The 56,509-nt window shown below is 63.7% G+C and carries 52 protein-coding genes and 2 pseudogenes (1 of these 54 cut by a window edge); 15 read left to right on the forward strand and 39 right to left on the reverse strand.

What is annotated here, in order from left to right:
• Positions 1-117: 117 nt before the first annotated feature.
• Positions 118-1,323: pseudogene (locus NKI41_RS11145) on the reverse strand (MFS transporter); the annotation flags it as partial.
• 168 nt (positions 1,324-1,491) lie between these two features.
• Between NKI41_RS11145 and NKI41_RS11150 the strand changes: the two are divergent.
• Positions 1,492-2,124 carry a TMEM175 family protein gene (locus tag NKI41_RS11150; RefSeq protein ID WP_352471308.1) on the forward strand — a complete coding sequence of 211 codons (633 nt, stop codon included), beginning with the start codon at positions 1,492-1,494 and terminating at the stop codon, positions 2,122-2,124.
• Between the two features lie 165 nt (positions 2,125-2,289).
• Here NKI41_RS11150 and NKI41_RS11155 read toward each other — a convergent pair whose 3' ends face one another.
• The 10 genes from NKI41_RS11155 to NKI41_RS11200 form a co-directional block, all read right to left on the reverse strand.
• Positions 2,290-3,759: a L,D-transpeptidase family protein gene (locus tag NKI41_RS11155; protein WP_352682970.1), complete on the reverse strand. Its 1,470-nt coding sequence runs from the start codon at positions 3,757-3,759 to the stop codon at positions 2,290-2,292.
• A 238-nt stretch (positions 3,760-3,997) separates the two neighbouring features.
• Complete coding sequence (locus NKI41_RS11160; RefSeq protein ID WP_352643391.1) at positions 3,998-4,363, reverse strand: MmcQ/YjbR family DNA-binding protein; 366 nt, start codon at positions 4,361-4,363, stop codon at positions 3,998-4,000.
• Positions 4,364-4,508: 145 nt separating this feature from the next.
• A complete protein-coding gene (clpB, locus tag NKI41_RS11165; RefSeq protein ID WP_352682972.1) occupies positions 4,509-7,115 on the reverse strand; it encodes an ATP-dependent chaperone ClpB in 2,607 nt (868 codons plus the stop codon).
• 238 nt (positions 7,116-7,353) lie between these two features.
• Positions 7,354-8,328: a DUF4167 domain-containing protein gene (locus tag NKI41_RS11170; RefSeq protein ID WP_352471311.1), complete on the reverse strand. Its 975-nt coding sequence runs from the start codon at positions 8,326-8,328 to the stop codon at positions 7,354-7,356.
• 340 nt (positions 8,329-8,668) lie between these two features.
• Positions 8,669-9,538: a peptide chain release factor N(5)-glutamine methyltransferase gene (gene prmC, locus NKI41_RS11175; protein ID WP_352682974.1), complete on the reverse strand. Its 870-nt coding sequence runs from the start codon at positions 9,536-9,538 to the stop codon at positions 8,669-8,671.
• The gene (gene prfA / locus NKI41_RS11180) at positions 9,531-10,610 is read right to left on the reverse strand and encodes a peptide chain release factor 1 (protein ID WP_352682976.1); all 1,080 of its coding nucleotides are present in this window, start codon (positions 10,608-10,610) and stop codon (positions 9,531-9,533) included. Before prfA ends, prmC begins: the two co-directional genes overlap by 8 nt.
• Before the next feature lie 8 nt (positions 10,611-10,618).
• Positions 10,619-12,889: a phosphoenolpyruvate--protein phosphotransferase gene (gene ptsP, locus NKI41_RS11185; protein ID WP_352471315.1), complete on the reverse strand. Its 2,271-nt coding sequence runs from the start codon at positions 12,887-12,889 to the stop codon at positions 10,619-10,621.
• A gap of 182 nt (positions 12,890-13,071) precedes the next feature.
• Positions 13,072-14,325 carry an aspartate kinase gene (locus NKI41_RS11190; protein ID WP_352471486.1) on the reverse strand — a complete coding sequence of 418 codons (1,254 nt, stop codon included), beginning with the start codon at positions 14,323-14,325 and terminating at the stop codon, positions 13,072-13,074.
• A 163-nt stretch (positions 14,326-14,488) separates the two neighbouring features.
• On the reverse strand, positions 14,489-16,720 hold the full coding sequence (locus NKI41_RS11195; RefSeq protein ID WP_352503218.1) for a sensor domain-containing diguanylate cyclase: 2,232 nt from the start codon (positions 16,718-16,720) through the stop codon (positions 14,489-14,491).
• A gap of 121 nt (positions 16,721-16,841) precedes the next feature.
• A complete protein-coding gene (locus NKI41_RS11200) occupies positions 16,842-17,411 on the reverse strand; it encodes a putative glycolipid-binding domain-containing protein (RefSeq protein WP_352682978.1) in 570 nt (189 codons plus the stop codon).
• A 214-nt stretch (positions 17,412-17,625) separates the two neighbouring features.
• Here NKI41_RS11200 and ubiG point away from each other — a divergent pair, with 214 nt between their 5' ends.
• Positions 17,626-18,375, forward strand: a complete 750-nt coding sequence (gene ubiG / locus NKI41_RS11205) for a bifunctional 2-polyprenyl-6-hydroxyphenol methylase/3-demethylubiquinol 3-O-methyltransferase UbiG (RefSeq protein WP_352682980.1) — start codon at positions 17,626-17,628, stop codon at positions 18,373-18,375.
• 19 nt (positions 18,376-18,394) lie between these two features.
• Here the strand turns inward: ubiG and NKI41_RS11210 are convergent, their stop codons facing one another.
• Positions 18,395-19,285, reverse strand: a complete 891-nt coding sequence (locus tag NKI41_RS11210) for a DMT family transporter (protein WP_352503215.1) — start codon at positions 19,283-19,285, stop codon at positions 18,395-18,397.
• A 101-nt stretch (positions 19,286-19,386) separates the two neighbouring features.
• On the opposite strand from NKI41_RS11210, the gene NKI41_RS11215 reads away from it, so the two are divergent.
• Both NKI41_RS11215 and NKI41_RS11220 read left to right on the forward strand, forming a co-directional pair.
• A complete protein-coding gene (locus tag NKI41_RS11215) occupies positions 19,387-19,872 on the forward strand; it encodes a MarR family winged helix-turn-helix transcriptional regulator (RefSeq protein ID WP_352682982.1) in 486 nt (161 codons plus the stop codon).
• A 69-nt stretch (positions 19,873-19,941) separates the two neighbouring features.
• A pseudogene (locus NKI41_RS11220) lies at positions 19,942-21,436 on the forward strand (FAD-dependent monooxygenase).
• Between the two features lie 54 nt (positions 21,437-21,490).
• Here NKI41_RS11220 and NKI41_RS11225 read toward each other — a convergent pair.
• Both NKI41_RS11225 and NKI41_RS11230 read right to left on the reverse strand, forming a co-directional pair.
• Positions 21,491-22,144: a Vgb family protein gene (locus NKI41_RS11225; RefSeq protein WP_352471321.1), complete on the reverse strand. Its 654-nt coding sequence runs from the start codon at positions 22,142-22,144 to the stop codon at positions 21,491-21,493.
• A 9-nt stretch (positions 22,145-22,153) separates the two neighbouring features.
• Positions 22,154-23,374 (reverse strand): helix-turn-helix domain-containing protein, encoded by a 1,221-nt coding sequence (locus tag NKI41_RS11230; RefSeq protein ID WP_352682984.1) that lies wholly within the window; start codon positions 23,372-23,374, stop codon positions 22,154-22,156.
• Positions 23,375-23,526: 152 nt separating this feature from the next.
• Between NKI41_RS11230 and NKI41_RS11235 the strand changes: the two genes are divergently transcribed.
• Positions 23,527-24,309 carry an SDR family NAD(P)-dependent oxidoreductase gene (locus NKI41_RS11235; RefSeq protein WP_352682986.1) on the forward strand — a complete coding sequence of 261 codons (783 nt, stop codon included), beginning with the start codon at positions 23,527-23,529 and terminating at the stop codon, positions 24,307-24,309.
• A 77-nt stretch (positions 24,310-24,386) separates the two neighbouring features.
• On the opposite strand, the gene NKI41_RS11240 is transcribed toward NKI41_RS11235, so the two are convergent.
• From NKI41_RS11240 to NKI41_RS11260, 5 genes are read right to left on the reverse strand one after another with little or no spacing between them, the layout of a single operon-like run.
• The gene (locus NKI41_RS11240; protein ID WP_352682988.1) at positions 24,387-25,082 is read right to left on the reverse strand and encodes a hypothetical protein; all 696 of its coding nucleotides are present in this window, start codon (positions 25,080-25,082) and stop codon (positions 24,387-24,389) included.
• An 8-nt stretch (positions 25,083-25,090) separates the two neighbouring features.
• On the reverse strand, positions 25,091-25,516 hold the full coding sequence (locus tag NKI41_RS11245; protein ID WP_352471325.1) for a DUF1178 family protein: 426 nt from the start codon (positions 25,514-25,516) through the stop codon (positions 25,091-25,093).
• A complete protein-coding gene (locus NKI41_RS11250) occupies positions 25,513-26,379 on the reverse strand; it encodes a carbon-nitrogen hydrolase family protein (RefSeq protein WP_352621689.1) in 867 nt (288 codons plus the stop codon). Before NKI41_RS11250 ends, NKI41_RS11245 begins: the two co-directional genes overlap by 4 nt.
• 10 nt (positions 26,380-26,389) lie before the next feature.
• Positions 26,390-26,659: a glutaredoxin 3 gene (gene grxC, locus NKI41_RS11255; protein WP_352491813.1), complete on the reverse strand. Its 270-nt coding sequence runs from the start codon at positions 26,657-26,659 to the stop codon at positions 26,390-26,392.
• A 28-nt stretch (positions 26,660-26,687) separates the two neighbouring features.
• On the reverse strand, positions 26,688-27,488 hold the full coding sequence (locus NKI41_RS11260) for a ComF family protein (protein WP_352682990.1): 801 nt from the start codon (positions 27,486-27,488) through the stop codon (positions 26,688-26,690).
• Positions 27,489-27,542: 54 nt separating this feature from the next.
• Between NKI41_RS11260 and NKI41_RS11265 the strand changes: the two genes are divergently transcribed.
• The gene (locus tag NKI41_RS11265; protein ID WP_352453067.1) at positions 27,543-28,415 is read left to right on the forward strand and encodes a methyltransferase domain-containing protein; all 873 of its coding nucleotides are present in this window, start codon (positions 27,543-27,545) and stop codon (positions 28,413-28,415) included.
• 50 nt (positions 28,416-28,465) lie between these two features.
• Here the strand turns inward: NKI41_RS11265 and NKI41_RS11270 are convergent, their stop codons facing one another.
• The 5 genes from NKI41_RS11270 to argJ form a co-directional block, all read right to left on the reverse strand.
• The gene (locus tag NKI41_RS11270; RefSeq protein WP_023677981.1) at positions 28,466-28,645 is read right to left on the reverse strand and encodes a Flp family type IVb pilin; all 180 of its coding nucleotides are present in this window, start codon (positions 28,643-28,645) and stop codon (positions 28,466-28,468) included.
• 126 nt (positions 28,646-28,771) lie between these two features.
• Positions 28,772-29,077 carry a hypothetical protein gene (locus tag NKI41_RS11275; RefSeq protein WP_023677980.1) on the reverse strand — a complete coding sequence of 102 codons (306 nt, stop codon included), beginning with the start codon at positions 29,075-29,077 and terminating at the stop codon, positions 28,772-28,774.
• Between the two features lie 127 nt (positions 29,078-29,204).
• The gene (locus tag NKI41_RS11280; RefSeq protein WP_023677979.1) at positions 29,205-29,627 is read right to left on the reverse strand and encodes a (deoxy)nucleoside triphosphate pyrophosphohydrolase; all 423 of its coding nucleotides are present in this window, start codon (positions 29,625-29,627) and stop codon (positions 29,205-29,207) included.
• Positions 29,624-30,403 (reverse strand): GNAT family N-acetyltransferase, encoded by a 780-nt coding sequence (locus NKI41_RS11285; RefSeq protein ID WP_352682992.1) that lies wholly within the window; start codon positions 30,401-30,403, stop codon positions 29,624-29,626. The genes NKI41_RS11280 and NKI41_RS11285 overlap by 4 nt, the downstream gene beginning before the upstream one ends.
• A complete protein-coding gene (gene argJ, locus NKI41_RS11290; protein ID WP_352682994.1) occupies positions 30,403-31,644 on the reverse strand; it encodes a bifunctional glutamate N-acetyltransferase/amino-acid acetyltransferase ArgJ in 1,242 nt (413 codons plus the stop codon). Before argJ ends, NKI41_RS11285 begins: the two co-directional genes overlap by 1 nt.
• Positions 31,645-31,823: 179 nt before the next feature.
• On the opposite strand from argJ, the gene NKI41_RS11295 reads away from it, so the two are divergent.
• Positions 31,824-33,050: a caspase family protein gene (locus NKI41_RS11295; RefSeq protein ID WP_352682996.1), complete on the forward strand. Its 1,227-nt coding sequence runs from the start codon at positions 31,824-31,826 to the stop codon at positions 33,048-33,050.
• 3 nt (positions 33,051-33,053) lie between these two features.
• Here the strand turns inward: NKI41_RS11295 and NKI41_RS11300 are convergent, their stop codons facing one another.
• On the reverse strand, positions 33,054-33,197 hold the full coding sequence (locus NKI41_RS11300; RefSeq protein ID WP_352682998.1) for a putative antibiotic biosynthesis monooxygenase: 144 nt from the start codon (positions 33,195-33,197) through the stop codon (positions 33,054-33,056).
• Between the two features lie 200 nt (positions 33,198-33,397).
• Here NKI41_RS11300 and NKI41_RS11305 point away from each other — a divergent pair, with 200 nt between their 5' ends.
• On the forward strand, positions 33,398-34,054 hold the full coding sequence (locus NKI41_RS11305; RefSeq protein WP_352683001.1) for a TetR/AcrR family transcriptional regulator: 657 nt from the start codon (positions 33,398-33,400) through the stop codon (positions 34,052-34,054).
• Positions 34,055-34,097: 43 nt separating this feature from the next.
• Here the strand turns inward: NKI41_RS11305 and NKI41_RS11310 are convergent, their stop codons facing one another.
• Positions 34,098-35,015 carry a peptidylprolyl isomerase gene (locus NKI41_RS11310; RefSeq protein WP_352456658.1) on the reverse strand — a complete coding sequence of 306 codons (918 nt, stop codon included), beginning with the start codon at positions 35,013-35,015 and terminating at the stop codon, positions 34,098-34,100.
• Positions 35,016-35,267: 252 nt separating this feature from the next.
• On the opposite strand from NKI41_RS11310, the gene secA reads away from it, so the two are divergent.
• Entirely contained in the window at positions 35,268-38,000 is a 2,733-nt protein-coding gene (gene secA / locus NKI41_RS11315) for a preprotein translocase subunit SecA (RefSeq protein ID WP_352683003.1), read from the forward strand.
• A gap of 148 nt (positions 38,001-38,148) precedes the next feature.
• Here secA and NKI41_RS11320 read toward each other — a convergent pair whose 3' ends face one another.
• Positions 38,149-40,803, reverse strand: a complete 2,655-nt coding sequence (locus NKI41_RS11320; protein ID WP_352683005.1) for a helix-turn-helix transcriptional regulator — start codon at positions 40,801-40,803, stop codon at positions 38,149-38,151.
• A gap of 142 nt (positions 40,804-40,945) precedes the next feature.
• On the opposite strand from NKI41_RS11320, the gene NKI41_RS11325 reads away from it, so the two are divergent.
• From NKI41_RS11325 to NKI41_RS11335, 3 genes are all read left to right on the forward strand, one after another.
• On the forward strand, positions 40,946-41,218 hold the full coding sequence (locus NKI41_RS11325) for a DUF4242 domain-containing protein (protein WP_023677971.1): 273 nt from the start codon (positions 40,946-40,948) through the stop codon (positions 41,216-41,218).
• A gap of 67 nt (positions 41,219-41,285) precedes the next feature.
• Positions 41,286-41,507, forward strand: a complete 222-nt coding sequence (locus NKI41_RS11330; RefSeq protein ID WP_352683007.1) for a hypothetical protein — start codon at positions 41,286-41,288, stop codon at positions 41,505-41,507.
• Positions 41,508-41,669: 162 nt separating this feature from the next.
• Entirely contained in the window at positions 41,670-42,170 is a 501-nt protein-coding gene (locus NKI41_RS11335; protein ID WP_352683009.1) for a hypothetical protein, read from the forward strand.
• 370 nt (positions 42,171-42,540) lie between these two features.
• Here NKI41_RS11335 and NKI41_RS11340 read toward each other — a convergent pair whose 3' ends face one another.
• The 4 genes from NKI41_RS11340 to NKI41_RS11355 are packed head-to-tail and all read right to left on the reverse strand — an operon-like array spanning position 42,541 to position 44,754.
• A complete protein-coding gene (locus tag NKI41_RS11340) occupies positions 42,541-43,617 on the reverse strand; it encodes a helix-turn-helix domain-containing protein (protein ID WP_352683011.1) in 1,077 nt (358 codons plus the stop codon).
• Positions 43,618-43,622: 5 nt separating this feature from the next.
• On the reverse strand, positions 43,623-44,258 hold the full coding sequence (locus NKI41_RS11345; RefSeq protein WP_352683014.1) for a hypothetical protein: 636 nt from the start codon (positions 44,256-44,258) through the stop codon (positions 43,623-43,625).
• Positions 44,259-44,300: 42 nt separating this feature from the next.
• Positions 44,301-44,516, reverse strand: coding sequence for an RNA-binding protein (locus NKI41_RS11350; RefSeq protein WP_352683016.1), 216 nt, complete (start codon positions 44,514-44,516; stop codon positions 44,301-44,303).
• A 40-nt stretch (positions 44,517-44,556) separates the two neighbouring features.
• Positions 44,557-44,754, reverse strand: coding sequence for a hypothetical protein (locus NKI41_RS11355; RefSeq protein ID WP_023721050.1), 198 nt, complete (start codon positions 44,752-44,754; stop codon positions 44,557-44,559).
• A gap of 262 nt (positions 44,755-45,016) precedes the next feature.
• Between NKI41_RS11355 and NKI41_RS11360 the strand changes: the two genes are divergently transcribed.
• From NKI41_RS11360 to NKI41_RS11370, 3 genes are all read left to right on the forward strand, one after another.
• Positions 45,017-46,417: a lipopolysaccharide biosynthesis protein gene (locus tag NKI41_RS11360; protein ID WP_352683131.1), complete on the forward strand. Its 1,401-nt coding sequence runs from the start codon at positions 45,017-45,019 to the stop codon at positions 46,415-46,417.
• Positions 46,417-47,697, forward strand: coding sequence for a GNAT family N-acetyltransferase (locus tag NKI41_RS11365; protein ID WP_352683018.1), 1,281 nt, complete (start codon positions 46,417-46,419; stop codon positions 47,695-47,697). Before NKI41_RS11360 ends, NKI41_RS11365 begins: the two co-directional genes overlap by 1 nt.
• A 210-nt stretch (positions 47,698-47,907) precedes the next feature.
• Positions 47,908-48,516, forward strand: a complete 609-nt coding sequence (locus tag NKI41_RS11370) for a hypothetical protein (RefSeq protein WP_352503201.1) — start codon at positions 47,908-47,910, stop codon at positions 48,514-48,516.
• 267 nt (positions 48,517-48,783) lie between these two features.
• Here NKI41_RS11370 and ssuD read toward each other — a convergent pair whose 3' ends face one another.
• The 8 genes from ssuD to NKI41_RS11410 all read right to left on the reverse strand — a co-directional run.
• The gene (ssuD, locus tag NKI41_RS11375) at positions 48,784-49,932 is read right to left on the reverse strand and encodes an FMNH2-dependent alkanesulfonate monooxygenase (RefSeq protein WP_352683021.1); all 1,149 of its coding nucleotides are present in this window, start codon (positions 49,930-49,932) and stop codon (positions 48,784-48,786) included.
• A gap of 42 nt (positions 49,933-49,974) precedes the next feature.
• Positions 49,975-50,823, reverse strand: a complete 849-nt coding sequence (locus tag NKI41_RS11380; protein WP_352616933.1) for an ABC transporter permease subunit — start codon at positions 50,821-50,823, stop codon at positions 49,975-49,977.
• Positions 50,820-51,614: a taurine ABC transporter ATP-binding protein gene (locus NKI41_RS11385; protein ID WP_352471351.1), complete on the reverse strand. Its 795-nt coding sequence runs from the start codon at positions 51,612-51,614 to the stop codon at positions 50,820-50,822. The genes NKI41_RS11380 and NKI41_RS11385 overlap by 4 nt, the downstream gene beginning before the upstream one ends.
• Before the next feature lie 69 nt (positions 51,615-51,683).
• The gene (gene tauA / locus NKI41_RS11390; RefSeq protein WP_352471352.1) at positions 51,684-52,691 is read right to left on the reverse strand and encodes a taurine ABC transporter substrate-binding protein; all 1,008 of its coding nucleotides are present in this window, start codon (positions 52,689-52,691) and stop codon (positions 51,684-51,686) included.
• A gap of 254 nt (positions 52,692-52,945) precedes the next feature.
• Entirely contained in the window at positions 52,946-53,536 is a 591-nt protein-coding gene (msuE, locus tag NKI41_RS11395; protein ID WP_352471353.1) for an FMN reductase, read from the reverse strand.
• Positions 53,537-53,609: 73 nt separating this feature from the next.
• The gene (locus tag NKI41_RS11400; RefSeq protein ID WP_352683024.1) at positions 53,610-54,665 is read right to left on the reverse strand and encodes an aldo/keto reductase; all 1,056 of its coding nucleotides are present in this window, start codon (positions 54,663-54,665) and stop codon (positions 53,610-53,612) included.
• A gap of 19 nt (positions 54,666-54,684) precedes the next feature.
• Positions 54,685-55,632 carry an ABC transporter ATP-binding protein gene (locus NKI41_RS11405; protein ID WP_352683026.1) on the reverse strand — a complete coding sequence of 316 codons (948 nt, stop codon included), beginning with the start codon at positions 55,630-55,632 and terminating at the stop codon, positions 54,685-54,687.
• A protein-coding gene (locus NKI41_RS11410; protein WP_352683028.1) for an ABC transporter ATP-binding protein crosses the window boundary here: on the reverse strand, positions 55,610-56,509 show its 3' portion. The gene runs 99 nt beyond the window's last position; the window shows 900 of its 999 coding nt (coding positions 100-999); its start codon lies beyond the right edge, outside the window; it ends in the stop codon at positions 55,610-55,612. Before NKI41_RS11410 ends, NKI41_RS11405 begins: the two co-directional genes overlap by 23 nt.

The following is a 56,509-nucleotide window of genomic DNA, read 5'->3' on the forward strand; positions in this document are numbered from 1 at the left end:
CCCCGACTCATCCCCCCCCCCCCCTCCTCCCCCGCGCTTCCGCGGCCGCCGCGTGTCACCACCCCGCCCCCGGCCCCCCCCCTAAGCGCCCGCCCCCCCCCCCGCCCGCCCCCCCCGCGACAGCGGCGATACCACCAGCGCCATGCCGAGCCCCATCAATGCCATCAGCGGGAATACCCCGATCCAGAAATTGTGGATGCCCCAATAGGCCAGCAAGGCAAGTCCGGCAAAGGCAAGAGCCACAACCAGACTGCCGCTGGAGATCGGAAAGCGAGGCCCGATGCGGTCGGACCACTGGCCGACCGGTCCGGACAACACTGCGATCAATGCCGAAAGCGGCAAGAAGATGAAACCGACCTCGGCCGCGCTCAGCCCCCATCCGGCGATCATGAGCATCGGCAGATAGAACAGATTGGCCGACAGCGCAAAATAAAGGAAGAAGGTCGCCACATTGGCGCCCGCGAACGCGCCGATCCGAAACAACGACAGATCGATCATCGGCTCGCGCCGCCGGCGCTCGAAGACGATGAACACGACGAGCAAAACCGCACCGGCGGCAATACTCGGGCCGGACATCAGCCCCTCCCCGTCGCCACTGATCGAGGTCAGACCGTAAGCGAGAGCTCCGAACGCCAATATGGCGAGTGCAGCGCCGCCGAGATCGAGGCTGCGCTTTTCCACCGGCGCGTCGGCAGGGACCTTGGCCAGCAGAAGATAGACCGAGATAAGGCCGAGCGGCAGATTGATGGCGAAGATCGCCCGCCAGATGCCGTCGCCGAACGCCGACAGCACGAAGCCGCCCAGCACCGGGCCGAGCGCCGTCGTCAGTGCTGATGCTGCGGCCCAGATGCCGATCGCCCGGCCGCGTTCCTTTTTCGGATAGGCTTTGGCGATAATGGCCAGGCTGCCCGGCACCATGATGGCCGCTCCGACACCCTGGATAGCCCGAAACGCAATAAGCACCGCCGGGTCAGGCGCCAGCGCGCAGGCAAGCGAGGCGGCAATGAACAGGACGATGCCGGCGACGAAGGAGTGGCGCAGGCCGAAGCGATCGCCGGCGGCGCCGCCGACGAGAATGAGGGCTGAGAGTGTCAATGCGTAGGCATTGGAAATCCATTGTGCCTCGGCGAGGCTGGCGCCGAGGTCGACGCGGATCGCCGGCGTCGCAATGGCCAGGACCGACCCGTCGATGAAGCCTAGTGCAGAAGCCAGGATCGCGGCGATCAGCACGAACCGCCGCTGCGCCTGTGGACAGAACGTATCGGCGGGAAGTGAGCCGGTCAGGGGAACGGCGCCGGTACCGACTTTGGTTGGCGTGTGCATGCCGCCTTACCTAGATCGCCGGCGCGCCGGCGACAACCGGCCAGCAGACTGTTCTCGTTGAAACCAGGTCCAACCTGGCCACACAGGCAGGATCACGCCGCTCAGGGTGCAAACGGCAAGTGCCGTGCTAAGCTTCTCGCGGCGCTACAGACAAGGGAGAAATACCGCATGAAACGGCCGCTCGAACCCTCGGCGGAAGGACGCGGGCGCGTCGTCGGCATCACCGACGGCGTGTTCGCCATCGCGCTCACCCTGATCGTCCTCGAGATCAGGGTGCCGGCGCATGAAACGGTGCATTCCGAACGCGAGTTGATCACAGCGATCACAGCACTGGCGCCGCGCTTCCTGACCTATGCGCTCAGCTTCCTGACGCTGACCATCTTCTGGTTCGGCCAGCAGGCGCAACACGGGCTGATTGCAAAATCCGACCGGCGGCTTGCCACGCTGAACCTCTGCTTCCTCGGCTTCATCGCCTTGCTGCCGTTCTCGACCGACCTTCTCGCCGACTTCCTCGAATTCAGGACTGCGGTGCTCGCCTACTGGTTCAATCTTTTGATGCTCGGACTGACGCTGCTCGCCAGTTGGCGCTACGCGGACAAAAACGGATTTCTGGCCGAAGGTGTCGACGCGGAGACCACCCGAACGGTCTATCTGCGCATCGTCAAGGCACAGATCCTGTGGGCCGTCGGCGCTGCTCTCTGCCTGATCAGCCCGTTGCTCAGCGTCGGCTTCATCCTGGTGGTGCAGCTGATCTATGCCGCAGCGCCGCGCGCGCCACTGCTGCGCAAGGTCATCGGGTGAATGGAGCGACGCCTGTCCGCCTTAGGTGTGTTGAGATTCAGGTCAGGCCGAGCCGAAAATGGTGGCTTCCGAGAACCGGAGCGGAGCGTACTTTTGAGTACGTGAGCACCGGAAGCGGAGGAAGCCGCCGTTTGCAGGCCGGCATCACCTGAATATCAACATGCCCTACTCGACGAACTCCACCGTAACGCCGGGCGTCACGATCTTGGCAAGCTCGCGCGCGTCCCAATTGGTCAGCCGCACGCAGCCATGGCTTTCGGTCTTGCCGATCTTGGACGGATCCGGCGTGCCGTGGATTCCGTAGGTCGGCTTGTCCAGCGCAATCCAGACCGAGCCGACCGGGCCGTTCGGCCCCGGCGGGATGGTCAGGATCCTGTCGTTTTCGCCCTGCTTGAAATTGATGTTCGGGTTGTAGGTGTAGTTCGGGTCCAATGCGACACGCGACACCGCATGCGTGCCGGACGGCGACGGCGTGTCGGACGAGCCGATAGTCGCCGGATAGGCTGCGACCAGCTTGCCCGCCGCATCATAGGCGCGGACCTGCTTATTGGACTTATCGGCGATGATGCGCGCCACCGGCGTCGCCACCAGCCTGCCGAAATTGGCGACCTTGATGATGGTGCCCGGACGATTGAAATTGGCGTCCGGATTGAGCTTGTTCAGATAGGTTTCATCCATATGGAAGCGCTCGGCCAACGCTTCGGGTACCGACGTGTAGCCCATCCGATCGAGCTGGGCCTTTTGGCTGTAGTCCTCCGGTATCGAGGCGACATAGGGACCGGCCGCATCCTCGGGCGTGATCGTATATGAGGCGAAGGCATCGCCGCCGGATTGCGCCAGGGCCGCCTGGATGCCGATTGCGTCGGTCGATTTCAGATTGCTGCCGGTGATCTCATTATAGGCGGCGAGCGCCTTGTCGACATTCGAGCCGAAGCGTCCGTCGATGACGCCGGGCGATGCACCGGCACGGTCGAGCAGCACCTGCAGTGCCGCCACGTCCTCGCGGGCGCCGAGCGCAAGCGACGGGTCGACCGCCGTCTTGCCGCCAGTGCTTGGCGGCCGGGCTGTATCTGGCGGTAAGGCCGCCTGCTCGTTCGGCCCCGTCGGCTCGACCGGCTCGATCGAGGCCTCGTTGAGCGGCTGGCGCTCGATGGTGCGCGGCTTTGCCTCCGGATAACCATTGCCGTAGCCGTCATCCCGTGGCGCTTCGGGGAAGGCTTCCACCGAATTGTCGCCATTAAGATCGTAGTCGTCGGCCGGCGGCACGATGATCCTGCCCTCGTCTTCCAACTGCCTGCGGCGGTAGCGCGCCATGTCCTGCGGGTCGTCGAGATAATAGCGGTCGTCCTCGACCGGTCCGAGATTGCGCAAGCGCTCGCGGCGCAAGGCACGGCGGTCGAGCCTGGTCTGCGGCGGCTGGATGGCGATAACCTTGCCGGTCTCCGCATCGACGATGACGCGGTTTCCCCTGGCGTCGTAATAGATGTCGAGATTGCCGTTCTGGGCAATCAGAACGCCGCCGCCATTGGCGGCACGAACCACCCGTGGCGCGGTATCCACTATTGGCGAGGCCATCGCATTCGACGCCAGCAGCCCGGCAGCAAGCGCTGAAAGGGTGAAGATGGTGCGCAACATGATGGCCAAATTCTCCGGTCCGTAATTGCCGCCGCCGGCATTGTCTCTTCAAAGCGCCGCACGTCTTTTTCGACGCGCAAAGGACGCTCTAACGCTTTAAATCTCCGCATCGTGCTTTGCGAAAATCAAAACTCGATTTCGGGCCGATGTGGTAGGCGAACCCCTTCGCCAGCAAATCAGTTGCCAACGATAAGGTTCCAATATGAACCGGGCATGAAGATGGCGGATTTCTGACCGATTAACCGGCAGCGAGTCCCAATTCCTTGCGCGCCTGCTTTGTCAGCTTCAGCGCGACAAGACGGTGGCTTTCGCGCAAATAATCCTTCAGCGCCTCATCATCCATGCTTTCGCCGGTCTGGCGCTGGATCCATTTCATGCCGCGCGAGGCGAGATACGGCGCCGGCCGAAGGCCCGGCTGTTCCCTCAGCACATCATAGGCGATATCGGAGCATTTGAAGGTGACGAACGGCTCCTTGCCTTCACTCCAGCCGCCGATTGCGAAGACTTTGCCGCCGACTTTCCAGACATGCGCGCCGCCCCACTGCACGACATGGGTCGTCGAAGGCAGCGAGGCGCAGAAACTGTTGTAGTCGTCCAACGTCATCTGCGCCCCACCAAGTGTTAGACCATGAACCGAAGGCCGGCGTAACAAAAGGGTATGCCGGTTTTTCGGAAAGGATCATGGTCGAGATTGAAGATAGGAATTCCATCCCGATTCGATCGGGATGGAACAGGTCCTTGGCTTGAGCTCAGGCGGCCGCCTCGGTTGCCACGACCGCGGGCTTCGAGCGGAAGTTCAAGCGGTCGGAGCCGGCGGTGACCTTGACGGTTGAGCCGTCGAGGATCTCGCCGAGCAGGATCTTTTCCGCCAGGGGGTCCTGCAATTCCTTCTGCATCACCCGCTTCAGCGGCCGCGCGCCATAGGCCGGGTCGTAACCCTTGGCCGCCAGCCAGTCGATCGCCTCCTGATCGAGCGAAAGCGATATCTTGCGGTCAACAAGCAGGTTTTCCAGCCGCTTGAGCTGGATTTGGACGATCTGGCCCATATCCTGGCGGCGCAGCCGGTGGAACAGGATCACCTCGTCGATGCGGTTGAGGAATTCCGGCCGGAACGAAGCCCTGACGACATTCATCACCTCGTCGCGCACGACGTCGACATCCTGGTCCTCGCCGAGATTGACCAGATATTCGCCGCCGAGATTGGACGTCATGATGATCAGCGTGTTGCGGAAGTCGACCGTGCGGCCCTGCCCGTCGGTCAGCCGGCCGTCGTCGAGCACCTGCAGCAGCACGTTGAAGACATCAGGATGCGCCTTCTCGATCTCGTCGAACAACACGACCTGATAGGGCCGGCGCCGCACCGCTTCGGTCAGCGCGCCGCCTTCCTCATAGCCGACATAGCCGGGAGGCGCGCCGATCAGCCGGGCGACCGAGTGCTTCTCCATGAACTCCGACATGTCGATGCGCACCATGGCGCTCTCGTCGTCGAACAGGAAGCTGGCCAGCGCCTTGGTCAATTCGGTCTTGCCGACGCCCGTCGGCCCGAGGAACATGAACGAGCCGAGCGGCCGGTTCGGGTCCTGCAGACCCGCGCGGGCCCGGCGCACCGCTTTCGACACTGCCTGCACCGCCTCGCCCTGGCCGACGACGCGCCTGCCGATCTCGTCTTCCATGCGCAACAGCTTGTCGCGCTCGCCTTCCAGCATCTTGTCGACCGGGATGCCCGTCCAGCGCGAGACGATATGGGCGACGTGATCGGGGCCGACCACTTCTTCGACCATGCCGGCCTTGCCATCCCTGGCTTCGGCCTGCTTCAGCTGCTTTTCGAGTTCCGGGATCTTGCCGTAAGCAAGTTCACCGGCGCGCTGGAATTCACCTTGGCGCTGGGCGATGGCAAGTTCGTTGCGCGCCTCGTCGAGCTGTTTCTTGAGGTCGGCGGCAAGCCCGAGCTTCTGCTTCTCGGCCTGCCATTTCGAGGTCAGCTCGGTCGATTCCTCCTCGAGGTTCGAGAGTTCCTTCTCGAGCCGCGCGAGCCGGTCCTTCGAGGCATCGTCCTTCTCGACCTTCAGCGCCTCGCGCTCGATCTTGAGCTGCATGATGCGGCGATCGATCTCGTCCAGCGCCTCGGGCTTCGAATCGACCTGCATGCGGAGCCGCGAGGCGGCCTCGTCGACGAGATCGATCGCCTTGTCCGGCAAGAAGCGGTCGGCGATGTAGCGGTTTGACAGTGTAGCGGCCGCGACCAGTGCCGAATCCGAGATGCGCACCTTGTGGTGCTGCTCGTATTTCTCTTTCAGGCCGCGCAGGATCGAGACAGTGTCTTCGACCGTCGGCTCATTGACGAAGACCGGCTGGAAGCGGCGGGCAAGGGCCGCATCCTTCTCGACATGCTTGCGGTATTCGTCGAGCGTGGTTGCGCCGACACAATGCAGTTCGCCGCGGGCGAGCGCCGGCTTCAGCAGGTTCGACGCGTCCATGGCGCCATCCGCCTTGCCGGCACCGACAAGCGTGTGCATCTCGTCGATGAACAGAATGATGCCGCCGGCGGCAGACGTGACTTCGGAAAGCACCGCCTTCAGCCGCTCCTCGAACTCGCCGCGGTACTTGGCGCCGGCGATCAGCGACCCCATGTCGAGCGCCATCAGTTGCTTGTCCTTGAGCGATTCCGGCACATCGCCATTGACGATGCGCAGCGCCAGCCCTTCGGCGATCGCCGTCTTGCCGACGCCGGGTTCGCCGATCAGCACTGGGTTGTTCTTGGTGCGGCGCGACAGCACCTGGATGGTGCGGCGGATTTCGTCGTCGCGGCCGATGACCGGATCGAGCTTGCCCGCGCGGGCGTCCGCCGTCAGGTCGCGCGCGTATTTCTTCAGCGCGTCGTAGCCCTGCTCGGCGCTCGCCGAATCGGCGGTGCGACCTTTGCGTACGTCGTTGATGACCTGGTTCAGCGCCTGCGGCGTGACACCGGCCTTGGACAGGATGTCGGCGGTCTTGGCCGATTTTTCCATGGCCAGCGCCTGCAAAAGCCGTTCGACGGTGACGAAGCTGTCACCGGCCTTCTTGGCCAGTTCCTCGGCGGTCGAGAACACCTTTGCCAGCGGCTGCGCCAAATAGAGCTGGCCATTGCCGCCCTCGACCTTGGGCATTGCTTCCAGTGCCGTTTCGACGCCGAGCTTGACGTCACGGACATTGCCGCCGGCGCGCTCGATCAGCGACGCAGCCAGGCCCTCGTCGTCATCGACAAGGACCTTGAGAATATGCTCGGGGGTGAATTGCTGGTGGCTGCGGGAAAGCGCCATGGTTTGCGCGGACTGGATAAAGCCGCGCACGCGCTCGGAATATTTTTCAAGATTCATGCCTGTCTCCTTCCGTCACCGGCCCGCTTCGCGGCACCGGATCAGATTGCGGTGACGGACCCGCCCGTTCGAGCCGGATCCTGTTCACGCAAGATATGGGACGCAAACCACGGACCCTCAAGACGCCTCGACACTGGCGAATGCATAATATTCCGAGCGCGCAAAGCAAAAACGGCGGAGATTTCTCTCCGCCGCCTGGGGTAAAGGATGCGCTAAGATCGACTGAACGTTTTTCCGATCAATTCTCGACGTCTGCGATCACAGCTTGACCGTCGGGGCCTTCAGCCGGCGCTGCATCGACATTGCCAGCGTCGGTATTGCCAGTCTCGGCATTGCTTGTCTCGGCACTGCTTGTCTCGGCACTGCCAGTCTCGGCACTGTCAGGGCCGGCGTTGTCGTTGCCGCCATTTGCCTGTTCGACATCGAGGCGCGGGCGACGCGGACGCCTGGGGCGGCGGGCCGGGCTGTTTTCGGCCGCGGCTTCGTTGAGCTCGGCCTGGGCGGCGAGACCCGCCGGCGAAAGGTTGTCGAATTGCGGTGCGGGCTCGCTCACAAAGACCGGCCCAGCGGCCGGCACGGGCTCCGCCTGCGCCGGCGTCTCGTCGCGCCGTGGCTGTTCGGCGCGCTGGCCACCCTGCTCGCCGCGCGCGCCATACTCGCCGCGCTGGCCGTTCTGGCCGTAACCGCCATTGGGGCGACGGTCGCGGTGGCGTCCGCCATTGTTGTCGCGGCCGTCACGGTTGTCGCGGCCGCCCCGATTGTCGCGGCTGTTTTCCTGGTTCAGAGCCAGCTCGGCCGGCGTGCCATCGATGACCGGCTGCGGGCCGGCACCGTGATTGGCCGCCGAACCCGACGTCTCGTTGGCATTGTTGTTGCCGGCATTGTCGAACTCGTCGCGATCCTCGTCGCCGTCATCGTCGAAATCATCGCGATTCTGCTGCGCGTTCTGGATCGGCATCTGCGCCTGAGCGGCTGCGATGATGCGGTTATAGTGCTCTGCATGCTGGAGATAGTTTTCCGCCATCACCCGGTCGCCGGAGCTTTGCGCGTCACGGGCAAGGGTTGCGTACTTCTCGGCAATCTGCTGAGCCGATCCGCGGATCTTCACGTCCGGGCCGTTGCTCTCGTAGTTGCGCGTCAGGGGATTAGGCCCCTTACGGTTGTTGTTGTTATTGTTGTTGCCGCCGCCGCCATTGTTGTTGCGACCGCGCATGCGCCTGTTTTGCTGTTGTGGCCTCATTAGACTCTCTTCACTTTGAAATTTTCGAAAAACTCTTCACGAACGGAGGCGCTCATGCGGCCAGCCGTTTCGTTCCTTCACCGGCGTTCGCCCGCATCAATTGCGTTGGCGCCACGTGCCATCCTGTTCCGGTTACTTCACTTGCCGGACGATTCCCGCACGAAGCTTGGGCGTCGTTTGCGCAAGAAGGCAGCTATTTCCAAGGAAAACCGAATCGCTAAGAGCACTGCCTGCTTCGTCTCATCCGGTTAAGGCGACCCTAGCCGCATTCCCCGGTATTGCCAAGCGCTTTTTTCGCACTGCATCACGGCTTTCACCGTTCGAACACAAGAACTCTGTCGTTTCCGCCGAGATCACGAAACACCCCGACCGAACGGTACCCGGCCGCGGAGAATATCTCCGTAACCTGTTGGTGCTGCGTATGGCCGATCTCGACCGCAATCCTGCCTTGGACTTCCAAATACGCTGCCGCTCCCGCGGCGATCTTCCTGTAGGGGCTCAGACCGTCCACACCGCCATCGAGGGCCTGGCGTGGATCGAAACCGCGGACCTCGTCCTGCAGATTTCCAATGTCGTCTGAGGGTATATAGGGAGGGTTTGCGACAATTACATGGTACCGGCCAGAAACTTTTTCAAACCAGTCGGATTTGAGCGGCGTGAACCGGCCGGCGAGCCCCAATTCCCCGGCATTACGCATGGCTGTGGCCAGCGCCTCCTGCGAAATGTCAACGCCGGTGGCGGTCGCGGCCGGAACGGCGCTGAGCAGCGCCAGCGCGATGGCACCGGTACCGGTCCCTAGATCGAGGATGCGGCAGCAGCCCTCGCGTGCCGCCATTGCCTTGACGAAGGGCAGTATAGCCTCGACCAGCGTTTCGGTATCCGGCCGCGGCTCCAGCGTTTGCGGCGAAAGCGAAAGGCGCAAGCCGTAGAATTCGCGGTAGCCAAGGATTCGGTGTACCGGCTCGCCGGCGATGCGCCGCCGCAAGGCGGCTTCGATTACCGCCGTCACGTCCGTATCGACAGCGCGCCCGGGATCGGCGATGGCCTGCGTGCGACTGGTGCCGGAAAAATGCTCGACGATCAGCCTGGCATCGAGCGCCGGATCCGCGATTCCGGCTGCGGCGAGCCGGTTTCGCGCCTCCCGCAGCAGTGGCGCCAGCGTGGCGGGCAGGCTGTCAGCCATCGATGCCGATATCGGCGAGCAGCTTCGACTGGTGATCGGCTATCAGCGCGTCGATGACCTCGTCGAGTTCGCCCATCATCACCCGGTCGAGCTTGTAGAGCGTCAGGTTGATGCGATGATCGGTGACGCGACCTTGCGGAAAATTATAGGTGCGGATGCGTTCCGAGCGGTCGCCCGAGCCGACCTGCGACTTGCGCGATTCGGAACGTTCCTCGTCCGCCTTGCTGCGCTCGAGGTCGTAGAGCCTGGCGCGCAGGATCTGCATGGCCTTCGCCCGGTTCTGGTGCTGCGACTTTTCCGCCTGCACCACCATGATGCCGGTCGGAAGATGGGTGATGCGCACGGCCGAATCGGTGGTGTTGACGTGCTGGCCGCCGGAACCCGAGGCGCGCATCGTGTCGATGCGGATGTCTTCGGCCCTGATGTCGATGTCGACTTCTTCGGCTTCCGGCAGCACCGCGACCGTCGCCGCCGAGGTATGAATGCGTCCGCCCGCCTCGGTCGTCGGCACGCGCTGCACCCGGTGCACGCCGGATTCGAACTTCAGATGGGCAAAGACGCCCTTGCCCGAAACGGTGGCGATGATTTCCTTGTAGCCGCCGACCTCACCCTCGCTGGCCGACACCGTCTCGAAACGCCAGCCATGCGCCGCGGCATAGCGCTCGTACATGCGAAACAGGTCGCCGGCGAAAAGCGCCGCCTCGTCGCCGCCGGTGCCGGCGCGGATCTCGAGGATGGCGTTCTTGTCGTCGGCGGCATCCTTGGGCAACAGCAGTATCTGGATGTCCTTCTGCAGCGCCTCGATGCGATGCTTGACCTCCGGCAGGTCGGCCTCGGCCAAGGCGCGCATCTCGGCGTCGGTGCCCTTGTCGGCGAGCATCGCCTCCAGATCGCCCTGTTCGTGCTCCGCGGCGCGCAGTGCCCTGATCTTTGCCACCATCTCCTGGATGTCGGCATATTCGGAGGCCATCCTGACATAGGCGTCCGGCGCTGGCCCGGCCGACATCTGCGCTTCGAGCATGTCGAAACGCTTGACGACTTGATCCATACGGTCGCGGGGCAGGTTGATCATGGCGAAGTCTATAGCGGTATAGAGCGGTCGTCGGCAAAGGCTTGCAGCAGCGCCCGCATCGGCAGGCCATGCGCCGGCGCCATCAGATTATCGTCGAAGAACGCTTCCAGTTCGCTGAGCGGCAGTTCCGTCAGCATCGCCTTGACCGGGCCGATCGATGCCGGAGACATCGAGATCGAGCGATAGCCAAGGCCGATCAGCGCCATCGCCGAGATCGGCTTGCCGGCAAGTTCGCCGCACAAGGTCACCGGCGTCTGGTTGCGCGCCCCGGCGTCGGCAATCTGCTTCAGGACGCGCAGGAACGGCGTCGAGAGCGGGTCGAAGCGGTCGGACAATTGGGTGTTGCCGCGATCCACCGCCATGACGAACTGGAACAGGTCGTTCGAGCCGACCGAGACGAAATCGACCGCCTTCATCAGTTCGTCGAGCTGGAACAGCAACGACGGCACCTCCAGCATCGCCCCAAGCTTCAGGCTGGTCGGCAAATGATGGGCAAAGCGCGACAGATGCCGCACCTCGCGATCGATGATCTCGCGCGCCTGCGCGATCTCGCCGAGTTCCGTCACCATTGGCAGCATCAGCTTCAGTTCGCGCCCGCCGCACGCCTTGAGCAGCGCGCGGATCTGGGTGCGCAGCAATCCAGGCCGGTCGAGCGTCAGGCGGATGGCCCGCCAGCCGAGCGCCGGATTTTCCTCCTGGATCGAGCCCTTGAAATAGGGCAGCACCTTGTCGCCGCCGATATCGATGGTGCGGAACGTCACCGGCTTGTCGCGCGCCGCCTCGAGCACGTCACGATAGAGCCGCTCTTGGGCTTCGGCGCGCGGAAAGGTCGAAGCGACCATGAATTGCAGCTCTGTGCGGAACAGGCCGATGCCGGCCGCACCCGCTTCGGCCAGTTGCGGCAGATCGACCGCCAGCCCGGCATTCATCAGAAGATCGACCTGGACCCCGTCCTTGGTCACCGACGGCTTCTTGCGCAGTTCGCGGTAGACCTCCTGCCGCCGCGCCCTGAAGCGCACTTTCTCGGCATAGGCCGCCTCGAGGTCGGGCTGCGGGCGCAGATGGATCGCGCCTTCCTCGCCGTCAACGATGATGGCATCGCCGTTTTCCGCCATGGAAACGGCGCCCTTCATCTGGCCGGCGACCGGTATGCCCATGGCCCGCGCCACAATGACGACATGGCTGGTCGCCGCGCCGTCCTCCAGCACCAGCCCGCGCAGCTTGTCCCTGGGATAATCGAGCAGCTCCGCAGCACCCATCGAGCGGGCGACGATGATGGCGTCCTTGGGCAGCGAGGCCGCGACGTCCTCCGGTCCGCGCCCCATCAGCTGCCGCAGCAGCCGATTGGCGAGATCGTCGAAATCGCTCATCCGTTCGCGCAGATACGGATCGGTCATGTGCAGCATGCGGGCACGCATGTCGCTCTGCACCTTTTCGACCGCCGCTTCGGCCGTCAGGCCGTTGCGGATCGCCTCCTCGAGCCGGCGCACCCAGCCGCGGTCGTTGGCGAACATGCGATAGGCTTCGAGCACCTGGCGATGCTCGCCCTCGAAGGCGACGTCGCGGCGCTCCAGCATGTCGTCGATGGAGAGCCTGAGCGAGCCGAGCGACGCGTCGAGCCGCCTGACCTCTTCCTCGCTGTCCTCGTTGAAAAGATTGGTGACGACGATGCGCGGCTCGTGCAGCACCACATGGCCGAGACCGACGCCTTCGTTGAAGGACAGGCCGGTAAAGCTTACCGGGCGGCGCAGATCGAGCTCGAGGCCGGGCCTTGTCAGCCGCTCCAGATCGCCGGTGGCGATCATCTCGGCGATCACCATCGCCGTTGTTTCCAGCGCCTCGACCTCGTCGTCGCGATAATGGCGCATGGTCTTGTTCTGCACGACCAGGACGCCGAGTGTCCGCCCTGCCCGCAGCACCGGCACGCCGAGGAAGGAATTATAGATTTCTTCCCCTGTCTCCGGCAGGTAGGCGAAGGCAGGATGCTCCTGCGCGTTGGAGAGGTTGAGCGGCCGCGCCGAGGCCGCGATCGTGCCGACCAGGCCTTGGCCCAGCCTGAGCTGCGCCAGGTGGACGGCGTTCGGGTTCAGGCCTTCGGTGGCGTAGAGTTCGAGCACCGAATCGGCGCGCAGCACATAGAGCGAGCAGACCTCGGCAACCATGTTGGAGGCGATATCGCGCACGATTCGGTCAAGCCGCTCCTGCGGCTCCAGCGGCTCTTGCATGAGCTCGCGGAGCCGTTTCAGCAAAACGCGCGGGCCACTGGCCGAATCACGCATCGCGGCTTCTTCCTCCAATAGCATTTCAACCGGTGCAGGTTGCCCTGCACAGCGGCACAAACGCAACAACTCAATTAGAGCGCTGTCGTCCAATTGGACGCATAAAGACCGCTCCAAGATTTTCGATCCGCTGCATCCTGCCTTCCGAAAATCGATTCCGATTTTCGGGCCGATGCAGTCTGCTACTGCTTATCCAGACCGTACACGGAATGCAAAGTGCGAACTGCTAGTTCCGTATAGGGACCGTCGATCAGGATCGAAATCTTGATTTCGGACGTCGTGATGGCGCGGATGTTGATCGCGCGGTCGGCCAGCGCCTTGAAGGCGGTAGCGGCGACGCCGGCATGGCTGCGCATGCCGATGCCGATTACCGAGACCTTCGACATGCCGGCTTCCGACTGCACCACGTCGTAGCCGATCGTCGCCTTCAGCCGCTCGAGCACGGCGAGCGCCTTGTCGACGTCGCCGGATGGCACGGTGAAGGTCATGTCGGTGAACTTGCCGTCCTCGGAAATGTTCTGGACGATCATGTCGACGTTGATATTGGCCTCGGCCAGCGGCCCGAAAATGCCGGCGGCGACGCCCGGCCGGTCGCCGACGCGGCGCAGCGAAATCTGCGCCTCGTCCTTGGCATAGGCAATTCCGGTGACGACCTGCTGTTCCACGATCTCTTCCTCGTCGCAAATAAGCGTTCCCGGCGGATTGAGCAAATCCCCCATTCCGGGTGCATCGGGATCGTCGAAGGACGACCGCACGAAAGTACGCACCCTGTGCACCATGGCAAGCTCGACCGAGCGTACCTGCAGGACCTTGGCCCCCAGCGAGGCCATTTCGAGCATTTCCTCGAACGAAATCTTGGCCAGCCGCCGCGCTTTCGGCTCGATGCGCGGATCGGTCGTATAGACCCCGTCGACGTCGGTGTAGATGTCGCAGCGGTCGGCCTTGACCGCTGCCGCGATGGCGACAGCGCTGGTATCGGAACCGCCGCGGCCGAGCGTTGCGATCCGGTTGTCCGGCCCGATGCCTTGGAAACCGGCGACCACCGCCACCTGGCCTTCGCCGAAGCGCTTGATCAGGAATCCGCCGTCGATATCGAGAATGCGCGCCGCGCCATGCGCGTTGTCGGTCTTGATCGGGATCTGCCAGCCTTGCCAGGAGCGGGCATGCACGCCGATATTCTGCAGGGCGATCGCCAGCAAGCCGGCGGTGACCTGCTCGCCGGACGCGACCACGGCGTCATATTCGCGCGCATCGTGCATCGGCGAGGCCTCGCGCGTCCATTGCACGAGCTCGTTGGTCTTGCCGGACATCGCCGAGACCACGACGGCGACCTCATGGCCGGCGTCGACCTCGCGTTTGACATGACGCGCCACATTGCGGATGCGGGCGATGTCGGCGACGGAGGTTCCGCCGAATTTCATCACGATGCGCGCCATAGAAGCGAAATGCCTTTGACTGGATGCCGGACCGAAGGCCGAAAAGCGGAAAAATACGCCAAGCTGTGGCCGGGCGCTCAATGCGCGGCCTCCTTAGCCAAATGATCGCGGTTTCGCAAGGCGGTGAGGATTCCGTCGCCTTGCCCCGTCCATCAACCAGATTTCAAGCCACGCTCTTGGTGAGCTTTGGCTTTTGCTGCTCGACACGGGCGAGACCCGCTCCGGCGATGACGCGGTCACGGCCCTCAGCCTTTGCCTGATACAAAGCGCGATCCGCGGCATTGACGATCTCCGCCCATGAGGCGCCGAGCTCCGGGAAGGCGGCGACCCCGAACGACGCGGTGATGGTGCCGAGCGTGCGGCCGCGGTGCGTGACGTGCAGCTGCTTGATCGCCTTTCGCAGAGCTTCGGCGCGATCGGCGCCATCGGCCAGTGACGTTCCAGGCATCATCAAGGCAAATTCCTCGCCGCCGTAGCGCGAAACCACGTCGCTTTCCCTGACATGGTCGACCAGCGTGGCGGCCACCTGCTTGAGGACGAGATCCCCCGCTTCGTGGCCGAACGTATCGTTGAACTGCTTGAAATGATCGACGTCGAGCATGATCAACGTCAGCGGCTGCTCGGCACGTTCCAGGCGCCTGAGCTCGCGGCTGCTGGTCTCCTCAAGGTAGCGGCGATTGTAGAGCCCGGTGTTGGGATCCCGGATCGACTGCTGCCGCAACGTCTCGCGCAGACGCAGATTGGCAAGCGCCAACGCCAGCGTATCGACGACGCCACGCAGTATCTGCTGCCGTTCGGCAAGCCACTCCGGCTTGTCAACGGCATTCGGCTCGCACAGATGCAGGATGCCAAGCGTCTCTCCCTGCGCTGCTAGAGGCATACAGACATAACCGCGGCCGCCATTTTCGGTGATGTGGTTGCAGCGCGGCGTCAGCATGCCTGGACCGGCGACGTGCTCCTGGCCGCGCCGCAGCGCCCAACAATCTTCCGGTCCGAACTGGCCGACGCTCGACCGGATGGTGCCCCAATGCGCCATCTCCTCCACCAGGTTGCGCGACGCACTGGTCAGATGAACGGTTCCGCTCAATCCGCCGAAGAAATCAGGCATGGCGGAGCCGACGACGGAAAATGCCTCGTGAAAAGTGACGCAGGCCTGAAGCAGTTCGCCGAGCTTGACCAGGCGGGTCGTGGCCTCCGATGTCTCTTTCAGTTCACGATTGAGCCTCGCCAGTTCTTCGGCACGATCGTGCACCGCCCGCTCGGCACTGCGCAGGTCGCTGATGTCGCTGAGCGTCAGCACGATGCCGCCATCGGCGCGGTTGAGCGGATTGCAGCTGACGACCACGGGCAAGGAGGTCCCATCCGGCTTTGCCAGCCTCACCTCATTCTGGTGGCGGCGGCCGGTGGTCATGGCCAGTTCGACCGGAGATGTTCCCGACGCGGGCTTGTCTCCCGACGGCCCCCTGATATCCAGGGCCGACTGCCAGTCCTGCCCCACGACCTTGTCGCTGCGCCGCCCGATGATCTCGGCTGCCGCCGGATTGACGGACACGACCTGACCCTTGCCGTCGATGACGGCGATGCCTTCGGCAACGGTCTGGACGATGTCTTCGATGTAGGCCTTCTGATCGACAAGTTGAGCGCGCGAGGCTTCGATTTCGGAGGCCATGGTGTCGAACCCTTGCGCCAACTGTCCGAACTCGTCATCGGAGGTGCGGCCGATACGGGCCCCGGCGTCGCCGCGCGCCAGCGATTCGATGCCGCGGTTGAGCCCAGCAAGGCCTTTACTGAAGCCTCGCAACAACAGGAAAGCGGAGGCCGCCGCGATCAGCACGGCTGCAGCGGTACACAGGCCCACAAGCCACAGCATATCGTTCGTGCGCTGCTGCGCGGCACGCAGCAGCGGCGTATACTCGAACAGAACGGCGCCGACGATCTTGCCGGGTGCATCCTCGATCGGCACCGCAACCAGGTCAATCGGATCGGCCACGTCGGCACTGGCCTCGACGAAGTTGCGCGGCACGCCGTCGTCAATCGTCCGGGCGATTTCATTGCCGGGATCGTAGTCGAACGTCGTGCCGATATTTTGCTCTTCTCCCGGAACGTCGGCGAAAATAACCTTGTTTTTGTCTACGATGACGAGATCGCGTTTCGAGCGGCCGTGCTGCAAAGTCACGAATTCGCGGAGCGCATCGGGTCTCTCGAATAATGAACGCGGCGCGTCCGATGCCCTGAAGGCAATAGTTTCGGCCAACTGCCGTGCGACGCTTGTCGCCTCGGCCAGCGCCACGGATTTGGTCAGCGATATCTGCGAGACGATCGCAACGCCGCCAACCAGGCCGATCAAGGCCACGGCGCTGAACAATGTCGCGACTATCTGGGTTCTTATGCGCACCGGGCTGCCCTACTCGGACAGCAATCTAAATGCCAAACACTGACCCAACGTTAAGAAACCGCCAATATCGTAAATTTGCCGTTAAGCCACACCGGCCAGCTGCACTCCCAACGCGGGCGGTTCAGCCCGTCCGCACGATGGCCTGCCACAGGCGCGGATAGTCGAGGACGAAACCGAGCGGCGAGACCTCCAGTGTCTCGTGGTAGCCGAACATCGGGGCGGCATAGGCGTAATGTGCAGCATCGACGCGCTGATAGGTTTGCTCGAGGCGAACGAGCCTGAGTTCGGGAAATGTCAGATAGGCTGCCGGCGCGGGCGTCGCCATACCGACATCGAGGGCAAAACGGCGAAGCGCCAAAAGGTTCGTGGCGGGCGTGAAGCCGAGATCGACATCGATGAGACCGTCGACTTCCGCTTGATGCTCGCCGTTCAGCGTCCATTGGCGCTCGGTCAGCCGGTCGATCCTGTAATGCAGCTCTTGCGTGCCGAGAAAGCCGTCGGCGCGCGCCGATCGTGTATGCCAATCGGCGTCGCAGTCCGCCTCGTAGGCGATGCTGCACGGCTCGCCGTCCTGGACGAAAAGCGCGTGTCCCCTGAGCTTCCACCCGGAACTCGCTTCCGACAGAAGGCAAGCGTCGTGGCCTTCCTGGTCAAGCCGGCGCCAAAGAATGGAAGCAACCGCTCGCATCATTGCGCACTCCTCCGAACCCGATGTCTCTGCTTCGTCCGCCAAAGCCTAGGCGTTTCCTTCCGGCACACCATCAACTGACACGTGCTGACACAAATGCAGCCGGCAAAAGGCGGCGCCGGAAGGCATCGCGCCCATCGCACCACCGGCGGTGAATTTCGCGCCTTGACATTCGCAGCCTCGCGCCCGACTTCCTAGCGTCCGAGGAGACCACGCCATGCCAGAGCCCCGACGATCGACGATCGATGCCGGAGAGGTGGAACGCTTTTCCGCCCTTGCCGCCGAATGGTGGAACCCGAACGGCAAGTTCCGCCCGTTGCACAAGTTCAACCCGATCCGGCTTGCCTATGTCCGCGACCAGGTGGCGGCCCGCTTCGGCCGCGATCCGCGTGCGGCACGGCCGTTCGAAGGCCTGCGCTTCCTTGACATCGGCTGCGGCGGCGGGCTTTTGTGCGAGCCGATGGCGCGGCTTGGCGCCGAAGTGGTCGGCGCCGATGCCTCCGCCACCAACATCGAAGTGGCCAAGCTGCATGCGGCGGAAGTCGGCGTGAGCGTGGATTATCGCGCCACGACCGCGGAAGACCTGGCCGATGCCGGCGAAAAATTCGACGTCATCCTCAACATGGAAGTGGTCGAGCATGTCGCCAATGTCGATCTGTTCCTGGCCAAATGCGGCGAGATGGTCGAGCCTGGCGGCATTATGTTCGTCGCCACCATCAACCGCACGCTGAAGGCCCTGGGCCTGGCCATCATCGGCGCCGAATATGTGCTGCGTTGGCTGCCACGCGGCACCCACCAGTTCGGCAAGCTGGTGCGCCCCGAGGAACTGGAAAAGGCGCTTGCCGGCGCCGGTCTGACCGTCATCGACCGCACCGGCGTCACCTACAACCCGCTCGCCGACCGCTGGCAGCGCTCGAAGGACATGGACGTCAACTACATGGTGCTGGCGGAGAAGGCATCCGTCTGAAGCTTACGCCTTCTGGCCCCTATGGCCTCTGGCTTTGCGCCTTGGTGGTGATGAACACGCCGGCGGTGATGATGACGGCACCGGCCCAGGTCAGCAGTTGATAGCGCTCGCCGAGGAAGAGGGTCCCGGCAAACAGCCCGACCGCCGCCGCGACATAGCCGATCTGGCTGAGATAGACCGGGCCGCCGACCGCTTGCAGGCGGAAGAAGAAGGCGAACATCGCCGAGGCTGATGCCACCTGTGCCGCTGCGACCAGCGGCACGCCGCCGAGCGAGCCGAATGCATTGCCGCCAAGCAGGACCAGAATGCCGGCAAACAGCATCAAGGCTGCTGCCAGGTGGCTGCCGACGGCGAGCTCGATCGGGCCGGTGCCTTCGGGCCAGTCGACGGTGCGGTAAATGTTGCCGGCGGCGAGGCTGACCGGGATGAGCAGGCCCATCGCAACCCAGAAAAATTCGGCCGGCTGGCCCGCTTCGCCGCGCGTCACCGCCACCATGACTGCGCCGACGAAACCGACGACTATGCCGACGATGCCCAGCATGGTCGGGCGCCTGACGCCGAGCAGCATCGAGAACACCAGCGTGACGACCGGCGACAGCGTGAACATGATGCCGCTGTAGCCGGCGCCCAGATGCGGAATGGCTGAAAACATCAGCAGATTGGGGATTGCATATGAGACGGCCGCGGTGACGAAGAAATAGCGCAGCCTGTGCGGCGTAAGCCGCATGCGCTTCCCGTTGAGCAGCAATGCGCACAAAAGCACGCCGCCGGCACCAAGCGAGATGACGAAGGCCCAGACCATGGCGGCCACGCCGGCCGCCGTCGCGATCTTGCCGAACGGCAGCGTCAGGCCGAGCAGTCCACCGGTGACGACCAGAAGGCCAAGCGCCGAGTCCCAGAGAAATTTCATCGCACCGTCCCGTCGCCCGTTCGCGGCCCTTGGCCTACACCAGAAGCTGAGGTAAGATAAGGTAAAGATTCTTCACGTCAAGATACATAACGGTGAGAGACATGGATCGCGCAGCAAAAGCGATCGGGCAATGGAAAAAGGAACGGCCGGATCTCGATGTCTCGCCGATGGCCGTGCTCGGACGGTTGAACGAGGCCGCCTCGCTGATCGCACGAGAGCGGCTGGCGCCGCTGTTTGCAAGTTACGGGCTGCAATCCGGAGAATTCGATGTGCTGGCGACGCTGCGTCGTTCCGGGCCGCCATACGCGCTGACGCCGACGGCTCTCTACGAGGCGACGATGGTGACGTCGGGCGCGATGACCAACCGCCTCGATCGGCTCGAGAAATCCGGCCTGATCAAGCGCGGGCCGCACCCCGACGATCGCCGCGGCATTGTCGTGCAGCTGACTAAAAAGGGTCTGGCGCTGATTGACGAGGCGGTTACCGCTCACGTCGCCAACGAGCACCAGATACTTTCCTGCCTGATACGCCCGGAGCAGATCATGCTGGCTCGCCTGCTCGAAAAATTGATAGCGAGCCTAGGCTAACCCAAACGGTAACCACTGGGACTCTGCGATTATTGCATTGGGAGTCGTAACTGCCAGGGGACTTTGCCGATGACAGAACATGCAGTCGTGATTGCCGGAGGAGGTCCGACGGGCCTAACCCTGGCAGGCGAGTTGGCGTTGGCAGGCATCGACGTAGCCATTGTCGAACGCCGCCCGAACCAAGAGCTTGCCGGTTCGCGTGCTGGAGGTCTGAGCTCACGCACTCTCGAAGTTTTCGATCAGCGCGGCATCGCGGACCGGTTCCTCGCGGAAGGACAAATAGCCCAAGTCACGGGATTCGCGGCGATGCGTTTAGACATCAGCGATTTTCCGACCCGCCACAACTACGGGCTGGCGCTGAGACAGAAACACATTGAGCGCATTCTCGCTGGATGGGTCAGCGAGCTGGCAGTGCCGATCTATCGCGCCCGTGAATTGACGTGTTTCGTGCAGGACGACGCCGGCGTCACCATCGAACTGTCCGATGGTGCGTCGCTGCGGGCAAGCTATCTCGTCGGGTGTGATGGAGGCCGCAGTCTGGTCCGCAAAGCTGCTGGCATTGAGTTTCGAGGATGGGATGCGACGACCAGCAGCATCCTCGCCGAGGCCGAGATGGCGGAGGAGCCGCCACTGGGCATTCATCGCACCGCACTTGGCATCCATGCCTTCGGCAGGGAAGAGTACGAAATTCGTGACGGCAAGGTCGTCTTTGCCGATAAAGGTCCCATAGGCGTCATGGTCACTGAAAAGAATGTCGGCGCCACGACCGAGCCCACGCTGCGCGATCTCCGCGAAGCGCTCGTCGCCGCATGCGGAACAGATTACGGAATCCATAGCCCAACCTGGATTTCCAGGTTCACGGACATGTCGCGGCAGGCGGCGGCTTACCGCAAGGGCCGGGTTCTCCTAGCGGGCGATGCCGCCCATGTGCATTCCCCGGTGGGCGGACAGGGCCTCAATATCGGTGTGCAGGATGCGGTGAACCTCGGTTGGAAGTTGGCCCAAGTGGTGAAAGGAACATCGCCTGAACGCTTGCTCGACACTTATCACATCGAGCGGCATCCGGTTGCGGCCCGCGTGTTGCGTACGACAATGGCACAGGTCGCATTGCAACGTACTGATGATCGCACTGAAGCCTTGCGTGAAATCGTATCAGAGCTCCTTGGGATGGAGGAGCCTCGCAAACGGATCGCTGCCGAGATGTCCGGACTTGGTATCCATTACGACCTCGGCCAGGGGCATCCGCTGGTCGGCCGCCGCATGCCCGACCTCGACCTGGCCACGCCTGATGGTCCCATGCGCGTATTTGCGCTCCTCCAAAATGCGCGGCCAGTGCTCTTGAATCTCGACGCGCCGGGCAGCCTCGACATCAAGCCGCTGGTCAGACCGCATCAAGTTGGTTTACGCCAAATGCGACGATCCATGGGAGTTGCCTGCGCTAGGTTTGGTCTCCGCTCCAACCGCAGTTTTAATCCGACCCGACGGATATGTTGCTTGGGTAGGCGACAGGACGCAGGATGGTCTTCAAGACGCGATGAACACCTGGTTCGGACCACCGGGCTAAAAACCGCAAAAACCAGTTAGCTCGAATGGTCAAACGGCTACGGACGGCAAAAACTCAGATCCTGGTCGCCGAGCCTCGTTTGGGCCGGCGAACAGCTCTGATCTTGCCGCTGTTTCCGCCGCCACAGAAAAACTGGTCGCCGCCATCGGATTCGAGCCCCGACACGCCTGTTCCCGGCGGCATATCGAGCTTCTCAAGGACCTTTCCCGTTTCAGGATCGATCCGTCTGACATCGCTCTCCTCACCCTCCCAGGTGCCATGCCACAGCTCGCCGTCGACCCAGCTGACGCCGGTGACGACGCGGTTGGAAACGATGGTGCGAAGGATTGCCCCTGTCTCGGGATCGACCTGATGAATCTTTCGGCCCCGATGCTGGCCGACCCAGAGTGTTCCTTCGGCCCAGGCGAGCCCGGAATCACCGCCATTGCCGGGCGCCGGGATCGTCGCCAGGACCTGGCCATTCTTCGGATCGATCTTCTGGATGCGATCCTCGGCGATCTGATAGAGGTGCTGGCCGTCGAAGGCCGTTCCGGCGTGTGCCGCGACGTCGATCGAGCGCACCACTTTGCCGCTCGCCGGATCGAAGGCGTTCAATCTGTCGCCTGAGGCAAACCAGACATGCTCACCGTCGAAGGTAACGCCGTCCACGTGGTCGACACCCGGAAAGGGTCCATATTCTCGAAGGATTTCGGCTGCGGATCGTTCCATAATTCCATCCTAGTAGCCCGGCAGTGGGCCGGGGAGTAACAAGATTGTCGGGAAACCCGTCAGCGGCGGGGTCATCCAGCGACGCGCCCGTCCGCGGCCGAACGACTGCACCTTGCCGGCCTGGGCGAGCTGCTCGAGCGCTCGCTGCACGGTACGCGAACTGGCTCCAAGCGCAATCGCCAGGGCCGAACTCGACCAAGACTCGCCGTCCGCGAGGAAGGCGAGCACGGCGGCATGCTCTTCTTCGACGGGTGGCGCCAGCACGACGACCTCACCTGCGCGGCGCGGGGCCAGCGCAAAGCCCCGCTTCGTCGCGCTCACATCCGCCAAGCTCCGAAGCTCCGCGCGAAGCCGCCCGACTTCGACGCGCAATCGTGCGCGATGTGATTCGTCCGCGTCCTTTCCGCGGAAAGCGCGCGCAATGAGCGTCGCTCTTGCCACGTCCCCCGGCCAGGCTTCGGCCAGCGCGCGGGCCAGCGCGAACAGCACCGGGCGGGTCGCCAGCGAGACGACGGTGTCTGCGACACGCACGACATTGCGGCATGCATCCACCACGAGCGCCCCCGACGCCAGGAGCGCTTCGACTTCATCGAGCAGGAGGGGCCGTTCCCCGCCACGCGCGACACGGCGCGCGGCCGGCGTGTCCAGCACCAGCGATGCGCTCTCCACCTCCGCGATCAGCGCGGGGATGCCCGCCGCGCGCGCCGCCCGCGCCGCCAGCCCGAGCGCGGCGCGCGCAGGACCGGTCCGCAAGCGGCGGATGGCGATGCCGGCGACAGCCAGCTCGTGGGCGGCCCGCGATGCCGGCGGCAGCGGCGACGGATCGAAGCCGTCCAGCCTGCGCTCGGCTTCGTCGAGATGGCCGATCAGCAGCAGGCGCCGAACGTCGAGGTTGCGCGCATGCGCGGCGTTGACGCGGTCGCCATGCTTTTCGAGCGTCGCCCGTGCGGCGTCGAGTGCCTTGGCCGGCCAGGTAAGGTCGCGCGAGACGAGCGCGATCTCGGCCTCGGCGACGATACACCGCGCGCGGGCCACGGCCTCCCTAGGGCTGAATGCGCGCGCCGCCCTCTTGAGAAGAACCTTCGCCCGAACCAGGTCGCCAAGCTGCGCCATCGCGATACCGCGCAACGCCAGCGCCGGCGCATCGTCGCGCAGCGCAACCCGCTTCAAGGCGCCGAGCGGATCGCCCGTCGCAAGCGCATGCGCCGCGGCCGTGATCAGCGAGTCCATCGGAATCCCGTCACACTTGTCACTCCCATGGCTTCGATGCCCGGCGCTAAGTCCATCTCACCAACCAGTCGTATCGACAACGGCGACTGTAGCCAACCTGAGTTGCGGCGCGCCAACGCTCGAACACAACGATAAGCATTAGGAGAGACGCAATGAAGATCGAAGGTACAACCATCCTGGTGACTGGCGCCAATCGGGGCATCGGTCGGGCACTGGTCGAGGAAGCCCTGAGCAGAGGCGTAAAGCGCGTCTATGCCGCAACCCGCCAACCGATGGCTCATCCGGACCGGCGTGTGACGTCCCTGACCATGGATGTGACCAACGCTGCGCAGATCCGGGAGGCCGTCGAGAAGATCGATGCTCTCGATATCCTCATCAACAACGCCGGCGTATCGCCCATCGATGACCTCAGCGACCGTCGTGTGCTCGAACAACAGCTCGCCGTAAACCTCTTCGGCTCGTACGACGTTACCCAGGCTCTGCTGCCGTTGCTCGCCCGGTCGCGGGGAGCCATCGTCAACATTCTGTCGCTGGCCTCGATTGCCGCCGTGCCGTTCAGTCCGGCTTACTCCATCTCGAAGGCGGCCTCGTTCTCGCTGTCGCAGTCGTTGCGCACCCTTTTGGCCGGACGGGGTGTCAGCGTCCACAGGGTCCTTCCCGGCCCGGTGGACACGGACATGACACGGGGCCTGGACATCGCGAAAGCCTCTCCGGAGTCTGTCGCGCGGGCGATCCTGGACGGAGTGGAGAACGGCGAAGAGGAAATCTTCCCCGATCCCATGTCGGAATTCCTGGCGGAGGGCTGGCGCAGCAGTGCAGTCAAGGCGCTTGAACGCCAGTTTGCAGCCTATGCGGAAGCAACTCCGTCAAGTGGTGGGCATGAAAGAAGCAGCGAAACGATTGCCCGCGAGCCCCATCCTTGCTGCTCGGCCTGAAATTGCGGACGCTTGTGCAGGGGGCGGCGGCATCGCCGCTCTGGGCGGAAGCGAATCCCCACAAGCGAAACGGAGCATCATTTTCGCTTGTCGAAATGCGCTTCAGCTTCTTGTCGCCTGATACGCCTCTGATATCGCCGCCGGGCGAAAAAGACGATCAAGTCTGCTAGCCAACCTGGAGCATTGAGATGGAGCAAGGCATCACGCGCGCTATCAATTTGCCGACCATTCATCGCTACATTGGAAAAATCCGAGGGTTCCGTTTGTCGAGCTTCGACCCATTGACGAATACTCGCCCAGTCCGGCAGTTTCGCCGCAAAAGCCAGTTCACGTCTCATGCAAACCCACTCCACCCGGTGGCGCAATTCCTCCTCATAGCCAATGCCTCGCTGATGGAGACGCGCATGCGTCGCCTCATGCACTATCGCGCTGGCGATCTGGTCGCTCAGCGTGTGCTCGCCTAGAACAAATCGCCGATCGAGCTCGCAAGTCGAAGTCGATTTCACAAATTGCGCAGCGGCACCTGGATTGATTGTAATCCAGATCCGTTTGAGATCGCGGACCAGACGGCTGTATCGAACAGGGTCAAATTTCTGAATCAACCGCAGCGCGGCGGCAACCTTATCTGCATCTTTCCCGCCGCTCTCGCCATTATAGAAAACTGGCAACCCATCGATCGTCCTCTTGTCGATCGACTTTATAGCCAACCAGCTGAAAACACGGATCACTACCTCTGAACCACGCCGCTTTTCAGTCTTCTCCGGATGGGGCAAGACTTTCCTCAGTTGCGGTCGTCGGGGAAGCTTGGAATAGGCATGAACTCGACGCCGTCTTCGGCGAGGCTCTTGGCCTCGTCCAGCGTCGCCTCGCCATAGATGCCGCGCGGATCGCTTTCGCCGAAATGGATCTTGCGCGCTTCCTCGGCAAATTTGTCGCCGACATAGTCGGCATTCTCGCGCACCTTGTCGGCCAGCGCCTTGAGCTGCGCCAGCGCCTGCTTCTGCGCCTCGCCCATGGCCAGCGCGATGCTTTCGCGCTTGCGCCCGGTGGAGACGGCAGGCGCCATCAGCGCCTTGTCGACCTTGTGCGAGCCGCAGGCCGGGCAATCGACGAAACCGCGCCTCTTCTGGGTGTCGAAATCGTCGTTGCTGCGGAACCAGGCCTCGAATTCGTGCTCGTGTTCGCAGATCAGGGAAAAGCGGATCAAGAGGCGGCACCCCTGAGCGGCATTGCCTCCGCCGAACCGGCGTTTACGGCAAAATCGCGTGCGTTTTTGAGATTCGGTATCTTCTTGCGCGCAGCGACTGACTGCGCCGGGTCGATCTCGGCGACGATCACCGCCGGCTCGTCATGCGCAGCTTCGGCGACGATGCGGCCCCAGGGATCGACGATCAGCGAATGGCCGTAGGTTTCGCGGCCGTCCTCGTGCACGCCGCCTTGCGCGGCGGCAACCACATAGGCGCCGTTCTCGATGGCGCGCGCCCTGAGCAGCACGTGCCAATGCGCTTCGCCGGTCTGGCGGGTGAAGGCGGCGGGCACCGAAAGCAGATCGGCGCCGGCCAGCGCCTCGGCACGGAACAGCTGCGGAAAGCGCAGATCGTAGCAGACGGCAAAGCCGAGCTTCGCGCCATTGACTTCGGCGACGACGGCCTCGGTGCCAGGCTCATAGGCGGCGGATTCGCGCCAGCTCTCGCCATTGTCGAGATCGACGTCGAACATGTGGATCTTGTCGTAGGTGGCAATCCTGGCGCCGTCCGGCCCGAACAGAAGGGCGCGGTTGGCAAGCTTGCCGTCGGCGCGCAGAATGGCGGTCGAGCCGATATGCAGGAAAATGCCGAGCTCCTTGGCCAGCCGCCGCGACGTCGAGACGACGATGTCCTTGTCTTCGGAGGTGAACGAGGCGGCCCGCGCTTGGCTGTCGCGGATCAGCGCGCCGGTCATTTCCGGCGTCTGGATATAGGTCGCGCCAAGGCCTGCCGCCTCGCGCACCAGCCGTTCCAGATCGACCGCATTGCGCTCCGGGCTGGTTCCCGAACGCATCTGGATCGCCGCCGCCTTGAAACCACCCATCGTCATGTCCTTATCTGGCCGAGCCGTTGGCGAGCAATTTGTCCAGCCGTCCTTCCGCCTCCAATTCGTGGAGATCGTCAGAGCCGCCGACATGCGTGTCGCCGATGAATATCTGCGGAAAGGTGGAACGGCCGTGAGCGCGGGAGATCATCTCCTGACGCAGCTCCGGCGAGAAGGAGGCGTCGTGCTCGGTGTAGGTCACACCCTTCCTGTCGAGCAGCCGCTTGGCCGCGGTGCAATAGCCGCACATCATCCGCGTGTAGATCGTCACATCGACCATCGGTCAGCAATCCTGCCTCGTTCCTAGGCTATATAGGCGCCGATTCGTCGGCCCGAAAGTCCCCCGGCAGCACACGCGCGAAGGTCAGTACGTCGACCGCGCCGGCACCGCCCTTCTTCAACGCCTTGGCGACCGCGCGGACGGTGGCGCCGGTGGTGTAGACATCGTCGATCAGCAGCACCCGGCGGCCGGCGATTTCGATCTCCGCGTCATCAGGCACTTTGAATGCGGCGCGAACATTTTCCTCGCGTTCCCGCCGCTCCAGCCCGACCTGCTGGCGCGTGAGTTTGACGCGCCTGATGGCTGATGGCGCGAAAGGCCGCTCCCCGAGCTGCGCCACCGCCCGCGCCAGTTCCGCCGACTGGTTGAACTGCCGCCTGAAGAAACGCCGCCAGTGCAGCGGCACCGGCACGACCACATCGGCCTCGGCGATGAGCTCGGCACCGGCGCGAAGCATCCAGCGCGCCATCCACGGCGCCAGATCGGTGCGGTCCTGGTATTTCAGCCCTTGCACCATCTGGCGGGCAACGCCGGAATAGGCAACCGCCGCCCGCGCGCGCTCGAACGGCGGCGGGTCGGCTATCGCCTCCGCCGAAAGGAACCCTTCACCCATACTGTGGGTGAACGGCGTGCCCATCACCGGGCACCATGGCCGTTCCAGCAACCTGAGTTTCGGCCAGCAGGCGCCGCACAACACGCCGGGCTGCGAGACATGGCGGCGGCAGCCGGCACAGACCGGCGGGAACAAGAGGCGCGCTGGCCAGCCCACTGCCTTGCGGGCAATGCTCTTGATCGCAATACGCTTGATCTCTGGCATGGGATCGGCCACGTGGTTGGTCCTCCGCATCACTATATCAGAGAGCGAAGCACAAGGACCTGCCCATTGCAGCCTGTAATTGACACCTCGCTCTGGCTGGCGCGCAAGCGCCGGGCACTGACCCGTCCCATCGCCGGCGCGGATTTCCTCATGCGGCGGGCGGCCGAGGATCTTGCCGACCGGCTCGGCGCCGTCGAACGCAGGTTCGGCAAGGCGGCCTCATTGTTTTGCCAGACGCCGGCTGCAGCAGAGGTGCTCGCCGAAAGCGGCAAGGTGACGGAAAACGTGCGCGTCGAGGCCGACGCCGCTTTCCTGGGTGGCCAGCCAGGACTGTTGGCGCCGTTGGAAACCGTGCCATTCGAGCCGGAAAGCCTCGACCTCGCAGTCTCGCTGCTGTCGCTGCAGGCGATGAACGACATTCCCGGCATGCTGGTGCAGGTCCGCCGGGCGCTGAAGCCGGACGGGCTTTTCCTCGGCGCCTTCGCCGGCACAGGCACGCTCTCCGAACTGCGCGAAAGCCTGCTTGCCGCCGAGACCGAGCTCTATGGCGGCGCCAGCCCGCGTGTGATCCCGTTCACCGACGTCCGCGACGCCGGCGCGCTGCTGCAGCGCGCCGGCCTGGCACTGCCGGTTGCCGACGTCGAGACGATCACGGTGCGCTACGATTCGCTATTTGGCCTGGTCGCCGACCTGCGCGCCATGGGCGAGACCAGCGCGCTTGTCGACCGCAGCAGGCGGCCGGGCACGCGAGCGCTGTTCGCGCGCGCCGCCGAAATCTATGCGGAGCGGTTTTCGGATGCCGATGGCCGCGTCAGGGCGAGTTTCTCGGTGGTCTGGATGTCAGGCTGGGCGCCCGATGCCTCTCAGCAAAAGCCGCTGAAGCCGGGCTCCGCAAAAATATCGCTGAAGACAATCCTGGAAAACCCCGGCGGCCCCTGAGCGCATCCTTGCGCAAAAGCTAAGCGTATCCCACGCAAAAGCTAAGCAGGTCACTGTGCAAAAGCGTTGGCAAGCTTGCTGCTGTTATCGCTGAACAACCACTGGATGGCGCCGGCAGCCTGGCCAATACCAGCGACAATGGCAAGCGACAGAACGGCGACGATCAAACCATATTCGATAGCCGTCGCACCCCTCTCGTCTTCTAAAAATCGTTGCAGCAACATTTTCATGGGCGCCTATCCCTCTTGCCCGAACCTAGCGCCGACCCGTTAAGAAAGGTTAATGCGACAGGCTTAACGCGCGGTGAACCAGCTGCATTCTAGGAACCAGCCGAATCCTGGAGATCTGTTGAGGGGTCAGCAGTCGCCGCTGCTTCTGCCATCGGCCCGTATAACGCAGACCGAACTGGGCAGCGGCTGCAGCACGCTCTTGCGTAGCGTATAGCTGTCGCGCTGGCCGATCGAGCCGGTGCTCATCGTATCAAGCCCGTCGCGGGCAAACTGCGAGCGGGTCCGGCTGTCGAGATAGGGTGTCGCGATCAAGGCCAGAGCCACCGCGGCCGAGCCGAACAAGAGGGCGATGCGCAATATTCCCATGCCGGCATTGGCGGCGCCAGGAAGGCGGTCGGGCCAAGGCGAGTCCCAGTCCTTTTCAAGGCTCATGCAAATCGCTCCCCAGCGGTGGAATCGGCGTGACCGCCTAGCGTCAATTTTTCACGGTCAGATAAATCTTTCATTAACGCTGCTGCCGGCGCGTTGCGGCGCTGCCCGATTTACGGCAGGTCGGCCGTTACAGCAGATCGATGAGGAACTGGATCAGCGGGGCATCGGCCGGCGGCATTGGAAAATCGCGCATCTGGCGCGGCCGCACCCATTTCAGCACCTGGCCTTCCTTCGGCTGGGCAATGCCGCGGAACCGACGGCAGACGAACAGCGGCATCAGCAGGTGAAAATCATCGTAGGAATGGCTGGCGAAGGTGAGTGGCGCCAGGCAAGGGATGTCGGTTTCGATGCCGATCTCCTCGTACAATTCGCGGATCAGGCATTGTTCCGGCGTCTCACCGGGCTCGACCTTGCCGCCCGGAAACTCCCACAGGCCGGCGAGTTGCTTGCCTTCGGGCCGCTGCGCCAAAAGCACGCGCCCGTCGGCATCGACCAGCGCGCAGGCCGCGACCAGGAGCAGGCGTTTGCCGATCGTATCCAAGCCGCTCATGCGCCGGGTGGCCGGCGATAGCGATAGCGATAGACTTCGTCGAATCCGAGCGAACGGTAGAGCGCCAGCGCCGGCGCGTTGTCCGCCTCGACCTGCAGCCAGGCTTCCCGCGCCCCGCGCAGCCGCGCCCATTTCAGCGCCGACCGGATGAGATGGCGGCCATGGCCCTGGTTGCGCACCGACCTGTCGGTGGCGATCTCGAACAGGCCGGCAAGGTCGCCGTCATGCACGCAGATCAACGTTGCCAGCGGTTCGCTGCCGGCCTCCAGCGCAAACAGCCCGGCCTCCGGCTGGATGGCGCCGATGATCTCCGACAGGCCTGGCCGCAGCGACACATCCGAGCCGCTCACCTTGAGCGCCGCGCCGATGAAACGGCTGATGTCCTTCAACGGAATCTGGTCCATGGCGTCGTCGAGCGCGGCGTCCGCCAGCGGCAGCCGCATGACCAGCGACTCCGCGAATATGCTCCAGCCCTCGCCGTCGAGGTACTTCGAAAGATCCGGCCCCGACAGCGGCGAGATGCGAAAGGTCAGCGGCCTGCCATAGGCGTCGAAGCGGCGGCTGGCGCGACCGATGCGCTCGGCAATGTGCTGGATGTCGCCCGGATCGAGCGGATTGACCGAGTTCAGCCGCTTGGCCGGGTGGCCGGCCGTCAGCCGAACCACCCAGGTGCCGTCATAATGGACGGCGGCCGCCGGCCAGGCGCGAAAGCCGGCCGCCTCATAGCGGCGCACGATCGCCAACACGCTTGCCGGATGTCTGGAAGCCAACGCCATCAGCTCCGATAATCGCCGTTTATGGCGACATATTCCTTGGTGAGATCGCAGGTCCACACCGTCGCCTTGCCGCGGCCGATGCCGATATCGGCGCGGATGCGGATCTCGTCGCGCTTCATATACGCCGAAGTCGCCTCCTCGGAATAGGCGGCGTCGCGCTCGCCCTGATAGGCCAGGCGGTTGTCGCCGAACCAGATCGACAGAAGGTCGCGGTCGGCCGGTTCGCCGGCCTTGCCGACGGCCATGACGACGCGGCCCCAATTGGCGTCCTCGCCGGCGACTGCCGTCTTGACCAGCGGCGAATTGGCGATCGACAGCGCGATGCGCTTGGCCGAGCGGGCCGATTTGGCCCCGGTGACGGTGACCTCGACCTGCTTGCGGGCGCCCTCGCCGTCGCGCACCACCTGCAGTGCCAGCGATTTCAGCACCTTGCCGAGGGCACGGCGGAAGGCGCCGAGGCGCGCATCCTTGGGGTCGGAAATTGCCGGCGCGCCGCGCCTGGCGGCAGCACCCGTGGCGAACATCAGCAGCGTGTCGCTGGTCGAGGTGTCACTGTCGACGGTAACCGCGTTGAAGGTCTTGGCCGTGCCGCGCGACAGGAGGTCCTGCAGCACGGATGCTGCGATCGGCGCATCGGTGGCGATGAAGGAAAGCATCGTCGCCATGTCGGGCGCGATCATCCCGGCACCCTTGGCGATACCGTTGATGGTGACGTCGGCATCGCCGAGCTTGACCGTCGCGGTCGCCAGTTTGGGATAGGTGTCGGTGGTCATGATCGCCTTGGCGGCTTCGGTCCACAATTCCGGCTTGCCGTCCTTGACCAGACCGGCCAGCAGATGGCTGAACTTGCTGGCGTCGAGCGGTTCGCCGATGACGCCGGTCGAGGCCAGGAACACCTCGCCCGCTGTGCAGCCGGCCGCCTTCGCCGCCACCTCGCCCGTGAGTGCCGTCGAGGCGCGGCCCTTCTGGCCGGTAAAGGCATTGGCATTGCCGGAATTGACGACCAGCACGCGTGCTTTGCCAGCCACGAGGTTCTGCCGGCAGAAATCAACCGGCGCCGACGGGCATTTCGACCTGGTGAACACGCCGGCGACGGTGGTGCCGGCGTCGAACACCATGGCCAGCAAGTCGGTGCGGTTCTTGTATTTTATGCCGGCCTCGGCGGTGGCGATGCGCACGCCCTCGATGGCCGGCATCTTGGCATATTTCTTCGGCGCGAGCGGCGAAACCTGTGTGGACATGGAAGACCCCGGGCGGGAAAAATCGCGAAAGGAACGCCGGTTTGCCCGATAGCACGCGCTGGCGCAAGGCGTTTCACAGCCGTTACGGGTGCCGGAAGCCTGACACCGCCTCATGCAGCAAGCAGGCTGTTGCAAATTTGTTGGCGTCGCTGCGACCGATAGCGCTATGATCCTGCCCCATGGGCAGGCTTGTGGTCTTGGCACTGGCGTTTCTGGGCTTTCTGCTGCTGCGCGCCGATGCGCAGACGGCGCGGCGCGTGGCGCTTGTGGTCGGCAACGGCAGCTACGCCGAAGCCGGCACGCTGGCCAATCCCGTCAACGATGCGCTCGACATCGCCGACAAGCTGCGCGCCATCGGTTTCGAGGTGATCGAAGGCAACGATCTCGGCAAGCGCGAGCTCGAACGCAAGATCGGCGAATTCTCCGATGCGCTGCAGGGTGCCGGTGCCGGGCTGTTCTACTATGCCGGCCACGGCCTGCAGGTCGACGGGCGCAACTTCATCGTGCCGGTCGACGCCCGGCTGGACATGCCGGTCAAGCTGCAGCTCGAGGCGGTGCCGATCGACGAGGTTCTCGACATCATGGAGCAGCAGACCAAGGTCAGCCTGGTCTTCCTCGATGCCTGCCGCAACAACCCGTTTGCCCGAAGTCTCAGCCGCAGCGCCACGACGCGCTCGGCGACGGCTCTCGCCGGTCTTGCCCAGTTCGAGTCGACACGCGGCTCATTCATCGCCTTCTCGACTGCGCCCGGCGCCGTCGCAATGGACGGGACGGGACGCAACTCGCCGTTTGCGGCGGCACTTTTGCGGCATATGGCGGAACCCGGACAGAGCATCAACGACATGATGATTGCGGTGCGCCGCGACGTCGTTTCGGCAACGCGCGAGGCGCAGCGTCCCTGGGAGCAGGGGTCGCTGCTCGAGCGTTTCGAATTCGTTCCGGGCGGAGACACTGCCCAGCAACCGAAACCGGCCGTCAGCCCGGCTCCCGCGTCGCAGGTGGCTGCGCTCGAACGCTCCGTCGGCGACGAGGGTGCCATCGAAAAATTCTTGCGCGAAAACTATCTGGCGCCTGATGCCAGGAGAATGCGCGAAACCGTCAAGCGGCTCTACGGCTCGTCGGCCATCATCTACGGCACGCGCTACGACAGCGAGGCGATCGTCAAGGTCAAGACCGACTGGTTCGCGCAATGGGCATCGTGGTCGTTCGGTCTCGAGCCCGGCAGCCTTGAGGTGACGCCGCACGGCAAGGACCGTGCCGACGTGGTTTTCGCCATGCGCTACGACTATGTGCCGAAAGACAAATCGGCGCAGTGCCTGACCGGCAAGGCGCGGGTGACGCTGGAACTCGTGCTGGCCGATGGCGCGTGGCGCGTTGCGTCGGAAACGTCGCAAGCGCTGGAATGAACATCAGCGGACCGCCGGGTTGATGAACCCGCGAAACGCCCGCTGCACGCCCGGAATCAGTCCCCAGATCATGATCGAGACCATCAGCGGCGCGATGACCAGCGTACGCTGCCAGATTTGCCATTCCTGCGTCAGCGGAAAAACCACATACAGAATGGCAGTGATCAGCGATACACGCCGAGCAGCACAAGCAGGGCGAAGCGCAGGCGCGAAAAGCGGGTCACGGCGGTCGAGTTCATCAAACTCTCCTTATCGTTACGGAACGTTCCGTTACATATAAAACGGATCGTTCCGTTTCGTCAAGAGTTGTATATGATGGCTGCGAAATCGCGGGTAAGGAAGAAGAGATGGGCGAAATCACCGATCCCGGGCGCAAGTCGGCTGGCGCACGGCGCAGCCCGGAAAGCGCCGATGCGATTCTCGATGCCGCCGAGGCGGTACTGGTCGAAGCTGGCTATTCCGGCTTCTCGATCGAGGCGGTGGCGCGCCGCGCACGCGCCGGAAAACCGACGATCTATCGCTGGTGGCCAAGCAAGGCCGCCTTGCTGCTCGACGTTTACCAGCGGCAAAAGCGCGTCGACAATCCCGATACCGGGAACCTTGCGGAGGATCTCGTCGGCTTCCTGAAGAGCTTGTTCGCGCATTGGCGCGACACGTCGTCGGGCAGCGTGTTCAGATCGCTGATTGCCGAGGCGCAGTCGGACGAAAAAGCCGCCGCCGCTCTCGCCGAATACGCAAGAGGGCGTCGTGTCCACACCGGCCAGATGGTCGAACGCGCCAAGGCAAGGGGAGAAATAGCTGCCGACGTCGATGCCATTGTCGTCGCCGACCTGATTGCCTCGTTCGCCTGGACGCATCTTCTGACGAACCGCCTGGACGAGGACGAAGCGACGCTGCGCAGGGCGGTCGGCTATGTCTTGAAAGGCATAGTCGCTGACGATGCCGGCGACGCCGCGCCGATCCGGCGGCGGCGTCGACGCATCATCGCTCGCCCTGCCAAATAGAAGCGACAGGGCGGCAGCGCGCCCTGTCGTAGCCCAATCTGGCCTATTTGGCGCTTTCCAGCGCGTCGACCGTCTTCTTCAGGTTCGCATCGGGGATGTCGACCTTGGCGTTGGCGCGCAGCGACTTGACCAGCGCGAAATACTTGTCGCGGATGACCGCCTGGCGCGCCTGGTCCTTGACCTGGTCGAACGCCGGCGGCTGCTTGGTGCGCTTGTCCTCGACCTTGATGACGTGCCAGCCGAACTGCGACTGCACCGGCTGGTCGGTATATTTGCCGACCGCCAGCGCAAACACCGCCTTGTCGAATTCCGGCACCATCTGGCCAGGTCCGAACCAGCCGAGATCGCCGCCGCTGGTCTTGCCGCTCGGATCGCTGGTGTGCTCGTTGGCAAGCTTCTGGAAGTCGGCGCCGCCGTCGAGCTGCTTGATGATGGCGTCTGCCTCTTCCTTCGTCTTCACGAGGATGTGACGGGCGTGCACCTCGTTGGTGGGCGGCGTGTTGGCGATTTCCTGGTCGTAGCGGGCGCGGACCTCGGCATCGGTAACCTTGTCGACGACGCCCTTCTCGACCATTTCGCCATGCAGCGCGCGCTGCTGCAGGAAGGCCATGCGGCGCTGGAAGTCGGGATCCTTGTCGAGGCCGGTGGTCACCGCCTGAGCCGCCATCACGCGGATTTCGATCGCCGCCGACAGCGCCGCGGCGCGGCGCTGCTCGGGCGGAAGCTGCGCGAACTGCTGTGACAGCTCGCCCTCGGCAAGCCCAAGGTCTGCCTCGGTCAGCGTCTGGCCGTTGATGGTGGCGACCACGGCGTTCGGATCGACCGGCTTGGCCGCCGGAGCGGGTGCTGCCGGCTGGGCAGGGGCGGCCTCCTGTGCCATCAGCGGCGACAGCGAGAGGGCCGATAGCCCGAATGCCAGACCAAGGCTGGCGAGCGACGCGCGGCGGAACAATACTGACATTACGATTATCTCCAAAGCGGGGTAGCTAGAGCGGAATGGCTTCCAGACCAGCAAGATTGTGGCGGAATTTGGCGCGGTCGACAGGGCGAGCGCGGCGTTGACATCGAATGAGCCCCCTCTTATCTGTCCAACGACTTTGCGTCCAGAACCGTTTTCCGGGCGCTTTTTGCGTTTGTCCGCGTTCACGTGGAGTTGATGGGGCCAGCCGGCGCCTGTCGCAACGACTTGGAATGCTATCGAAAGGGCCATTGGATGGTCAGTCTCGGCGGTCTCGCCCGTAAGGTTTTCGGCTCCTCCAACGATCGTCGGGTCAAATCGACCCGGCCGCGCGTCGAGGCGATCAATGCCATGGAAAACGAGATGCGGGCGCTTTCCGACGCCGAGCTTCAGGCCCGCACGGACAAATTCCGCCAGGACATCGCCAACGGCGCCAGTCTCGACGACCTCCTGGTGCCGGCCTTCGCCACCGTGCGTGAGGCCGCCCGCCGCGTGCTCGGCATGCGGCCGTTCGACGTGCAGCTGATCGGCGGCATGGTGCTGCACAATGGCGGCATCGCCGAGATGCGCACCGGCGAAGGCAAGACGCTGGTGGCGACGTTGCCGGTCTACCTCAATGCGCTCGCCGGCAACGGCGTGCATGTCGTCACCGTCAACGACTACCTGGCCACGCGCGACTCCGAATGGATGGGCCGCGTCTACAAATTCCTCGGCCTCAAGGTCGGCGTCATCGTCCATGGCCTGTCCGACGAGGAGCGCCGCGTCGCCTACGCCGCCGACGTCACCTACGCCACCAACAACGAGCTCGGCTTCGACTATCTGCGCGACAACATGAAATACGAGCGCGCCCAGATGGTGCAGCGCGGCCACAGCTATGCCATCGTCGACGAGGTCGATTCCATCCTGGTCGACGAAGCGCGCACGCCGCTGATCATTTCCGGTCCGCTCGAGGACCGTTCGGAAATGTACAACACCATCGATACCTTCATCATCCAGCTGCAGCCGCAGGACTACGAGATCGACGAGAAGCAGAAGACCTCGATCTTCACCGAGGAAGGCACCGAGAAGCTGGAGAACATGCTGCGCGATGCGGGTCTGCTCAAGGGCGAGGCGCTCTACGACGTCGAGAACGTCGCCATCGTCCACCACGTCAACAACGCGCTGAAGGCGCACCGGCTGTTCCAGCGGGACAAGGACTATATCGTGCGCAACGGCGAGATCGTCATCATCGACGAGTTCACCGGCCGCATGATGCCCGGCCGCCGTTATTCGGAGGGCCTCCACCAGGCGCTCGAAGCCAAGGAGCATGTGGCGATCCAGCCGGAGAACCAGACGCTCGCCTCGGTCACCTTCCAGAACTATTTCCGCCTCTACAAGAAGCTCGCCGGCATGACCGGCACGGCGCTGACCGAGGCCGAGGAATTCGCCAACATCTACAATCTCGACGTCACCGAGATCCCGACCAACCTACCGGTCATCCGCATTGACGAAGACGACGAGGTCTACCGGACGGTCGAGGAGAAATACAAGGCGATCGTCAAGGAGATCAAGGAAGCCCGCGCCAAGGGCCAGCCGACGCTGGTCGGCACGACTTCCATCGAGAAGTCCGAGCAGCTGGCCGAACGCCTGCGCAAGGAAGGTTTCAAGGATTTCGAGGTGCTGAACGCCCGCCACCACGAGCGCGAGGCGGCGATCGTCGCCCAGGCCGGCAAGCCCGGCGCCATCACCATCGCCACCAACATGGCCGGCCGCGGCACCGACATCCAGCTCGGCGGCAATGCCGACATGCGCATCGCCGAGGAGCTTGGCGACATGCCGGCCGGCCCCGAGCGCGAAGCCAGGGAAAAGGAAATCCGCGACGACATCGCCCGGCTGAAGGAAAAGGCGCTCGCCGCCGGCGGCCTCTACGTGCTGGCCACCGAACGCCATGAATCGCGCCGCATCGACAACCAGTTGCGCGGCCGCTCGGGCCGCCAGGGCGATCCCGGCCGGTCGAAATTCTTCCTGTCGCTGCAGGACGATTTGATGCGCATCTTCGGTTCCGAGCGCATGGACGGCATGCTGCAGAAGCTCGGCCTCAAGGAAGACGAGGCGATCATCCATCCGTGGATCAACAAGGCGCTGGAAAAGGCGCAGAAGAAGGTCGAGGCGCGCAACTTCGACATCCGCAAGAACCTCTTGAAATACGATGACGTCTCGAACGACCAGCGCAAGGTGGTGTTCGAGCAGCGCATCGAGCTGATGGACGGCGAGGGCCTGTCCGAGACCATCACAGAGATGCGCGAAGGCGTCATCGAGGAGATCGTCGCCAAGAACATTCCCGAAAACGCCTATGCCGAGCAGTGGAACGTCGCCGGGCTCAAGGCCGAGATCGCCGAATTCCTCAATCTCGATCTGCCGGTCGAGGACTGGGTCAAGGAAGAAGGCATCGCCGAGGACGACATCCGCGAGCGCGTCAGCCAGGCCGCCGAGGCCGCCGCCAAGGAACGCGCCGAGCGCTTCGGTCCCGACGTGATGACCTATGTCGAACGCTCCGTGGTGCTGCAGACGCTCGATCATCTGTGGCGCGAGCACATCGTCAATCTCGACCATCTGCGCTCGGTCGTCGGCTTCCGCGGCTATGCGCAGCGCGATCCGCTGCAGGAGTACAAGGGCGAAGCGTTCGAGCTGTTCCAGGCGATGCTGGGCAATCTGCGCCAGGCCGTCACCGCGCAATTGATGCGCGTCGAGCTGGTCCGCCAGGCGGCCGATGCGCCGCCGCCCGAGGCCCCCGACATGTTCGGCAGCCACATCGACGGCTTCACCGGCGAGGACGATTTCGAAGGTGGCGAGACGGCCGTGCTGGTCCGCCAGGAGACCAACGCCGTCGTCGCCCCCGAAGACCGCGACCCGAAGAACCCGGCCACCTGGGGCAAGGTCGGCCGCAACGAGGCTTGCCCGTGCGGGTCAGGGAAAAAATACAAGCATTGTCATGGGGCGTTTGCGTAAGGCACTGCTTTCCTTCGCCCCGTTCACGGGGAGTAGGTGCCCGAAGGGCAGAGCCAGCGTTTGCGATTAGCCAATCTCCCCACCTGAGGGGGAGATGGCCGGCAGGCCAGAGGGGGGCGCGAAGGATCGCGACCCGAAGAAGACAGGCTCAAATCAACCCCGAATCGCGCGCCGCGGCCGTCGCCTCACCCCGCGAAACCGCGTCCAGCTTGCCCAGAACCGCCGAGACGTGGTGATCGACCGTCTTCGGCGAGATGGTCAGGTGCTCGGCGATCCGCTTGTTGGAAAAGCCGCGCTCGATCAGTTGCAGCACCTCCATCTGGCGCTGGGTCAGGCCGGCGCGATTGGCGCGCGTGGTTTGGCGCGGCCCCCTTGCGATGCCGTTGACGCCGTTGCGGCGCATGATGTCGCGCAGGTGAACGGCGACCGGCCTGGCGCCGAGGCTTTCGAAAATCTCCAGCGCCAGGCGCTGCGCGGTCTCGTCGCCCTCTGCCAACGCCAGCCCGCGTTCGTAGGGCGCGTTCATCTCGGCCCATAGTTCTGCCGCCGCCTGCCAGTCGCCGGCGAGCAGCAGCCGGTAGGGCGCGGCCATGCCGATGGTGTCGCCTGGATCCATGTCCGGCGCCAGCTTCTGCCGCCACGTCGCCAGCTCGCCGAAACCCGCCCGCGTTGTCGACAAGCTCTCAGCCAGTGCGATCAGGCCGAGCGCCTCATCCTTGTCAGCCTGGCCGAGCCACGCCCGTTCGGCCATCAGCGCCGCATAGGGCGCCAGCCGCTGCAATTCCAATCCCTTGTCCAGGAACTGCGTCATCTCGGCAAAAAGCGGCTCGGCGGACGGGTCGCCGCGCCGTATCCGCAGCTTTGCCAGGGCGACCACGGCGGGATAGCGGACCAGCATCGTCGCCTGGTCGTTGGCGATCACCTCGAGCGCCTCGCCGGCAGCCTCTTCCCATTGCCCCTGGCGCAGCAGCAACTGGGCCAGCACGCCGCGCATATAGTCGCGCCAGGTGACGAGATCGTTTTCGACGCAATAGTTGATGCCGCGATCGAGGAACGACCGCGCCTCAGCGAAGCCGAGCTGGTTCATCTCGCTGCAGGCGCTGTTGGTGAAGGCGCGCGCCGCATGTTCCTGAAAATTCTGCTCCAGCGCGATCTCCAGGCTGCGGGCAAGGTGCAGCCGTCCGTTTGCCAGATCCAGCCACTGCTCGGCGCTGCCGACATTGTTGAGCGCGTGGCAGACGATGTCGGGCCGGTTCAGTTGTTCGGCGAGCGCAATCGCCTTGTTGCCGAGCCGCAGCGTGTCGTCGAGCCTTTCGGCCAGCATCGCCAGTTGCGAGAGGTTGGAATAGGCCATGGCGAGCTCCGGCCCGGCCGGCGCGGTCTCAAGCAGCTGAACCGCCTGCTCGCCAAGGGCATCGGCAGCCATGCGGTCGCCAAGCAGGTAGGCAAAGCGCGACAGCCATCTGAGGCAATCCCCTTCCTTCGCCGTATTCCCCTGGGCTTGATGCAGCCGGCGCGCCTGGTTCTGCGCGGCGATGGCCTCGTCGATCTTGCCGATGAGGTGGCACTCGAAGGCATATTTCTCATGGAGCGCCGTGCGCTCCTCCACCGGCAGGCTGTCGGCCTGCCGCAACACGGCTTCATAGAAGCCGGCCGCATCGCGATGGGCGCCGACGCGGGAGGCCTCGCGCGCCGCAACCGGGGCCAGTTCGCGCACTGCCTGCAGATTGTGCGCCTCCACCGCGTGATGCACCAGGCGGCCGGTGGAGACCTCACTGTTTTCGAGAAGGGCGGCCAGGGCGCGCTGGTTGAACTGCCGCCGGTGGCTCGTCGTCAGCATCGCCTCGATGGCGCGGCGGGCGATCTCGTGCCGGAACGCATAGCCGTCGCCCTGATCCTCCAACAGGCCATTGGTGACGCATTCGGCAAGCTGGCCGGCGCTGGCGACGCCGCACAGGCCCTGCAACGCCCAGGCGTCGGCCCGCCGTGGGAACACCGACACCGCGTCGAGCATCGCGCGGGCGCCGGCCGACAGGCGCTCGGCGCGCGCCAGAACCGCGTCGCGCACGCTTGCCGGCAGCGCCGTTTTTTCCTCGCATCCGCTGCACAACAGTTCGGTGACGAAAAAGGCGTTGCCCGCCGTCGCCCGGTAGATGGCGTCGCCATCACGCCCCGCCGCCTCGGCCAGCGACAGCACCGCCGACTCGCTGAGCAGCGGCACGTCGATGCGCGCGACGCTGCCTGCCGGTATCTCGCCGAGCGCGCGGCGCACCCGCATCTGTCCCTCGCTGCGATCGGTGCGCGCCGTCAGCAGCAGCAAGAGATGCCTGTTGGCAATGCGCCGGCCGAGAAAGCGGACGAAATCGAGCGTCGCATCATCGGCCCAGTGCAAGTCCTCGATCACCAGCAGGGTCGGCTGCGCCTTTGTCTCGAAGATGTCGAGCGCATCCGAAAACAGCGGCAGCCTCTGTCCCTGCCGATGATCGATCGCCTGCGGCAGCGCCCATTGCGCGTCCCGCGCCAGATCGTAAAGCGGCCCGAGCGGATCGGGTATCGACAGATCCTCGCAGGCGCTGCGGAATATGCGCGTGGCTTGCGCAGTCCGGTCGATGAAGGCCTCGACAAGCGCGGTCTTGCCGGCCCCGGCCTCGCCAGCAAGCACCGCGACGCAGCCACGGCCGCGCCCGGCATCGGCCAGCAGCCCGTCGAGTCGCTCCAGCTGTTTCTGCCGTTCCAGAAGCATCATTCGCTCACGCAGATCGAGTTCGCCGAAAAGGCGGACCCGCGATGGACCCGCCAACATATCCCCCGCTCATAACGCTGCCAACATAGGGAATCGTCCCGCCAAAAATGGGGAAAGGCTCCGATGTGCGCTCTTGCCGGGCGTGATCAATGTCGAGCCGCGCTCAAACCGGGCGTGACCCACTGGAGAAAGGAAGGCTTCCATGCCTCGCTATCTGATTGAACGCACATTCCCGGACGGCCTCAACGTGCCGATGAACGAAGCCGGCGCCGACGCGCTGGGCGGTGTCGTCATGCGCAATGCCGAAAAGGGCGTTACCTGGCTGCAGTCCTACGTGTCGCCGGACAAGAAGCGCAGCTTCTGCATCTACGACGCGCCCTCGCCCGAGGCGATCCGCAGCACCGCCCAGAAGAATTCGCTGCCTGTCGACAAGATCACGGAGGTGCGGGTTCTTGACCCCTACTTTTACCGTTGATGGCAGGCAAACCCCAAGTGGCGGACAAAAGGATGAGTATCAAACTGCCATTCGCGGCAATTGCGACATGCCTGATGGCATGCCGGTCGGCGAACCGGCGCCTGTCGTGGGAAACCCCGGCGGTTCCCTGCTTGGCCGTCTATGGCGGATCGCGGCGGCGCTGCCTTCGCGTCTGCTGGGCAGGCGGCGCCGGCTGCCCCCGCAAGACGATTATCTGAGGCAGGACATCGGACTGCCCGAACGCGAGCAGCGGCGCGAATACTGGGAATATTATTGGTGGGACTATTAGTACGCCGCGCCGTTTGGACGGGCTGAGACAAGCCGTGCAACCGGCCGCATCATTGCGGCCGACATGAAAACAGGACGAGCGACCTGTTTCGCAAAGTTCCAACGGACGCCGCAGCGTTGAGCAGACCCGATCGGTGCGCGTCCTCAAACAACCGGAGAGAACATGAACATCAATCTTTGCACCGGGCGCCTTGCCGCCCTGGCCATCCTGTCGATCGCCGCCACCGCTGCCCAGGCAAAGGACGGCAATCCGCTGGCCGACAAGGTACGCGCCGCCAACAGCCGCTTCGAGAATGTGGCGGCGGCAACCGCCGAGGGCTATGCGCCCATTCCCTGCGCCAGCGGCATCACCGGCGGCGCCATGGGCATCCACTACGTCAATCCCGGCTACCTCAAGGATGACGCGGTCGATGTCGCCAAGCCCGAAGCCGTGATGTACGAGCCGATGGCCGACGGCAAATTGCAGCTGGTGGCGGTCGAATACATCACCTCGAAAGGCCCGGCCTCGCTCGACGGACATCTGTTCAACTTCAACAGCGCGCCCAACCGCTATGGCCTCGGCCCGTTCTACGAGCTGCATGTCTGGGCCTGGAAGGGCAACCCGACCGGCGCGTTCGCGGACATGAACCCGAATGTTTCATGTGATGCGATGAAGGGGATGTAAACGGGGCTCTTCCTTCTCCCCGTTCTACGGGGAGAAGGTGCCCGACGGGCGGATGAGGGGCAGCGGGGACGTCCGCGGTTGGCCAATCTCCCTACCCACCCGAGCGGAGTGAGAAGCGGTCCGCGCAGCGGACAAAAAGCCAATTGCTTGGCTTGTAGGGCTTCGAAGGCCAGGCCAGAGAGGGGGCGCTGTCCCGCAGGCTTGACCCGCCAAAATCCCGCGAAGGCGGCTTCGTCCACAGTCATTTCCTCAACCATCTTCACCTGCACGCCGATCTTCTGGTCCTTCAGCAGGTCGCATAGTCCGTCGCCATCGATCAGGTCGATGGCCGGGAGTTTCGTCGCGCACAGCCTCGCGCCGGGCGCTCACATCATATGATGCGCAGCGGCGCGAGAATATCGTCGCGGTCTGGTCGAACCACCGGTCCTGCCAAACCCCAAATCAATCCCTCTAGTTCGTCTGGCGGCAGATGCAGCAATGCTGCGATCTCATGTTTCGTCATGCGCTCGCTCCAAAGATGAGCGAGAATCTTTCGCCAAACCGCCGACGTTTCGCGCTCGATGCCGTTCGGCTCACCGGTTCGATAGCCACGGCGGCCTAGTTCAATGCAGGCTGATTTGTATTGCCACTCCGTGAGCAGGCTCAATGAATGAAGCCTATACGCCATCGCCATCGCAGATACGCGCCAGCGGGCTTTCGCACGGAGGATAATATCTACGGTAATGAATCGGGGCACACGTGAACGCACGTCGTGTTCCGGCATCAAGAATGCCGAAGCGAATTGGTTTGCCTCGCGTTCGGCAAGACGTGACCGTTGCGCACCAGCGTGCCTGTGCATCACCAGATGACATAGCTCATGGGCAGAATCGAAAATGCTATGCTCTGGCGTCTTGTAATTGTTCAAAAAGATATAAGGCCTCTCGTCGCGCCAGAACGAAAAGGCATCGACAGAGCTAGTTGCTTCCGACAGAGAGAAAACCCTCACGCCGTGGACCTCTAGCAGGCCAAGCATATTGCCGATTGGTTTCTCGCCGAGATTCCAATACCCGCGCAGAGCGCGGGCGGCCACTTCCGGGTCTGTTTCATAGCTTAAGTCGAGAAGGTTGGTGTCGGGCAGGCTGAATTGCTCTTCAAGCCAATCACTAAGTTCCAAACCCAGGCGTCCTGCGTTGATCGCCGCATCCCGTTCCTTCGCGCTCATTTTTGAAAGACTGCGAAAGCTAACGGCTGTCGTATCAAGCTCGTCAGGGTCATCCAGGTGGAAAAAGGTTGCCGGGTAGTCCAGCGCGGTGGCAAGCTTGCCGATGCTCATCTCGTCGGGTTCGTTTTCTCCGTTTTCGATGCGCGAAACGGTAATCGGGGACAACCCCGCAGCTTCAGCGAGTCCTTTACCTGTCATCCGCCGTCGTTTCCGAGCGAGGACGACCCTTTTCGGATTGAATGCCATGACGATTACTTCTTGCGAGCAACCTTCGGGTCGAAATCATCGGCGACATCATCGCTATCAAACGACAGCTTCGGCTCTGCATCCAGATCACTGCCATCCGAGAGGAAAAGCCGCTCCACAAAATGCGTAAATCGACCGCCCTTCACAACGGGACAACTCAATTCGGCCGCCCCGTCCGGAGCAACCATCAAGTAGTATACAGTCCAGCCTTTCTCGTCGGCTTGATGGACCGGAGCATAGCTAGGCAGGCCACCAAACAGGTCATTGCCCGCGCAAAGACGCTCCGCGCCAGCTCCCTTGCTGGAACGCGGCTTCGGGTCATGGTGATCGCTGCAGGCGATGTCGACGTTCGCAAAGACGATCTTGATGCGCCTTGCCTCATTCCGGATTGTTTCGACACCATTTGTCCGGTCAAGAACCCAATCGGCTCCGACAAACTCATTCCGAAGCGAGAAGGTGCCATAGTGATAAGAGAACGTCCCGGCTGCATTGGCTGGGAAAAATAGGGTCGCATCAGCCGCCGCGCCGACGGCTATGTTCCGAGCAACGAGAAGCTTGGCCCTTTCAAGCTGCAGGTACTCAAGGCGCGGTAGAACCTCCCATTCTTCCCGGAGAACGCGCGTCGGAATCATTTGGGGCATGTGGATAGCTCCGTGTTAACGAATCTTACCATACCGTATGGTTTAAATTATTAACACGCAAGCGCTATTTCTGATTGCCCAACGCTTTTCCGCAGCCTTTTTGGCGATCTCAGCGCGACGCTCTGGCGTCATATTCTCGGCCGCTTCTTTCCGCTCTGCGCCAAGGGCCTTGGCAGTGGGGTCCTTGCCGTCGTCAATCACATCGTCAGCTTTCTCGCCTGTCGCAATGCGCAGGACGCGGACGGCGTTACCGATCACGTCGGCGGGGCGCTTCTGGCCTTAGGTCCGGTGGGCACTCCTAGTTCTCCGCATGGCTAAAAACGACAGCGCCGTTGTCCTTACGAACTTCAACGGACACGATTCCATCGTCACCCTTTCGGGTTTGGAACATGGAGGTTGCATGATCTTTCGCGGTCTTCTCGTCGTCGAAGATCACCTTGTCGACGATGCCCTGTCTTCCATACCAGATGACAGTGTAGACCATTGTTGCTGCCATGCTTTCCGCTAAGCATATAGGCGTTTTCGCATATGGGGCAAACGGGATAGGCGCTTCCGCGTATTTCAAAACTGAGACACTACCGAGCGGGGTAAAGGGTTGCGCGAATGATGAATATGAGCAGCGCGCCGCCCCTCATCCGCCTGCCGGCACCTTCTCCCCGTATAGAGACGGGCCGCCGCCACTCCCACCCAACCGTTTCTTAATGTGTCTCCGCTACACCCAACCCTTGTAAATTGGCGGAAAACGGAGTTTGATCGGGGTGCGCTTTTCCGCGGCGACGACAGCCGGGCGGTTCCTGCCGCAGCGCCTTGCGCTGCGCATAAGGCCGCTGCTTGGCCTGATCGATGCCGTCCTGTTCAGCGCCGGCGCGCGCGGCGAGGCCGGCCGCATGTCGCTGATCGCCTTTTCGGTCCGCATCGTCAGCGCCGTCATCGCCTTCGTCAGCCAGGTTTTGATGGCGCGCTGGATGGGCTCGTTCGAATACGGCATTTTCGTGCTCGTGTGGGTGACGATGGTCATCGTCGGCAATCTCGCCTGCCTCGGCTTTCACACCTCGATCATCCGCTTCATTCCCGAATATCGCGAGCGCGGCATGATGGCCGAATTGCGCGGCATCGTGCGGGCCAGCCGGCTGTTCGTGCTGGTTGCCTCGACGCTGATCGCCGGCCTCGGCGCGCTCGGCGTCTGGCTGCTGTCGCCCTTTATCGAAGACTACTATGTCGTGCCGTTCATCCTCGGCATCATCTGCCTGCCGATGATCGCCATGTCCGACCTGCTGCAAGGGCTGGCGCGGGCCAATTCCTGGGCGCTGTTTGCGCTGTCGCCGACATTCCTGGTGCGGCCGCTGCTGATCCTGGCGTTCATGGCGCTGATGCTGCTGGCGGGCTATGCGCCGGACGCCAGAACGGCGATCTTCGCCGCGATCGCCGCCACCTATGCCACCACGCTCGGCCAGCTCATCGGCGTGACGTCGCGTATCGACAAAAGGATCCCGGCCGGACCGATGAAGCTGCATTTCGGCCAATGGTTCATCGTCTCGCTGCCGATCTTCCTGGTCGAGAGCTTCTTCTTCCTGCTCACCAATGCCGACGTGCTGATGGTCGGAGCCTATCTCGATCCCAACGACGTCGCCGTCTATTTCGCCACCGTCAAGACGCTGGCGCTGGTGCATTTCGTCTATTTCGCGGTCAAGGCCGGCGTTGCCCAGCGCTATGCCCGGTTCACCCATGGCGAGCCACAAAAGCTCGCCGCCTTCGCCCGCGAAACCGTGTCGTGGACCTTCTGGCCGTCGCTGGCGATGGCGCTGCTCGTGCTGGCGCTGGGCGAGCCGATGCTGACCCTGTTCGGCCCGGAATTTTCCGCCGGCTATCCGCTGCTGTTCCTGCTGGTGCTCGGCGTCGTCGCGCGGGCCGCCGTCGGCCCTTGCGAAAGCCTGCTCACCATGAGCGGCAACCAGAACATCTGTGCCGCCGTCTACGCCCTGACGCTGGCCTTCAACATCGCGCTTAGCGTCGTGCTGATCCCGCTCTTCGGTCTGTGGGGCGCGGCGATGGCCACCGTCTTCGCCATGATCTTCGAGGCCGGCGCGCTGTCCTTTACGGTCTGGCGCAAGCTCGGCATCGTCATGGTCATTTTCGTGCCCGCCAAAGGAGCCGCCTGATGGCTGCCGTCCCCTTGCTCGAGGAAACCAGCGGCGGCCCGGCCGGCGCCATGGTGTCCGGCCTTGCCGGGCTTGCCCGCGAAGCCGACCCCGCCCATGTCGAGATCCTCGCCAACAACCGGCCCGAGCGCAAGCTTGCCATCTATCCGGCCTCCGCCGGCTTCGACCTGGTCGAGGAGCTCGACTATCTCTGTACCCGCACGATCGAGTCCAACGTCTTCTTCAATCCGCGCTTCCTGGCGCCGGCCATGCCCAGGCTCGAGGACCGCGAGGTGCGGCTGGCCGTCATCCGGGACGGTGACCAGTATCGCAACCGGCTGCGCCTGCTGGTGCCGTTCTCGGTCGAGCGACCGGTGGCGCCGCTCGGGGTTCCCGTCATGCGCACCTGGTCGAGCCCGTTCGGCCCGATCGGCACGCCCCTGGTCGACCGCGACGATCCGATCGGCGTGATCGAGGATTTCTTCGCGATGCTGTCCAGGCCGCATCTCAAGCTGCCAAAGGTCTTCGTGCTGCCCGACATAAGGCTGGATGGCCCGGTGGCGAGCCTGCTCGCCAGCGTCGCCGAAACGCGCGGCCTGACGCTGGTCACCACCGGCAAGGCCGAGCGCCCGGTGCTCGAAAGCGAGCTCGACGGCGAGGAATATCTGAAAGCTTCGCTGCGCGCGCACCATTATCGCGAGTTCCGCCGCCTGAAGCGCCGCCTCGCCGACCTCGGCCGGCTGGAGCATGTCGTGGCGCGCGGGCCGGACGAGATCCGCCACGCCATCGAAAATTTCCTGACGCTGGAGGCTGCCGGCTGGAAAGGCCGCGAGCGCACCGCCATGGCCATCGACCGCTACCGCGCCGCCTTCGCCCGCGAAGCGGTGCACCGGCTGGCCGAGCAGGATCTCTGCCGCATCCATTCGCTGACGCTCGACGGCCGCACCATCGCCTGCCTGGTCGTCTTTGTGGAGGCCGGCGTCGCCTACACCTGGAAGACCGCCTATGACGAGACGCTCGCTGCCTATTCGCCGGGCACGCTGCTGATGATCGAGGTGACCAGGCAGCATCTCGACGACCCCAACATCATGATGACCGATTCCTGCGCGGTGCCCGACCATCCGGTGATGAGCCGGCTGTGGAGCGAACGCAAGCCGATGGGCACGCTGGTGATCGGTCTGACGCCGGACGCCGACCGCCCCGCCCGCCAGGCGGCGTCGCAGCTTCACCTCTACCGCGAAACCCGCAACATGGCGCGCCTGCTGCGCAACCGGATGAGGAGCCTGCTGCGCCGGCGCTAGTGCATGGGGTCCAAAGTGGGCCCGACCGTCCGTCTCCGCACCGTCGGCCCGCTCGGGCCTAGGTCGTCAGGGTTAATTCTCCCGATCAGCGGAAAGGATTAGCATCGACGCAGTCCCAACCGGGATGAGGCGATCAATTAAGGCCGCGCGTCCAGCATCACTGCCGCCTCGGTCCTGCACGGCCAGAAGAAAAAAATCCGGGAGGAATGCATGATGAAAACAACTCACCTCAGGCGTGTCGGTATCCTCGCCTTGGCAGGTCTCGTTGGCGCGTGTCTGAACGCCGCCACTCCTCGGGCGGCCGAACCCGACAAAGCCGAGATCGATGCCCTGCGTAAATCGCTGTCCAGGTATGAAGACTACAAGGTTGCCATTCGCGAGCTTTATCTATCGACGGTAGGATGCGTCTCCTACAGCGGCGAAAAGGTAGAGGGGGCGATGGACTACCCGAAGGGCGCGATGGGCATCCATTTCGTCAATGTCACGACTGTCGGCCCGACCGCGGATCCGACGCGTCCCAATGTGCTGATCTATGAGCCGGTCGGCGGCGAATTGCGCCTGGTCGGCGTGGAATGGCTCGTGCCCTTGACGCCCGACACCAAGGAGCCGCCGAAGCTTTTCGGCCAGACATTCATGGGGCCCATGGAGGGGCATTATCCGCTCATCCCGAAGGAGTTCCACCACTACGACCTTCACGCCTGGCTGTTCAAGGACAACCCGCTCGGAATGTTCAGCCCGACGAACCCGGACGTGAAATGCGACAATTATGCATTCCCGATGCCGGAGCAGCCGACCAAGATGGTGCCGGGGCCGATGTGAGCGACCTCGTTACCGCCTGAGGCTGTCGGAGGGGCCGGCCGCGGCCTCAATAGCAGTTATCCCAGGAGGGCTCCTGGATAACGCCAGCCGGGCTCGCTTGAGCGGCCGGATATGGCCTATCCTAACTTTTATCCGGCGGTTAGCCAGGACGCTCGTTGCTCTCGGTCGATTCCCGAAAGCCGTGTCATTGGACCTGGCCGCAGCCTCGCTCCGATCGCCGTCGCGAAGCGACATGACATCGCCCTGGCCGACGCTGTCGGCAGGACGTCACGAAGCGGACGCGGTGACTTTGGGGCGTCCGAACTCGACGTCCCAGCTGCGCTCCTGGGGTGCGGCTTCGCCATTCAGGCCGAGTTTGGGGAAAAGCAATTCAGCGACGTTGAACGCCTCTTCCAGATGCGGATAGCCGGACGCGATGATGGTTTCGATGCCGATCTCCTGATACTCGCGAATGCGCGCGGCAACATTGTCGGGATTGCCGACCAGGGCCGTTCCCGCACCACCACGCACCAGCCCCGGTCCCGCCCATAGATTCGGGCCGACGACCAGCCGGTCGCGGCGGCCTTGATGGAGCGCCGACATGCGCTTTTGGCCGACGGATTCCGAAATGTGGACAAATCCCTTCTGGGCTTCGGCGATCAGGTCGTCGGTGACGTGGCTGATCAGCCGGTCGGCCGCCGCCCACGCCTCATCCTCCGTCTCACGTACGATCAGGTGAATGCGAAGGCCGAAGCGCATCATGCGGCCTTGCGCCGCTGCGGCTTCCCTGACGCGGGCGATCTTTTCGGCAAGCTGGTCCACCGGTTCACCCCAGCTCAGATAGGTGTCCACGTGCTTGGCGGCGATCGCGATGCCGGCATCCGAAGAGCCTCCGAACCAGAGTGGCGGATGCGGCCGCTGAACCGGCGGGAAGGAAATGTCGGTGCCGTGGGCGGAAAGGTACTTGCCCTCGAAATCCGCCGGCTCGCCCGAAAGGATCCGCCGCCAGATCGTCAGGAACTCGTCGGTCTGTGCATAGCGCTCGTCATGACCGAGCTTGTTGCCGTCGCCGGCGAGATCGGCCGGGTCGGCACCGGTGACGACATTGAGCAGGACACGACCGCCGGAAATGCGGTCCAGAGTGGCTGCATGACGCGCAAACAGCGCCGGTGTACCGCTGCCCGGCCGAAGTGCCACGAGGAACTTCAGCCGTTCGGTGAGCGGGATCAGCCCGGCCGCCACGATCCAGGCGTCTTCACAACGCGTTCCTGTCGGCAGGAGCACGCCCTTGAAGCCAAGCCGGTCCGCAGCCTGGGCGATCTCCCTGAGATAGCCGAAGGTTGCCGGGCGGTGCCGCTCGTCCGTGCCGAGATACGGTCCATCGCCATGGGTCGGCAGATACCAGTAGAGGTCGAGCGGACGGGTGTTGCTGGACATCGGATTGTTTCCTTCAGCGATTGCGGAATGTCTACGCAAGCGTCAGATCTTGCCCTTCCAGGGGATGAGGCGATGCTCCAGCCAGCGCATGCCGCTGGTAAAGGCGAAGGCAAGGATGGCGATGACGATGAGGCCGACGAAGACGACGTCGGTGGCGAGGAAATTGGCCGCCGACATGATCATGTAGCCAAGGCCCGACTGGGCCGCGATCAGCTCGGCCGCTACCAGCGTGGACAATCCGGCGCCGATGGCAATCTTCAGGCCGGTCATGATTTCCGGCAACGCGGACGGCAGGATGATGCTGGTGAAAAGTTGCAGCCGGCTCGCACCGAGCGACAGCGCGGCATTGATGCGTTCGGCCGGCACCGACCGGACGCCGGCCTGTGCGGCAAAACAGATCGGGGCGAAGGTCGACAGCGACAGGAGCACGATCTTGGACGTTTCGCCGATGCCCAGCCAGATGATCAGCAGCGGCAGGTAGGCCAAAGGCGGCAGACCCCAGTAGAGATCGATCGGAACGCTGAAGATGCCCTTGACCCAGCGATTGAGTCCCATCAGCAGGCCGAGCGGAACGCCCAGGAAAATGCCGACACCGAGCGCCGCGGCGATGCGGCCGAGGCTGGCGAGTGTGTGCTCGAGGAGCGTACCGTTGGCATACCCATCGGCCCAGACGGCGCTGAACTGGGTCAGTACCTCGGCGGGCGACGGCAGGAACAACGGCGACGCCCAGCCGAAGCGCGTGGCCAAAAACCACAAGGCGATGAGCGACGCCAGGGTGACCAGGCTGATGCCGAGCGTGCTTGTCGAAGCGGACCGGCGCGTCTTGGGAGACGGCGCGCGTTGAGCTATCGAAGACGAAAAAGAGGTTCCGGAATTGGCGGCGAGCGTCATTGCAAGGTTCCTGTGCGGGCGCCTTCCGGCTGGTGGATGAGCGAGCGGATTTCCTGCCGCAGTTCGATGAAACGCGGGTGGGACTGGATCGGCCCGATGTCGCCGCTCTCAGCGAAGTCGCGAACGAAGTCGGCGTCGAACCGGGCAACGATGCGGCCTGGTCGAGGCGACATCACAACGATGGTGGTGCCGAGCGTGAGGGCTTCCTCGATCGAATGGGTAATGAACAGGATCTGCTTGCCGGTCTTGGCCCAGACCGAGGCCAGAAGCTGCTGCATCGTCTCGCGCGTCAGGCTGTCGAGGGCGCCGAACGGCTCGTCCATCAGCAGGATCTTCGGATCGGTGGCCAGCGCCCGCGCGATGCCGACGCGCTGGCGCATGCCGCCGGACAGTTCATAGGGCGGCTTTTCGGCGAAATCGGCGAGCCCGACCAGTTCCAGCAGACGCCTCGATCGCTCATGGCGTTCGCCGCGCCGCACGCCCCGGTATTTCAGGCCGAGAGCGACATTGTCCAGCACATTGGCCCAGGGCAGCAAGGTATCTTTCTGGAAGACGACGCCACGATCGCCGCCGGGCGCGACAATTTCTTTTCCGTCCAGTGTGATCGTGCCTTCGGTGAGCGGCAGGAAGCCGGCGATCGCGTTGAGCAATGTCGACTTGCCGCATCCGGAAGCACCAACCGCGACAACGATGGAATCTGGAGCGATATCGAGCGAGACGTGATCAAGCGCGTGTACGTCCTGGCCATCCGAGGCCGGAAAGGTCACGCTGGCATCGCGGATCCGAAGCATGGTGGGCCTCCAAGCAGTCTGGCTGGCGAGAATTCCGCCAGCCAGAACCTGAATTTCGTCAGGTGATTTCTAGTTCGAGGCCTTGGCAGCGTCTGCGTATTCCGGATCGGCGAACGCGGCGTAGCTGTCCTTGATGGCGGTGATCTTGTGCTGGTCCTTCAGGAAGCCTGCGGTGTCCTTGAGGATTTTCGCAACGGCGCTCTTGTCGCCACCGCCCAGCCATTTGTCGGACACCTGCTCGTCGAGCGGCGGAACCACAGTCGTCTTCAACTGCTCCGAATTCTCGGCCGCCGTGCCGCCCTGCAATTTGGCGATCAGCTTGGCGCTCTCTGAGTCCGGTCCCCATGCGGCCGGGTTGCTCAGGTAGGCGGTGTTGTAGCCGTCGATCAGCCGGACATACTGGCCGAGGAAGTCGGGATTGGCCTTGGCGAACTCGCCGGTCACGACCAGCGCGCTGAAGGTCGGCGCGCCACGGTCGGCGACCTGGCCGGCTGTGAGCAGAACCTTGCCGTCCTTTTTGAGTTCAGAGAGTGCCGGATCCCAGACGAAGGCCCCGTCAATGTCGCCGCGCTTCCAGGCAGCGACGATTTCGGGCTGCGGAATGGCGATGACCTGGGTTTCTTTCTCCGAAATGCCTTCCTGCTTGAGGACGGCGAGAAGCTGGTAATGGTCCGTCGATACTGGCGCGGCCGCGAGCTTCTTGCCCCGCAGGTCGGCCGGCGACTTGATATCGGGCCGCACCACCAGGGCTTCTCCGTCACGGGAGACCGAGGAGATGTAGAAGGCCTTCACGTCGATGCCCCTGCTGACGGCTGCGGCGAACGGGCTTGATCCGACATCGCCGATCTGGACGTCGCCGGATGCGATGGCAGCAAAGATGTCAGCACCGGAATTGAAGCGGCGGTATTCGATGTTCCAGCCGGTTTTCTTGGCAAGATCGCCGTTGGCAATACCGAGGTTGTAGGGATTGGCACCGGTCTGGTAGGCGATGACGACTTTCTTGTCGTCGGCATGCGCTGCAGCGGATGTGGCCGCTATGGCAAGCCCGACAAGGGCGGCGGAAATAAGTTTTCGCATGGAGCCTTAATCCTTTTGAACAGAGGGCAAACCCCTCGACCGCCCTATTCAAAGAGCGTTGGATTAAAGTCCACTGATATTATAGACTTAGATAGCAATGGAATTCTTAAAATCAGCTCGCGCTTAAAAAAGAATTCGGATTTAGACGGCACCCTGTCGCCCGCGGGATTATTCAGGCGCAAAATGCGGAGTGCTTACGGGCCGCGCCTTGGCCATATATCGCCTATCAGGCACTTGCCTTGGCACTTTATCCGTCAGCCCGAAGCCGCCCGGACCGGTTGGCTCTTCGGCTGGCGCGCTGAAAGCAGGGCAACGAATTGATCCACGGCCTGCCCGGCCCGCGCCAGAACCAGCGAATCTACGAGCTTGCCGTCGGCAAAGTCGCTGTCACTGCCATAGACGGCGCTCGGCACCGTCAGGGCGGAGTAAAAGCCAAACAGCGGGCGAAGCTGATGTTCGACTACCAGCGCGTGGCGCTGGCCACCACCCGTCGCGCCGATCAGGACCGGCCGGTCGACGAGCGCCAGTGGATCGATGAGGTCGAACAGATGCTTGAACAGGCCAGCATAGGAGCCGTTGTAGACCGGCGTCGTGACGATCAGCGCGTCGGCCTGTTCGACCGCGTTTACCACATTCAGCGCCTCCGGCGTCAATTCCCTTCGCGTAAACGCAGCACCCAGACCACGGCCGGCATCGACAAGATCGAGGAAATTTACTGTGACAGACAATCTTTCGCGCAGCGCCTCGCCGAGATGATGCGCCAGCGTCCGCGACTTCGACGGCCTGTGGGTGTTGCCCGAAAGCACGACGATGTTCTGGCGCAGCCGTTCGACGTGGAAATTCATGGGCTCTCTCATCTGTCCAAAGCAATTGGAAACGCGGGCGGGGCCGCCGGCCCCGCCATTTCGTCGGCGACCGTCAGGCGGCGCGCAGAGGCCGTGTCAGCGGGATCGGCGCGGCCGGCTCCGAACGCGGCACGCGGCCTTCGACCGGATGGCTCGGATCATTGAACCCATGCGTTGAGGCATGACCGGCGGTGACGAGGCGGTCGACAAAGGCCTCGTCCTCGGCGCTCAGCCTGAAGTCCAATGCCTTCGCATAGCTGTCCCACTGTTCCTCGGTACGCGGGCCGGCGATCGCCGCCGTGATCAGCCGGTTGTTCAACACCCAGGCCAGCGCGAAATCGGCGGCCGAGACGCCGCGCGACTTTGCGTGCGCCGCGATCTGCCTGGCGATCTCGATCGATTCCGGGCGCCACTCGGTCTCGGCGATGCGCTTGTCGCCACGGCCGGCCCGCGTGTCGGCGGCAGGCGCCTGGTTCGGCTCGTATTTGCCGGTCAGCACGCCGCGCGCCAGCGGGCTGTAGGAGACGACGCCAAGACCGTAATAGGCAGCCGCCGGCAGCTGTTCGGCCTCGGCGGTGCGGTTGACGATGTTATAGAGCGGCTGGCTGGCCACCGGCCGGTCGATGCCGTGTTCATCGGCCAGATGCGCGACTTCGGCGATGCGCCAGCCACGAAAGTTGGAGACGCCGAAATAGCGCAGCTTGCCCTGGCGGATCAGGTCGGCGATCGCCCGCACCGGCTCTTCCAGCGGCGCATCGAAGACGGCGCGGTGGAAGTAGAACAGGTCGATATAGTCTGTTCCCAGGCGCCGCAGGCTGTTCTCGACCGTCTGGATCACCCATTTGCGCGAATGGCCGCCGAGATTAGGCCCCTTGTCATGCGAGTTGACGAACTTGGTCGCCACGACCCAATGATCGCGCGTCGCCTTGATGCCGCGACCGACGACTTCCTCGGACTTGCCGTTGTGGTAGACGTCGGCGGTGTCGATGAAGTTGATGCCTTGCTCGCGCGCCTTGTCGATGATGCGATGCGCGACCGTCTCCTCGGTCGGCCCGCCGAACATCATCGTGCCCAGGCTGAGCGGCGAAACCTTCAGGGCGCTGCGGCCAAGATAGCGGTAGTCGGACATTTTTCTGCTCCGTTGAATTTCAGTTGATGGTTGGTTCGGCGTAGTGGCAGGCGACATGGTGTCCCGGCGCGATCGCCCGGAACGCCGGTTCCTGCGAACGGCACAGATCGGTCGCCAGCGGGCAGCGGGTATGGAAACGGCAGCCGCTGGGGATGTTCTGCGGGCTTGGCAGATCGCCATGGATCGGCGCGGCCTGACGTCGGCGCGCCGGGTCCGGCACGGCATCCATCAGCGCGCGCGTGTAGGGATGCTTTGGCGAGGTCCACAGCGCCGCATTGTCGGCGCTTTCGACAATGCGTCCGAGATACATCACCAGCACCCGGTCGGCGAAATAGCGAACGACTGATAGATCGTGCGAAATGAAGAGATAGGACAGGCCGAGCTGACGTTTCATGTCGACCAACAGGTTCAGAATCTGCGCCTGGATCGAAAGGTCGAGCGCCGACACCGGCTCGTCGCACACAACCAGTTCCGGATTGAGGATCAGCGCGCGGGCGATGCCGATGCGCTGGCGTTGCCCGCCGGAAAATTCATGCGGGTAGCGGCCAAGCGAATCCCTCGGCAGACCGACACGCTCGATGATGTCCTCGACGATGGTGCGCCGCTCGGCCGTGTTGCCGATGCCATGGACCTTCAGTGGTGCTGTCAGGATGTCGCCGATCGTGTGGCGCGGATTGAGCGATGCGAACGGATCCTGGAAGATCATCTGGATAGTACGGCGCGCCGCCTTCAGCCGGCGCGCGTCGAGAACGGTGATGTCGGTGCCGTTGAACTCGATCCTGCCGCTAGTCGGGTCGACCAGCCGCATGATGGTCTTGCCTAGCGTCGATTTTCCGCAACCGCTTTCGCCGACGAGACCAACCGTCTCGCCGCGTCCGACTTCGAGGGATACGCCATCGACGGCCCGCAGCGTGCCGCCCTGGGCGTGGAAATGGGTGGAAAGGTCAGAGACCGAGAGCAGCGCCATGCGCAACCTCCGGAATGAAGCTGTAGGGGCAGGCGACTAGACGATCCTCGCTCACCTCGACGAGGTCGGGTACGAAATGGGCGCAGCTGTCGCGCGCCACCGCGCAGCGCGGCCGGAACGGGCAGCCCTTTTCGCCGGCGGCCGAGACGATACTGCCGGGAATTTCCGTCAACCTGGCGTCGCGGTAGTGGAGATTGGTCTTCAGCCGCGGCGACGCCGCCAGCAGGCCGCGCGTATAGGGGTGAAGGGGTGTTCTGAACAGTGCGTCCGGCAGCGCCTGCTCAACCTTGCGGCCGGCATACATGACGACGACCTTGTCGGCCCATTGTGCGACGACACCAAGATCGTGGGTGATGAGCATGACAGCCATCGACAGTTCGCGGCGCAGCGTATCGAGCAGGTCGAGCACCTGCGCCTGGATGGTCACGTCGAGCGCCGTCGTCGGTTCGTCGGCAATCAGCAGGCGCGGCCGGCAGGCGACGGCGATGGCAATCATGATGCGCTGGCGCATGCCGCCGGAAAGCTGGTGCGGATAGTCATCGATGCGCCGCTGCGGATCGGGAATGCGAACCAGATTGAGAAGCTCGATGGCACGGTTCCGCGCTGCCTTGCCGCGTATGCCTTCGTGCAGCGTCAGCACCTCGGTGATCTGCCGGCCGATGGTCAGCACCGGATTGAGCGACGTCATCGGCTCCTGGAAGATCATGGCGATCTCGCGTCCGCGCAGGCTCCGCATAGCCTTCTGGTCGAGACCGAGCAGATCCTTGCCGGCGAATTCGATCCTGCCATTGGGTATTTTCGCCGAGCGCGGCAGAAGCTGCATCAGGGCGAGCGCGGTCAGCGACTTGCCGGAGCCTGATTCACCAACGATCGCCAG

Source organism: Mesorhizobium sp. M0601 (assembly GCF_040320845.1).
Classification (GTDB): Bacteria; Pseudomonadota; Alphaproteobacteria; order Rhizobiales; family Rhizobiaceae; genus Mesorhizobium.

Excerpts from the sequence above, each read along its gene's own strand:
- NKI41_RS11215 (WP_352682982.1), top strand. The coding sequence starts at position 19,387 with ATGGATCGCGCAGCAAAAGCGATCGGGCAATGGAAAAAGGAACGGCCG.
- NKI41_RS11200 (WP_352682978.1), bottom strand. The coding sequence starts at position 17,411 with ATGATGCGAGCGGTTGCTTCCATTCTTTGGCGCCGGCTTGACCAGGAA.
- NKI41_RS11325 (WP_023677971.1), top strand. The coding sequence starts at position 40,946 with ATGCCTCGCTATCTGATTGAACGCACATTCCCGGACGGCCTCAACGTG.
- prfA (WP_352682976.1), bottom strand. The coding sequence starts at position 10,610 with ATGATCAACCTGCCCCGCGACCGTATGGATCAAGTCGTCAAGCGTTTC.
- ptsP (WP_352471315.1), bottom strand. The coding sequence starts at position 12,889 with ATGCGTGATTCGGCCAGTGGCCCGCGCGTTTTGCTGAAACGGCTCCGC.
- NKI41_RS11385 (WP_352471351.1), bottom strand. The coding sequence starts at position 51,614 with ATGCTTCGGATCCGCGATGCCAGCGTGACCTTTCCGGCCTCGGATGGC.
- tauA (WP_352471352.1), bottom strand. The coding sequence starts at position 52,691 with ATGCGAAAACTTATTTCCGCCGCCCTTGTCGGGCTTGCCATAGCGGCC.
- NKI41_RS11210 (WP_352503215.1), bottom strand. The coding sequence starts at position 19,285 with ATGAAATTTCTCTGGGACTCGGCGCTTGGCCTTCTGGTCGTCACCGGT.
- ubiG (WP_352682980.1), top strand. The coding sequence starts at position 17,626 with ATGCCAGAGCCCCGACGATCGACGATCGATGCCGGAGAGGTGGAACGC.
- NKI41_RS11230 (WP_352682984.1), bottom strand. The coding sequence starts at position 23,374 with ATGGACTCGCTGATCACGGCCGCGGCGCATGCGCTTGCGACGGGCGAT.
- NKI41_RS11280 (WP_023677979.1), bottom strand. The coding sequence starts at position 29,627 with ATGAGCGGCTTGGATACGATCGGCAAACGCCTGCTCCTGGTCGCGGCC.
- NKI41_RS11380 (WP_352616933.1), bottom strand. The coding sequence starts at position 50,823 with ATGACGCTCGCCGCCAATTCCGGAACCTCTTTTTCGTCTTCGATAGCT.
- NKI41_RS11400 (WP_352683024.1), bottom strand. The coding sequence starts at position 54,665 with ATGTCCGACTACCGCTATCTTGGCCGCAGCGCCCTGAAGGTTTCGCCG.
- ssuD (WP_352683021.1), bottom strand. The coding sequence starts at position 49,932 with ATGTCCAGCAACACCCGTCCGCTCGACCTCTACTGGTATCTGCCGACC.
- NKI41_RS11250 (WP_352621689.1), bottom strand. The coding sequence starts at position 26,379 with ATGGGTGGTTTCAAGGCGGCGGCGATCCAGATGCGTTCGGGAACCAGC.
- NKI41_RS11225 (WP_352471321.1), bottom strand. The coding sequence starts at position 22,144 with ATGGAACGATCCGCAGCCGAAATCCTTCGAGAATATGGACCCTTTCCG.
- prmC (WP_352682974.1), bottom strand. The coding sequence starts at position 9,538 with ATGGCTGACAGCCTGCCCGCCACGCTGGCGCCACTGCTGCGGGAGGCG.
- NKI41_RS11355 (WP_023721050.1), bottom strand. The coding sequence starts at position 44,754 with ATGGCAGCAACAATGGTCTACACTGTCATCTGGTATGGAAGACAGGGC.
- NKI41_RS11150 (WP_352471308.1), top strand. The coding sequence starts at position 1,492 with ATGAAACGGCCGCTCGAACCCTCGGCGGAAGGACGCGGGCGCGTCGTC.
- NKI41_RS11405 (WP_352683026.1), bottom strand. The coding sequence starts at position 55,632 with ATGGCGCTGCTCTCGGTCTCTGACCTTTCCACCCATTTCCACGCCCAG.
- argJ (WP_352682994.1), bottom strand. The coding sequence starts at position 31,644 with ATGTCCACACAGGTTTCGCCGCTCGCGCCGAAGAAATATGCCAAGATG.
- clpB (WP_352682972.1), bottom strand. The coding sequence starts at position 7,115 with ATGAATCTTGAAAAATATTCCGAGCGCGTGCGCGGCTTTATCCAGTCC.
- NKI41_RS11155 (WP_352682970.1), bottom strand. The coding sequence starts at position 3,759 with ATGTTGCGCACCATCTTCACCCTTTCAGCGCTTGCTGCCGGGCTGCTG.
- NKI41_RS11370 (WP_352503201.1), top strand. The coding sequence starts at position 47,908 with ATGATGAAAACAACTCACCTCAGGCGTGTCGGTATCCTCGCCTTGGCA.
- NKI41_RS11320 (WP_352683005.1), bottom strand. The coding sequence starts at position 40,803 with ATGTTGGCGGGTCCATCGCGGGTCCGCCTTTTCGGCGAACTCGATCTG.
- NKI41_RS11275 (WP_023677980.1), bottom strand. The coding sequence starts at position 29,077 with ATGAGCCTTGAAAAGGACTGGGACTCGCCTTGGCCCGACCGCCTTCCT.
- NKI41_RS11340 (WP_352683011.1), bottom strand. The coding sequence starts at position 43,617 with ATGGCATTCAATCCGAAAAGGGTCGTCCTCGCTCGGAAACGACGGCGG.
- NKI41_RS11330 (WP_352683007.1), top strand. The coding sequence starts at position 41,286 with ATGCCTGATGGCATGCCGGTCGGCGAACCGGCGCCTGTCGTGGGAAAC.
- NKI41_RS11270 (WP_023677981.1), bottom strand. The coding sequence starts at position 28,645 with ATGAAAATGTTGCTGCAACGATTTTTAGAAGACGAGAGGGGTGCGACG.
- NKI41_RS11335 (WP_352683009.1), top strand. The coding sequence starts at position 41,670 with ATGAACATCAATCTTTGCACCGGGCGCCTTGCCGCCCTGGCCATCCTG.
- NKI41_RS11310 (WP_352456658.1), bottom strand. The coding sequence starts at position 35,015 with ATGTCAGTATTGTTCCGCCGCGCGTCGCTCGCCAGCCTTGGTCTGGCA.
- msuE (WP_352471353.1), bottom strand. The coding sequence starts at position 53,536 with ATGAATTTCCACGTCGAACGGCTGCGCCAGAACATCGTCGTGCTTTCG.
- NKI41_RS11190 (WP_352471486.1), bottom strand. The coding sequence starts at position 14,325 with ATGGCGCGCATCGTGATGAAATTCGGCGGAACCTCCGTCGCCGACATC.
- secA (WP_352683003.1), top strand. The coding sequence starts at position 35,268 with ATGGTCAGTCTCGGCGGTCTCGCCCGTAAGGTTTTCGGCTCCTCCAAC.
- NKI41_RS11365 (WP_352683018.1), top strand. The coding sequence starts at position 46,417 with ATGGCTGCCGTCCCCTTGCTCGAGGAAACCAGCGGCGGCCCGGCCGGC.
- grxC (WP_352491813.1), bottom strand. The coding sequence starts at position 26,659 with ATGGTCGATGTGACGATCTACACGCGGATGATGTGCGGCTATTGCACC.
- NKI41_RS11170 (WP_352471311.1), bottom strand. The coding sequence starts at position 8,328 with ATGCGCGGTCGCAACAACAATGGCGGCGGCGGCAACAACAATAACAAC.
- NKI41_RS11305 (WP_352683001.1), top strand. The coding sequence starts at position 33,398 with ATGGGCGAAATCACCGATCCCGGGCGCAAGTCGGCTGGCGCACGGCGC.
- NKI41_RS11285 (WP_352682992.1), bottom strand. The coding sequence starts at position 30,403 with ATGGCGTTGGCTTCCAGACATCCGGCAAGCGTGTTGGCGATCGTGCGC.
- NKI41_RS11345 (WP_352683014.1), bottom strand. The coding sequence starts at position 44,258 with ATGCCCCAAATGATTCCGACGCGCGTTCTCCGGGAAGAATGGGAGGTT.
- NKI41_RS11160 (WP_352643391.1), bottom strand. The coding sequence starts at position 4,363 with ATGACGTTGGACGACTACAACAGTTTCTGCGCCTCGCTGCCTTCGACG.
- NKI41_RS11295 (WP_352682996.1), top strand. The coding sequence starts at position 31,824 with ATGGGCAGGCTTGTGGTCTTGGCACTGGCGTTTCTGGGCTTTCTGCTG.
- NKI41_RS11235 (WP_352682986.1), top strand. The coding sequence starts at position 23,527 with ATGAAGATCGAAGGTACAACCATCCTGGTGACTGGCGCCAATCGGGGC.